Annotated in this window: 56 protein-coding genes and 1 tRNA gene (2 of these 57 running past the window's edge); 27 read left to right on the forward strand and 30 right to left on the reverse strand. The window is 59.3% G+C overall.

The genetic code is table 11. The features are described 5' to 3' along the window. The 3 genes in view from uvrA to CFBP5499_RS06760 are tightly spaced (at most 9 nt apart) and all read left to right on the forward strand, a layout consistent with a single transcriptional unit that may run on beyond the window. A protein-coding gene (gene uvrA / locus CFBP5499_RS06750) for an excinuclease ABC subunit UvrA (protein ID WP_080825091.1) crosses the window boundary here: on the forward strand, positions 1-2,708 show its 3' portion. 214 nt of this gene lie to the left of the window's left edge; only the last 2,708 of its 2,922 coding nucleotides appear in the window; its start codon lies beyond the left edge, outside the window; its stop codon occupies positions 2,706-2,708. A 9-nt stretch (positions 2,709-2,717) separates the two neighbouring features. Then, positions 2,718-3,359, forward strand: a complete 642-nt coding sequence (locus CFBP5499_RS06755) for a hypothetical protein (protein ID WP_080825090.1) — start codon at positions 2,718-2,720, stop codon at positions 3,357-3,359. Continuing rightward, positions 3,356-4,156, forward strand: coding sequence for a DUF72 domain-containing protein (locus tag CFBP5499_RS06760; RefSeq protein WP_080825089.1), 801 nt, complete (start codon positions 3,356-3,358; stop codon positions 4,154-4,156). The genes CFBP5499_RS06755 and CFBP5499_RS06760 overlap by 4 nt, the downstream gene beginning before the upstream one ends. A gap of 6 nt (positions 4,157-4,162) precedes the next feature. On the opposite strand, the gene dusA is transcribed toward CFBP5499_RS06760, so the two are convergent. Beyond that, complete coding sequence (gene dusA, locus CFBP5499_RS06765) at positions 4,163-5,173, reverse strand: tRNA dihydrouridine(20/20a) synthase DusA (RefSeq protein WP_080825088.1); 1,011 nt, start codon at positions 5,171-5,173, stop codon at positions 4,163-4,165. A gap of 138 nt (positions 5,174-5,311) precedes the next feature. Here dusA and CFBP5499_RS06770 point away from each other — a divergent pair, with 138 nt between their 5' ends. Next, positions 5,312-6,001, forward strand: coding sequence for a fumarylacetoacetate hydrolase family protein (locus CFBP5499_RS06770; protein WP_080825087.1), 690 nt, complete (start codon positions 5,312-5,314; stop codon positions 5,999-6,001). Positions 6,002-6,037: 36 nt separating this feature from the next. Continuing rightward, positions 6,038-6,571: a gamma carbonic anhydrase family protein gene (locus CFBP5499_RS06775; protein WP_080827337.1), complete on the forward strand. Its 534-nt coding sequence runs from the start codon at positions 6,038-6,040 to the stop codon at positions 6,569-6,571. A gap of 38 nt (positions 6,572-6,609) precedes the next feature. Here CFBP5499_RS06775 and zur read toward each other — a convergent pair whose 3' ends face one another. The 3 genes from zur to znuC are packed head-to-tail and all read right to left on the reverse strand — an operon-like array spanning position 6,610 to position 8,775. After that, positions 6,610-7,023, reverse strand: a complete 414-nt coding sequence (gene zur, locus CFBP5499_RS06780) for a zinc uptake transcriptional repressor Zur (protein WP_080825086.1) — start codon at positions 7,021-7,023, stop codon at positions 6,610-6,612. Further along, positions 7,020-7,838 carry a zinc ABC transporter permease subunit ZnuB gene (gene znuB, locus CFBP5499_RS06785; protein ID WP_080825085.1) on the reverse strand — a complete coding sequence of 273 codons (819 nt, stop codon included), beginning with the start codon at positions 7,836-7,838 and terminating at the stop codon, positions 7,020-7,022. Before znuB ends, zur begins: the two co-directional genes overlap by 4 nt. After that, positions 7,831-8,775 carry a zinc ABC transporter ATP-binding protein ZnuC gene (gene znuC, locus CFBP5499_RS06790; RefSeq protein ID WP_080825084.1) on the reverse strand — a complete coding sequence of 315 codons (945 nt, stop codon included), beginning with the start codon at positions 8,773-8,775 and terminating at the stop codon, positions 7,831-7,833. The genes znuB and znuC overlap by 8 nt, the downstream gene beginning before the upstream one ends. Positions 8,776-8,879: 104 nt before the next feature. Here znuC and znuA point away from each other — a divergent pair, with 104 nt between their 5' ends. After that, entirely contained in the window at positions 8,880-9,869 is a 990-nt protein-coding gene (gene znuA, locus CFBP5499_RS06795) for a zinc ABC transporter substrate-binding protein ZnuA (protein ID WP_080825083.1), read from the forward strand. Positions 9,870-9,924: 55 nt separating this feature from the next. On the opposite strand, the gene CFBP5499_RS06800 is transcribed toward znuA, so the two are convergent. Beyond that, the gene (locus tag CFBP5499_RS06800; RefSeq protein ID WP_173986932.1) at positions 9,925-10,977 is read right to left on the reverse strand and encodes a LacI family transcriptional regulator; all 1,053 of its coding nucleotides are present in this window, start codon (positions 10,975-10,977) and stop codon (positions 9,925-9,927) included. A 487-nt stretch (positions 10,978-11,464) separates the two neighbouring features. Here CFBP5499_RS06800 and CFBP5499_RS06805 point away from each other — a divergent pair, with 487 nt between their 5' ends. The 3 genes from CFBP5499_RS06805 (at position 11,465) to CFBP5499_RS06815 (ending at position 15,613) form a co-directional block, all read left to right on the forward strand. After that, the gene (locus CFBP5499_RS06805) at positions 11,465-13,963 is read left to right on the forward strand and encodes a beta-mannosidase (protein ID WP_175416641.1); all 2,499 of its coding nucleotides are present in this window, start codon (positions 11,465-11,467) and stop codon (positions 13,961-13,963) included. A 102-nt stretch (positions 13,964-14,065) separates the two neighbouring features. Next, positions 14,066-15,097 (forward strand): L-glyceraldehyde 3-phosphate reductase, encoded by a 1,032-nt coding sequence (gene mgrA / locus CFBP5499_RS06810; protein WP_080825082.1) that lies wholly within the window; start codon positions 14,066-14,068, stop codon positions 15,095-15,097. A 192-nt stretch (positions 15,098-15,289) separates the two neighbouring features. Further along, positions 15,290-15,613 (forward strand): RcnB family protein, encoded by a 324-nt coding sequence (locus tag CFBP5499_RS06815; protein WP_080825081.1) that lies wholly within the window; start codon positions 15,290-15,292, stop codon positions 15,611-15,613. Positions 15,614-15,681: 68 nt separating this feature from the next. On the opposite strand, the gene gndA is transcribed toward CFBP5499_RS06815, so the two are convergent. From gndA to ccoG, 5 genes are all read right to left on the reverse strand, one after another. Next, complete coding sequence (gene gndA / locus CFBP5499_RS06820) at positions 15,682-17,112, reverse strand: NADP-dependent phosphogluconate dehydrogenase (protein ID WP_080827334.1); 1,431 nt, start codon at positions 17,110-17,112, stop codon at positions 15,682-15,684. Between the two features lie 152 nt (positions 17,113-17,264). Next, positions 17,265-17,426: a cbb3-type cytochrome oxidase assembly protein CcoS gene (gene ccoS, locus CFBP5499_RS06825; protein ID WP_080825080.1), complete on the reverse strand. Its 162-nt coding sequence runs from the start codon at positions 17,424-17,426 to the stop codon at positions 17,265-17,267. Continuing rightward, positions 17,423-19,714 carry a cation-translocating P-type ATPase gene (locus CFBP5499_RS06830; RefSeq protein ID WP_080825079.1) on the reverse strand — a complete coding sequence of 764 codons (2,292 nt, stop codon included), beginning with the start codon at positions 19,712-19,714 and terminating at the stop codon, positions 17,423-17,425. The genes ccoS and CFBP5499_RS06830 overlap by 4 nt, the downstream gene beginning before the upstream one ends. Next, a complete protein-coding gene (locus tag CFBP5499_RS06835; RefSeq protein WP_080825078.1) occupies positions 19,711-20,211 on the reverse strand; it encodes a FixH family protein in 501 nt (166 codons plus the stop codon). The genes CFBP5499_RS06830 and CFBP5499_RS06835 overlap by 4 nt, the downstream gene beginning before the upstream one ends. Next, complete coding sequence (ccoG, locus tag CFBP5499_RS06840; protein WP_080825077.1) at positions 20,208-21,791, reverse strand: cytochrome c oxidase accessory protein CcoG; 1,584 nt, start codon at positions 21,789-21,791, stop codon at positions 20,208-20,210. The genes CFBP5499_RS06835 and ccoG overlap by 4 nt, the downstream gene beginning before the upstream one ends. Before the next feature lie 118 nt (positions 21,792-21,909). Between ccoG and CFBP5499_RS06845 the strand changes: the two genes are divergently transcribed. Together CFBP5499_RS06845 and CFBP5499_RS06850 are read left to right on the forward strand one after the other, a co-directional pair. Continuing rightward, on the forward strand, positions 21,910-22,314 hold the full coding sequence (locus tag CFBP5499_RS06845; RefSeq protein WP_080825076.1) for an SRPBCC family protein: 405 nt from the start codon (positions 21,910-21,912) through the stop codon (positions 22,312-22,314). Positions 22,315-22,325: 11 nt separating this feature from the next. Further along, positions 22,326-22,682, forward strand: coding sequence for a VOC family protein (locus tag CFBP5499_RS06850; protein WP_080827333.1), 357 nt, complete (start codon positions 22,326-22,328; stop codon positions 22,680-22,682). 43 nt (positions 22,683-22,725) lie between these two features. Here the strand turns inward: CFBP5499_RS06850 and ccoP are convergent, their stop codons facing one another. From ccoP to cobU, 5 genes are all read right to left on the reverse strand, one after another. Continuing rightward, positions 22,726-23,589, reverse strand: a complete 864-nt coding sequence (gene ccoP, locus CFBP5499_RS06855; protein ID WP_080825075.1) for a cytochrome-c oxidase, cbb3-type subunit III — start codon at positions 23,587-23,589, stop codon at positions 22,726-22,728. 3 nt (positions 23,590-23,592) lie between these two features. Beyond that, positions 23,593-23,745 (reverse strand): CcoQ/FixQ family Cbb3-type cytochrome c oxidase assembly chaperone, encoded by a 153-nt coding sequence (locus CFBP5499_RS06860; protein WP_006316283.1) that lies wholly within the window; start codon positions 23,743-23,745, stop codon positions 23,593-23,595. Between the two features lie 12 nt (positions 23,746-23,757). Further along, the gene (ccoO, locus tag CFBP5499_RS06865; protein WP_080825074.1) at positions 23,758-24,489 is read right to left on the reverse strand and encodes a cytochrome-c oxidase, cbb3-type subunit II; all 732 of its coding nucleotides are present in this window, start codon (positions 24,487-24,489) and stop codon (positions 23,758-23,760) included. A gap of 10 nt (positions 24,490-24,499) precedes the next feature. Beyond that, positions 24,500-26,122 carry a cytochrome-c oxidase, cbb3-type subunit I gene (ccoN, locus tag CFBP5499_RS06870; RefSeq protein WP_080825073.1) on the reverse strand — a complete coding sequence of 541 codons (1,623 nt, stop codon included), beginning with the start codon at positions 26,120-26,122 and terminating at the stop codon, positions 24,500-24,502. A gap of 298 nt (positions 26,123-26,420) precedes the next feature. After that, on the reverse strand, positions 26,421-26,942 hold the full coding sequence (gene cobU, locus CFBP5499_RS06875) for a bifunctional adenosylcobinamide kinase/adenosylcobinamide-phosphate guanylyltransferase (RefSeq protein ID WP_080825072.1): 522 nt from the start codon (positions 26,940-26,942) through the stop codon (positions 26,421-26,423). Positions 26,943-27,444: 502 nt separating this feature from the next. Here cobU and CFBP5499_RS06885 point away from each other — a divergent pair. Beyond that, on the forward strand, positions 27,445-28,137 hold the full coding sequence (locus CFBP5499_RS06885; protein WP_080827332.1) for a DUF599 domain-containing protein: 693 nt from the start codon (positions 27,445-27,447) through the stop codon (positions 28,135-28,137). 92 nt (positions 28,138-28,229) lie between these two features. Beyond that, the gene (locus tag CFBP5499_RS06890) at positions 28,230-29,195 is read left to right on the forward strand and encodes a heparan-alpha-glucosaminide N-acetyltransferase (RefSeq protein ID WP_080825070.1); all 966 of its coding nucleotides are present in this window, start codon (positions 28,230-28,232) and stop codon (positions 29,193-29,195) included. A gap of 198 nt (positions 29,196-29,393) precedes the next feature. On the opposite strand, the gene CFBP5499_RS06895 is transcribed toward CFBP5499_RS06890, so the two are convergent. Both CFBP5499_RS06895 and mgtE read right to left on the reverse strand, forming a co-directional pair. Beyond that, entirely contained in the window at positions 29,394-29,780 is a 387-nt protein-coding gene (locus CFBP5499_RS06895; protein ID WP_003515319.1) for a MerR family transcriptional regulator, read from the reverse strand. A gap of 71 nt (positions 29,781-29,851) precedes the next feature. Next, complete coding sequence (gene mgtE, locus CFBP5499_RS06900; protein WP_080825069.1) at positions 29,852-31,279, reverse strand: magnesium transporter; 1,428 nt, start codon at positions 31,277-31,279, stop codon at positions 29,852-29,854. A 392-nt stretch (positions 31,280-31,671) separates the two neighbouring features. Between mgtE and CFBP5499_RS06905 the strand changes: the two genes are divergently transcribed. Genes CFBP5499_RS06905 through CFBP5499_RS06915 form a run of 3 tightly spaced genes read left to right on the forward strand, consistent with a single transcriptional unit; the run spans position 31,672 to position 34,799 of the window. Continuing rightward, positions 31,672-33,972: an FdhF/YdeP family oxidoreductase gene (locus tag CFBP5499_RS06905; RefSeq protein ID WP_130932437.1), complete on the forward strand. Its 2,301-nt coding sequence runs from the start codon at positions 31,672-31,674 to the stop codon at positions 33,970-33,972. A 16-nt stretch (positions 33,973-33,988) separates the two neighbouring features. Next, positions 33,989-34,288 (forward strand): hypothetical protein, encoded by a 300-nt coding sequence (locus CFBP5499_RS06910; RefSeq protein WP_175416642.1) that lies wholly within the window; start codon positions 33,989-33,991, stop codon positions 34,286-34,288. A 16-nt stretch (positions 34,289-34,304) separates the two neighbouring features. After that, entirely contained in the window at positions 34,305-34,799 is a 495-nt protein-coding gene (locus CFBP5499_RS06915) for a peptide deformylase (RefSeq protein ID WP_080825066.1), read from the forward strand. Between the two features lie 3 nt (positions 34,800-34,802). Here CFBP5499_RS06915 and CFBP5499_RS06920 read toward each other — a convergent pair whose 3' ends face one another. Beyond that, a complete protein-coding gene (locus CFBP5499_RS06920; protein WP_080825065.1) occupies positions 34,803-35,231 on the reverse strand; it encodes an OsmC family protein in 429 nt (142 codons plus the stop codon). 121 nt (positions 35,232-35,352) lie between these two features. Here CFBP5499_RS06920 and CFBP5499_RS06925 point away from each other — a divergent pair, with 121 nt between their 5' ends. Further along, a complete protein-coding gene (locus tag CFBP5499_RS06925) occupies positions 35,353-35,520 on the forward strand; it encodes a Thivi_2564 family membrane protein (RefSeq protein ID WP_003502827.1) in 168 nt (55 codons plus the stop codon). A 71-nt stretch (positions 35,521-35,591) separates the two neighbouring features. On the opposite strand, the gene CFBP5499_RS06930 is transcribed toward CFBP5499_RS06925, so the two are convergent. Beyond that, entirely contained in the window at positions 35,592-36,017 is a 426-nt protein-coding gene (locus CFBP5499_RS06930) for a PAS domain-containing protein (protein WP_080825064.1), read from the reverse strand. A gap of 545 nt (positions 36,018-36,562) precedes the next feature. Next, positions 36,563-36,647: transfer RNA gene (locus CFBP5499_RS06940), tRNA-Leu, on the reverse strand. Between the two features lie 189 nt (positions 36,648-36,836). On the opposite strand from CFBP5499_RS06940, the gene lipB reads away from it, so the two are divergent. The 3 genes from lipB (at position 36,837) to CFBP5499_RS06955 (ending at position 39,708) form a co-directional block, all read left to right on the forward strand. Continuing rightward, a complete protein-coding gene (lipB, locus tag CFBP5499_RS06945; protein WP_130932436.1) occupies positions 36,837-37,568 on the forward strand; it encodes a lipoyl(octanoyl) transferase LipB in 732 nt (243 codons plus the stop codon). A gap of 66 nt (positions 37,569-37,634) precedes the next feature. After that, entirely contained in the window at positions 37,635-38,702 is a 1,068-nt protein-coding gene (locus CFBP5499_RS06950) for an NAD(P)-dependent alcohol dehydrogenase (protein WP_080825063.1), read from the forward strand. Between the two features lie 70 nt (positions 38,703-38,772). After that, on the forward strand, positions 38,773-39,708 hold the full coding sequence (locus CFBP5499_RS06955) for a DMT family transporter (protein WP_175416643.1): 936 nt from the start codon (positions 38,773-38,775) through the stop codon (positions 39,706-39,708). A 13-nt stretch (positions 39,709-39,721) separates the two neighbouring features. On the opposite strand, the gene CFBP5499_RS06960 is transcribed toward CFBP5499_RS06955, so the two are convergent. The 5 genes from CFBP5499_RS06960 to yajC all read right to left on the reverse strand — a co-directional run bounded on the left by CFBP5499_RS06960 (position 39,722) and on the right by yajC (position 44,560). After that, entirely contained in the window at positions 39,722-40,180 is a 459-nt protein-coding gene (locus tag CFBP5499_RS06960; protein WP_080825062.1) for a hypothetical protein, read from the reverse strand. A 124-nt stretch (positions 40,181-40,304) separates the two neighbouring features. Further along, a complete protein-coding gene (locus CFBP5499_RS06965) occupies positions 40,305-41,150 on the reverse strand; it encodes a phytoene/squalene synthase family protein (protein ID WP_080825061.1) in 846 nt (281 codons plus the stop codon). A 23-nt stretch (positions 41,151-41,173) separates the two neighbouring features. Next, complete coding sequence (locus tag CFBP5499_RS06970) at positions 41,174-41,566, reverse strand: Mth938-like domain-containing protein (protein ID WP_080825060.1); 393 nt, start codon at positions 41,564-41,566, stop codon at positions 41,174-41,176. After that, on the reverse strand, positions 41,566-44,130 hold the full coding sequence (gene secDF, locus CFBP5499_RS06975) for a protein translocase subunit SecDF (RefSeq protein ID WP_080825059.1): 2,565 nt from the start codon (positions 44,128-44,130) through the stop codon (positions 41,566-41,568). The genes CFBP5499_RS06970 and secDF overlap by 1 nt, the downstream gene beginning before the upstream one ends. Positions 44,131-44,212: 82 nt before the next feature. Beyond that, entirely contained in the window at positions 44,213-44,560 is a 348-nt protein-coding gene (gene yajC, locus CFBP5499_RS06980) for a preprotein translocase subunit YajC (RefSeq protein WP_003524964.1), read from the reverse strand. Between the two features lie 207 nt (positions 44,561-44,767). On the opposite strand from yajC, the gene CFBP5499_RS06985 reads away from it, so the two are divergent. After that, on the forward strand, positions 44,768-45,640 hold the full coding sequence (locus CFBP5499_RS06985; RefSeq protein WP_080825058.1) for an ATP-binding protein: 873 nt from the start codon (positions 44,768-44,770) through the stop codon (positions 45,638-45,640). Between the two features lie 161 nt (positions 45,641-45,801). Beyond that, on the forward strand, positions 45,802-46,992 hold the full coding sequence (fdhA, locus tag CFBP5499_RS06990) for a formaldehyde dehydrogenase, glutathione-independent (RefSeq protein ID WP_080827328.1): 1,191 nt from the start codon (positions 45,802-45,804) through the stop codon (positions 46,990-46,992). Positions 46,993-47,084: 92 nt separating this feature from the next. Here fdhA and CFBP5499_RS06995 read toward each other — a convergent pair whose 3' ends face one another. Next, positions 47,085-47,747 carry a TetR/AcrR family transcriptional regulator gene (locus CFBP5499_RS06995; RefSeq protein ID WP_080825057.1) on the reverse strand — a complete coding sequence of 221 codons (663 nt, stop codon included), beginning with the start codon at positions 47,745-47,747 and terminating at the stop codon, positions 47,085-47,087. A gap of 115 nt (positions 47,748-47,862) precedes the next feature. On the opposite strand from CFBP5499_RS06995, the gene CFBP5499_RS07000 reads away from it, so the two are divergent. Further along, a complete protein-coding gene (locus CFBP5499_RS07000; protein ID WP_080825056.1) occupies positions 47,863-49,257 on the forward strand; it encodes a cytochrome P450 in 1,395 nt (464 codons plus the stop codon). Positions 49,258-49,316: 59 nt separating this feature from the next. Here the strand turns inward: CFBP5499_RS07000 and CFBP5499_RS07005 are convergent, their stop codons facing one another. The 3 genes from CFBP5499_RS07005 to CFBP5499_RS07015 form a co-directional block, all read right to left on the reverse strand. Continuing rightward, the gene (locus CFBP5499_RS07005; protein WP_080825055.1) at positions 49,317-49,520 is read right to left on the reverse strand and encodes a DUF3126 family protein; all 204 of its coding nucleotides are present in this window, start codon (positions 49,518-49,520) and stop codon (positions 49,317-49,319) included. 120 nt (positions 49,521-49,640) lie between these two features. Then, positions 49,641-50,465 carry a serine O-acetyltransferase gene (gene cysE / locus CFBP5499_RS07010; protein ID WP_080825054.1) on the reverse strand — a complete coding sequence of 275 codons (825 nt, stop codon included), beginning with the start codon at positions 50,463-50,465 and terminating at the stop codon, positions 49,641-49,643. 142 nt (positions 50,466-50,607) lie between these two features. Continuing rightward, positions 50,608-51,384 (reverse strand): alpha/beta fold hydrolase, encoded by a 777-nt coding sequence (locus CFBP5499_RS07015; protein ID WP_080827327.1) that lies wholly within the window; start codon positions 51,382-51,384, stop codon positions 50,608-50,610. A 170-nt stretch (positions 51,385-51,554) separates the two neighbouring features. On the opposite strand from CFBP5499_RS07015, the gene CFBP5499_RS07020 reads away from it, so the two are divergent. Continuing rightward, positions 51,555-51,800, forward strand: coding sequence for a zinc-finger domain-containing protein (locus CFBP5499_RS07020; protein WP_003495891.1), 246 nt, complete (start codon positions 51,555-51,557; stop codon positions 51,798-51,800). A 29-nt stretch (positions 51,801-51,829) separates the two neighbouring features. Beyond that, positions 51,830-53,005 (forward strand): FAD-dependent monooxygenase, encoded by a 1,176-nt coding sequence (locus CFBP5499_RS07025; RefSeq protein ID WP_080825053.1) that lies wholly within the window; start codon positions 51,830-51,832, stop codon positions 53,003-53,005. Positions 53,006-53,014: 9 nt separating this feature from the next. Here CFBP5499_RS07025 and CFBP5499_RS07030 read toward each other — a convergent pair whose 3' ends face one another. Beyond that, positions 53,015-54,202, reverse strand: coding sequence for a cystathionine beta-lyase (locus tag CFBP5499_RS07030; RefSeq protein ID WP_080825052.1), 1,188 nt, complete (start codon positions 54,200-54,202; stop codon positions 53,015-53,017). Between the two features lie 375 nt (positions 54,203-54,577). On the opposite strand from CFBP5499_RS07030, the gene CFBP5499_RS07035 reads away from it, so the two are divergent. Further along, positions 54,578-55,600, forward strand: coding sequence for an amino acid ABC transporter substrate-binding protein (locus CFBP5499_RS07035; RefSeq protein ID WP_173986963.1), 1,023 nt, complete (start codon positions 54,578-54,580; stop codon positions 55,598-55,600). 108 nt (positions 55,601-55,708) lie between these two features. Then, positions 55,709-55,710: a 2-nt sliver of an amino acid ABC transporter permease gene (locus tag CFBP5499_RS07040; RefSeq protein ID WP_080825051.1), read on the forward strand. It continues 1,195 nt past the right edge of the window; only 2 of the gene's 1,197 nt are visible here; its start codon straddles the right edge of the window (only 2 of its three bases are visible, at positions 55,709-55,710); the stop codon falls past the right edge of the window.

The following is a 55,710-nucleotide window of genomic DNA, read 5'->3' on the forward strand; positions in this document are numbered from 1 at the left end:
AGAAGCCGGATGTCGACCAGATCGACGGCCTATCACCGGCTATTTCCATCGAGCAGAAGACCACCTCGCGCAATCCGCGCTCCACGGTTGGCACGGTCACCGAGATTTATGACTATATGCGCCTCCTGTTCGCGCGTGTCGGTGTGCCCTATTCGCCTGCCACCGGCCTGCCGATCGAAAGCCAGACGGTCAGCCAGATGGTGGACCGCATCCTCGCTTTCGAAGAAGGTACGCGTCTTTACATCCTCGCGCCGATCGTGCGGGGCCGCAAAGGCGAGTACAAGAAGGAACTGGCGGAGCTGATGAAAAAGGGCTTCCAGCGCGTCAAGGTGGATGGCCAGTTCTATGAAATCGCCGACGTGCCTGCCCTCGACAAGAAATACAAACACGATATCGACGTAGTGGTCGACCGTGCCGTTGTGCGCCCGGATATGGCAGCGCGTCTTGCCGACAGTCTGGAGACCTGCCTCAAGCTCGCCGACGGGCTGGCAATCGCCGAATTCGCCGACAAGCCGCTGCCACCGGAAGAAACCGCCGCCGGGGGTTCCGCCAATAAATCGCTCAACGAGACCCATGAGCGTGTGCTGTTTTCGGAAAAATTCGCCTGCCCCGTTTCCGGCTTTACCATCCCGGAAATCGAGCCGCGGCTTTTCTCCTTCAACAATCCCTTCGGCGCCTGCCCGAGCTGCGATGGCCTCGGTTCGCAGCAGAAGGTGGATGAAAACCTGATCGTTCCAGAGCCTGCCCGCACGCTGCGCGACGGCGCGATCGCCCCTTGGGCAAAGTCTTCCTCACCTTATTACAACCAGACGCTGGAAGCGCTCGGCAAGGCCTTCGGTTTCAAGCTGTCGAGCAAATGGTCGGATCTTTCGAAGGAGGCGCAGCACGCCATTCTTCAGGGCACCGATGACAAGATCGAATTCAACTATCAGGACGGCGCCCGCTCCTACAAGACGGTGAAGAATTTCGAAGGCATCGTTCCCAATCTTGAGCGTCGCTGGAAAGAGACCGACAGCGCCTGGGCGCGCGAGGAAATCGAGCGTTACATGTCGGCAGCCCCCTGCCCGGCCTGCGCCGGTTATCGCCTGAAGCCGGAAGCGCTCGCCGTCAAGATCAACAAGCTGCACATCGGCGAAGTCACCCAGATGTCAATCCGCAAGGCACGCGACTGGTTTGAGGTGCTGCCGGAAAATCTCAACGCCAAGCAGAACGAGATTGCGGTCCGCATCCTCAAGGAAATCCGCGAACGCCTGCGATTCCTCAACGACGTCGGGCTGGATTATCTCAGCCTGTCGCGCAATTCCGGCACACTTTCCGGCGGCGAAAGCCAGCGCATCCGGCTTGCCTCGCAGATCGGCTCGGGTCTGACTGGCGTGCTCTACGTTCTGGACGAGCCGTCGATCGGCCTGCACCAGCGTGACAATGCCCGCCTGCTCGAGACGCTGAAACATCTGCGCGATATCGGCAATACCGTCATCGTTGTCGAACATGACGAGGACGCCATTCTGACGGCGGATTATGTGGTCGATATCGGCCCGGCCGCCGGCATTCACGGCGGTCAGGTCATCGCCGAAGGCACGCCGCAGGAGGTGATGGCCAGCCCGCAATCTCTGACCGGCAAATATCTCTCGGGCGAACTCGGCGTTGCCGTGCCCGCCGAGCGCCGCAAGCCCAAGAAGGGTCGCGAAATCAAGGTTTTTGGTGCACGCGGCAACAATCTCCAGAATGTCACCGCAGCTGTACCGCTTGGCGTCTTCACCGCCGTAACCGGCGTGTCAGGCGGCGGCAAGTCCACCTTCCTGATCGAGACGCTTTATAAGTCGGCGGCGCGCCGGGTGATGGGCGCGCGCGAAATTCCGGCCGAGCACGACCGCATCGACGGTTTCGAATTCATCGACAAGGTGATCGATATCGATCAGTCGCCGATCGGCCGCACGCCGCGCTCCAACCCCGCCACCTATACCGGCGCCTTTACGCCAATCCGTGACTGGTTCGCCGGCCTGCCGGAAGCCAAGGCGCGCGGTTATGCGCCGGGCCGTTTCTCCTTTAACGTCAAGGGCGGCCGCTGCGAGGCCTGCCAGGGCGACGGCGTCATCAAGATTGAGATGCACTTCCTGCCCGACGTCTACGTCACCTGCGATGTCTGCCACGGCAAGCGCTATAATCGCGAGACGCTGGATGTCACCTTCAAGGGCAAATCCATCGCCGACGTACTGGATATGACGGTTGAAGAAGGCGTGGAATTCTTCGCCGCTGTGCCAGCAGTGCGTGACAAGCTGCAATCGCTGTTCGATGTCGGCCTCGGTTACATCAAGGTCGGCCAGCAGGCCAACACGCTATCCGGCGGCGAGGCGCAACGCGTCAAGCTTGCCAAGGAACTGTCAAAACGCTCGACGGGCCGCACGCTTTACATTCTCGACGAGCCGACGACCGGCCTTCACTTCCACGACGTCAACAAGCTGCTGGAAATGCTGCAGGCACTGGTGGACCAGGGCAATTCCGTCGTGGTGATCGAACACAATCTCGAAGTCATCAAGACGGCCGACTGGATCATTGACATCGGCCCCGAAGGCGGCACGGGCGGCGGCGAAGTGGTGGCGACCGGCACACCGGAAGACATCGTCAAGGTCGAGCGCTCCTACACCGGTCATTTCCTCAAGGAACTTCTGGAACGCCGGCCGGCCGGGAAACGCGAGGCTGCGGAGTAGGAGGGCAAATTGGTTGGATCAATACACGAGACGGCAATAACGCTACTTCAACAATCATATCGAGCCGCCAACCGCCCTGGATTCCGAAAAGCGATCCAGCAACTTCAATGGGATGAAGAAGGATGGGGTGACGCGTCAGAACCAACCTCTTGGGAGGACTTCCTAAAAATAGGAGAGGTTTGGAAAGAGGGTATTATTCCTGACCTTTGGTTCATCGATACAGACGTTATGTCGGTAGTCTGCATTGAAGTTGAACATGCTAGCCGAATTAACGACAGGAAATTTGAATCATATAAAAATCTGTGGTGGCATTTAGATGAATTCCATTGGGAACTGCATCTATTAGTGTCTGATCGATGGTGCAATCTGACGCCAGTCCCCATCCATCGGTATACCGCGATGGGAACAGCAGATTTGGAAAACCACCATTTGGGCGCTCTCATAAAAGTGGAGCGTGAGAAGAATGAAATAATGTTTGAATTGAGCAAGATATATTGCATCTCAGATATTTCCGCGCGTGAAATGCAACGAGCAAAATGGGTAGAGAAATACCCGCGTTTTACATTCGAAAAATTTCAAGAAGAAACGCGTATCAATTCGCACGAGTTGCAGTCATCAGATCGAGCCGGTAAAGAAGGAGATCAGAGATGAATATGTCGGGAACGATCCGCACCGGTATCGGCGGCTGGACTTTTGAACCCTGGGAAGGCACGTTTTATCCGGAAAAACTGCCGAAGAAGCGCCAGCTGGAACATGCCAGCCGGCAATTGACGGCAATCGAGGTGAACGGCACCTATTACAGCAGCCAGAAGCCGGAAACCTTCGCCAAATGGGCCTCCGAAGTGCCCGAGGATTTCATCTTTTCGCTAAAGGCGAGCCGCTTCGTCACCAATCGCAGGGTTCTGGCCGAGGCGGGTGAATCCATGACGAAGTTCCTGACGCAGGGGCTGACGGAACTCGGCTCCCATCTTGGCCCTATCCTCTGGCAGTTCGCTCCCACGAAGAAATTCGATGCGGATGATTTCGGCGCCTTTCTGGCGTTGCTGCCGGAAAAACAGGACGGCATTTCCCTGCGTCATGTGGTCGAGGTGCGCAACGAGACATTCCAGGTGCCGGAATTCATCGATCTCCTCGCCAAACACAAGGTCGCCATCGTCTGCGCCGATCATCACGATTATCCGATGCTGCCGGATGTGACCGCCGATTTCGTCTATTGCCGCCTGCAGAAGGGCGAGGACGATATCAAGACCTGTTATCCGCAGACCGGGATCAGCGACTGGGCCAAACGGGTCAAGACCTATGCGGCGGGCGGCGTGCCTAACGACCTACCGCTGATCGCGCCCGATCGGAAGGTCGAAAAGACACCGCGCGACGTCTTCGCCTTCTTCATTACCGGCGGCAAGGTCAATGCACCCGTGGGTGCACAGGAACTGCAAAAAGCGGTCTGAGCCCTCTCAGCCCGCCAGTTCTTTCGCGGGGTTGAAATCGATGGCGGCAAAAGCTGCCTCGATCACCTCCGGCCCCGCACCCGGCCGGGTGGCGTCGCTGGAGAGGATTTGCCGGAAACGGCGCGCGCCCGGCATGCCCTGAAACAGGCCGACCATGTGGCGGGTGACGTGATTGAGACGTCCACCTGCGGCAATATAATCGGCGGCGTAAGCAATCATCGCGTTCCGCAGCGCCATCCAGTCATATTGGCGGGCTTCCTCGCCATGGATGCGATGATCGACATCGGCAAGGATTGAGGTGTTGTGATAGGCGGCCCGGCCAAGCATCACGCCGTCCATGTGTTTCAGGTGTTCACCCGCCTGATCGAGATCGGCGATGCCGCCATTGATGCCGATGAAGACGTCAGGATTTTCCCGCTTCATGCGATAGACGAGATCATAATCAAGCGGCGGCACCTCCCGGTTCTCCTTCGGCGAAAGCCCCTGCAACCAGGCTTTGCGCGCATGGACCCAGACCGCATCCGCACCGGCCGCCACGACCCGCGCCAGAAAATCCGGCAACACCGTTTCGGGCTCCTGATCATCGACGCCAATGCGGCATTTCACCGTCACTGGCACGCTCGCAACCGCCTTCATCGCCGAAATACAGTCCGCCACCACCTCAGGCTCGCGCATCAGGCAGGCGCCGAAGGTGCCGGATTGCACCCGGTCCGAAGGGCAGCCGACATTGAGGTTGATTTCGTCATAACCGTAATCACCGGCAATCCGCACCGCCTCGGCAAGCTTGGCAGGATCCGATCCACCAAGCTGCAGCGCAACGGGATGTTCCTGGGGGTGGTAACCGAGCAACTTCTCGCGCTGGCCATGGATGATGGCATCAGCAACGATCATTTCGGTGAACAGCAGAGCGCGCTTCGACAGTTGCCGATGCAGAAATCTGCACCTCGTATCGGTCCAATCGATCATCGGGGCCACGGCGAAGATTTTTTCGCCGCTGGCAAGCGCTTGTCTGTACATGGATAAACCTCTTTGCGCCGGCTTCTACAGCAAAGGACTGCAAAAAGCCAGTTTCGCCCGCAACAGCATTTTGAACTGGAAATCGCCCCGGAATCGCGGGACAAGACTTGCAGCTTCAAGAGACGACAGGAAATCCCCATGGCCGCCACAGTCATCCCCGCTCCGAAACCCGTTCTGCTGCCCGTCGAGGGCACGGAAGACACATTCCCCGTTCGGCGGGTCTATTGCGTCGGCCGCAATTATGCCGATCACGCCATCGAGATGGGCCACGATCCCTCGCGCGAGCCGCCCTTTTATTTCCAGAAGAACCCGGACAATCTGCTGCCCGCTGGCAATGATTTCCCCTACCCGCCACTGTCCTCCAACGTGCATTACGAGGTCGAGTGTGTCGTGGTGCTAAAGAGCGGCGGCGCGGATATTCCGGCGTCAGAGGCGCTGAGCCATGTCTGGGGTTACGCCGTCGGCATCGACATGACCCGCCGCGACCTGCAGGACGGGCTGAAGAAAATGGGCCGCTCCTGGGAGGGTGCCAAGGCGTTTGAATATTCAGCGCCGGTTTCGGCCATCGTTCCCGCCGATAAAATCGGCCATCCCTCAACCGGCGCGATCTGGCTCGATGTCAACGGCGAACGCAAGCAGACCGGCGATCTCGCCCAGATGATCTGGAAGGTGCCGGAAGTGATTGCCGAGCTTTCCAAGCTGTTCACCCTTGCCGCCGGCGACGTGATTATGACCGGCACGCCGGCCGGCGTCGGCCCGATTGTACGTGGTGATCGCATCGAGTGTGGCGTCGATGGCGTCGGAAAGCTATCGGTCACGGTCGCCTGATCGCTGTCGATGGATATCCAGAGGGAGGACACCACCATGCCGATTTACCGCCTCGCGGACAGGGTGCCGCAGACCCCCGCCGCGGATCGCTACTGGGTTGCGCCCGATGCCAATGTCATCGGCTCGGTCACACTCGGTGAGGATGTCGGCATCTGGTTCGGTGCGACGCTGCGCGGCGATAACGAGCCGATCAGCATCGGCCGTGGCACCAATATTCAGGAAGGCGTGATGGTGCACAGCGATCCCGGTTTTGCCGCTGTTATCGGCGAAATGTGCACCATTGGCCACCACGCCATCGTGCATGGCTGCAGTATCGGCGACAATTCGCTCATCGGCATGGGCGCGACGATTTTGAACGGCGCGAAGATCGGCCGCAACTGCCTCGTCGGCGCCAACGCGCTGGTGACGGAGGGCAAGGAGTTTCCGGATAATTCGCTGATCGTCGGATCGCCGGCGCGGGCTATCCGCACGCTGGATGAAGAAACCGTGGCGGGCATTCGCCGTTCTGCGGAAAAATACGTCGAGAACTGGAAGCGTTTTTCGAAGGAGTTGGCGATCATCGAAAAATGATCGATGGCGGGCAACGATGCCCGCCCTTACAATTGGCGCTATGCCGCGCAGGCAGCGCAGAGGCCGCGGATTTCAATGGTGGTCTTTTCCGCCTTGAACTTGCTGTCCTTCACCCAACGCTCCAGACGGTGATCGATCTCGTGATCGTGAAACTCCGTCACCTGCCCGCATGATTCACAAATGGCGAATGCCACGGTTCCATGGTGCTGCGAGCAGCATTCGGCCTGCGTATGCGTGCAGGCGACAAAGGCGTTGAGGCTTTCCAGCCGGTGAACGAGACCGAATTCCACCAGTTTTTCCAGCGCCCGGTAAACCTGCAGCGGCGCGCGGAACCCGTCGTCGCGCAGCTTGTCGAGGATCATATAGGCGCTGAGCGGCTGATGCGCATTTGAGAGGGCGTTCATGACCAGCGACTGGTTCTTGGTGAGGTTCTGCTGGGTCTGCGCATTCATGGCTTGCCTCCTTCATCCGCGGAGCGGGAAAAACCCGGCGCCGGCAACAGGCTTATAACGAACAGGATCACCGCAGCAACCACGATGGACGGGCCGGACGGCGTATCATAGGTGAGAGAGCCGAACAGGCCGCCGACAACGGCGACCGCTCCGATCAGAGAGGCCACGACTGCCATCACCTCCGGTGTGCTGGAAAAACGCCGCGCGGTGGCGGCGGGTATGATGAGCAGCGAGGTGATGAGCATGATGCCGACCACCTTCATTGCAATGGCGATCACCAGCGCCATCAGCAGCGTGAAGATGAGCTTCGCCCGTTCCGGGTTCAACCCCTCGGCTTCCGCCAGCTCTGTATTGACGGTGGAAGCGAGTAACGACCGCCACAGGAAGACCATCGAGACGATAACCACCAGCCCGCCGCCCCAGATCAGCGCGATATCGCTGCGCGTCACGGCAAGAATATCACCGAACAGGAACGAGACGAGATCGATGCGCACCCAGCTCATGAAGGCGACGATGACAAGGCCGATCGCCAGCGCCGAATGGGACAGGATACCAAGCAGCGCATCGGAAGAAAGCGCCTGCCGCCGCTGCAGGAAAATCAACAGGATGGAAACGGCGGACGCCACCAGAAAAACGCTGACGATGAGGTTGAGCTGCAACAGCAACGAGAGCGCCACGCCGAGCAGCGCCGAATGGGCCATGGTGTCGCCGAAATAGGCCATGCGCCGCCAGACGACAAAACAGCCGAGAGGGCCGGCGGTAAGCGCGACACCGATGCCGGCGACCATGGCGCGAATGAAGAAATCGTCAAACATGGCGTTCTCCCTGCCGCTGGTCGTGGGGTGCGTGGTCTCCATGGTCATGGTCATGGTCATGGTCTTGGCCGCAGCCGCATTCGCCATGCTCATCCTGGTCGTGCCCATGGTCATGATGATGATCATGCCCGTGATGATGCCCATCCTCGGGATGGCAATGGTTCGTCACCGTTCCATCCGCATGCTGCACACGGCCATCCGGCAGATGGGTGTGATCGTGATGGTGGCTATAGACCGCCAGCGCCTTGGCCGCCGTGCCGCCGAACAGCCGCATATATTCCGGGCTCTGGCTCACCGCCTGCGGCGTGCCGCGGCAGCAGACATGGCCGTTCAGGCAGATCACGGTATCGGTTTCCGCCATCACCACATGCAGGTCATGCGAGATTAACAAAATTCCGCAATTATTTGAATTTCTGATGTTTTTGATAAGATCATAAAGCGCGATCTCGCCGGAAAAGTCGACACCCTGCACAGGCTCGTCGAGAACCAGCAGATCGGGCTTGCGGGCAATCGCGCGAGCCAGAAGCGCCCGCTGGAACTCGCCGCCGGAAAGATGCTGCACCTCGGCATTGGCCAGATGCGCGATGCCTGTCGCATTGAGTGCCGCATCAATTTCACGGGCGGCAAGCGGCCCGGTCAGCGTCATCAGCCGCCGCACGGAAAGCGGCATGGTCCAGTCCACCGAAAGCTTCTGCGGCACATAACCAACGCGCAGACCGGCCTTGCGCGCGACCTTGCCTTCGCTCGGTTTCAGCACGCCGATCGCCATTTTCGCGCTAGTGGATTTGCCGGAGCCGTTCGGGCCGATCAGCGTGACGATCTCGCCTTTGCTGACGGAAAACTCCACGCCGCGCACCAGCCAGCGGCCGTTGCGTTGCACGCCGGCATTGGCAAGGGAAACCAGTATTTTGTTGCCCTCAGGGGCTGAGTGAAGCATGGGATTGTCCGTTCGGCGATGTTGCCTACCGCTATTGCATACGTTATAGAGTTACGCAATAAATGTAATAACATAACTATACTTGTTCAAGTGGAGTGCATTTCATGAAATCGATCCTGATCCCGCTCATGGCGTCGGTGGCAATAGCGGCCGCCGCTTCGGGGGCCACCGCCGCGCCCGATGTCGTGGTCTCGATCAAGCCTGTCCACTCCCTCGTTGCAGCCATCATGAAAGGCGTGGGCGAACCACAGCTGATAGTCGACGGCGCGGCCTCGCCGCACACCTATAATCTACGGCCCTCCAATGCGCGCAAGCTCGAAAAGGCTGATGTGGTGTTCTGGGTCGGGCCCGGACTGGAAGTCTTCCTGCAAAAGCCGCTGGAGGCACTGGCCAGCAAGGCGACCGTGGTGGAACTGGACGATGCCAAGGGTCTCGAGAAACTGCCCTTCCGCGAAGGCGGCCCGTTCGAAGCACATGACCATGGCGAAGAAGACCACGAGGCGCATGACGGCCACACCGAAGGCGAAGGTGCGCATGATCACGCACACGACCATGCCGATGCCGAGGAGCACGAGCACGGCGCCTATGACACCCATCTCTGGCTGGACCCCGCCAACGCCAAGGCCATGGCCCAGGCGATCGAAACGGCGCTGATTGCGGCCGATGCCGGCAATGCCGCGACCTACCAGGCCAACACCAAGAAGCTGATCGATGATCTAGATGCGCTCGACGCCGAAGTCTCTGAGACGGTGAAGCCGGTAAAGGACAAGCCCTTCATCGTCTTCCACGATGCCTATCAATATTTCGAGCACCGTTATGGCGTGAAAACCGCAGGATCGATCACCGTCAGCCCCGAAACCCTGCCGGGTGCGGATCGCGTCAAACAGATGCAGGAGAAGGTTCGTCAGCTGGGCGCGACCTGCGTTTTCGCCGAACCGCAATTCGAGCCGAAACTGGTCTCGGTCATCACCGAAGGCACGGCAGCGAAATCGGCAACGCTCGATCCGGAAGCGGCGACACTGGAGCCCGGCCCCGATCTTTATTTCAAGCTGATGCGCGGCATTGCCGGTTCGCTCAAGAACTGCCTGTCCTGACACGAACTCCGTCGCCGTCATTCCGGCCTTGAGCCAATCTTACCGGAGAGCTGGCCTACGGCTTCGGCGCCATCGAAGACCAGACTGGCCCGCTGATGCTCTGCAGCGTTTCCGCAGCTTCACCGTTGATGCGGGCCAGCAACGCCTTGGCAAGCTCCCTGCCCGCCAGCTTGATGTCCTCATTGACGGTGTGGATCTGCGGCTTGATCCAGTTCAAGAATTCGGCAGACTGTTTCGAAACGATATCGACATCCTCGCCGATCTTCACACCGGCTGCTTCGAAACCTGCCACCAATGCGATGGTGCTGCTGCCGCTAATCGAGACGATCCCGTCGGGCCGATCCTCTGATTGCATCAGCGTCCGACCGAAATCCCGTATTTTCTCGAGCGGTGTTTCGATGGTGATGGCGTCCAGGGGAAATTCGGTAAGCCCGAAATCCCTGATCCCGCGGTTGAAACCCTTGCGGGCGTGGTCATGGAACGAAAAGCGCGATGGCGGCACGATGACCGCGATCCTCTTTCGCCCGCATTGCGCCAGCCGCTCGACTGCCTCATAGGCGTAGGCCTCATTGTCGAAATCGTGGAAGGCATGTTCGATGCCCATATCCGAGCGCCCATGGGTGACAAAGGGCATGTTGCGCTCCGTCATGAAACGCACGCGCGGATCATTGGGCTCGATCTTGGAAATAATAACCCCATCCGCCGAGCCGGTCTCGAGGATGTAACGGATCGGCACCATGGAATCCTTGGCATGGATGTGGGGTGTGACGACAAGGTGATATTGCGTGGTGGAGAGAACCTCGGTGATGCCGAACACCATCTGGCTGGTGAAACCCATCAGCTCTTCATCAACACTCAGCACCAGTGCGATGACATTGGTCTTGCCGGTGCGAAGGCGCACGCCGGCGCGGTTCGGCTGGTAGCCGATCTGCCGGGCGATCAGCCGCACGCGCTCCTTGGTCTCGGCGCCGATATCAGGCGCATCCTTCAATGCGCGCGAGACGGTGGTGATGCCAAGGCCCGTCATATAAGCGATAGTCTTCAGGGTCGGGCGCTCGCCCGTCGTCGCAGGAATGTCGCCCCCGCCGGATTTGCCAGTATCGTTCATGTCATTTCGCCACACTTTACCGAACGATAATCATAGATAGCTTTTGCGCCGTTGCAAAGGCAAAGGTCTCCGTCTCATGGCCGGTCTTTTCCACGTATCCGCCAATCCGGCTATAACGATATAGATCGAGAAAATATTTCCCGTCCTCCGCTCCTTCCTCAGAGCCGCGAAATTGCAGATATAGACGGACATCACTCCTGATTATTGAGATTATATATCCGGTATAAATATCTAATATAAATACATAAAATACAAAAAAATTATTCCATAAGACTTCTCCATTCTACTCAGTAAACGTCCGGCATTTTTCAGGCACCTCCAGGCCATTCTAAGGAATGACGGGAGGATTGTTTTACGGTAACGTTGCCGGAGGGAGGAAGTCGCAAAGCCGGATAAACATGTCGCGGCCGCTTTGCGCCCATCCATCCTCCCCAGATTCTGACACAAGCCTGCATCATTATGCCGGCCGTCTCGTTGAATTCTTATTATGCAGGGTCCGATCATGATTTCTTCCTCCACGCCCGAAACCGTCATCGATCTGGCCGGGCTCTGGCGCCTGGCCTCGGCGGAAGGAGACCATGCCACCGAGCTTTCCATTCCCGGCGATATTCACTCCGCGCTCAAAAATGCCGGCATCATTCCCGACCCCTATCACGGCGCCAATGAGAAGGCCGTGCAATGGGTCGCACAGCAGGACTGGATCATCGAGCGGACCTTCATCCTTGATGATGCCGAGACGAGCTGGTATCTCGATATCGATTATCTCGACACGGTCGCCATCGTCTTCGTCAACGACATCCCGATCTTGAGCGCCGACAATTGCTTCCGCCGTTATCGGCCCGATATTTCCCGTGCCGTGCGGCCGGGTGAAAACACCATCCGCATCCACTTCCACTCCAACATCACGGCCGGCGCAGAGCGGCAGGCGCGGCAGCCTTTCTACATTCCCTATCACCCAGGCAACTCGCCGATCGCCAATGGTAACATGCTACGCAAGCCGCAATGCCATTTCGGCTGGGACTGGAACATCGCCATTGCGCCGCTTGGCCTTTACGGCAAAATCCTGCTGAAACGGCTGGATACCGCCCGCATCGAACACGTCGTCACCTCGCAGCACCATGCCGAAGGCGGCGTCGAGCTGCATGTGGCCGTCACGCTCTTTGCCGAGGGACCGGCAAGCCTGCCGGTCTATCTTTCGCTGGGCGATGAAAGGCTGCGGCTGGATTGCGGCGTCGGCGCAGGCGAAACGGTGGTTCGCCATGTCTTCTTCGTGGAAAATCCCGACCTCTGGTGGCCGGCCGGTAGTGGCGAGCAGACGCTCTACACGCTCACGGTGGAACTGCCTGACGAAACCGTCACCCGCCAGATAGGCTTCAGAACCATCGAACTGCTGACGGACAAGGATGAGGCCGGCAGCCGTTTCGCTTTCCGCATCAATGGCCGGGAAATCTTCTGCCGCGGCGCCAACTGGATTCCGGCCGACGCGCTCTATTCGCTGACCAGCCGGCAAAAGACCGAAGACCTTCTCTGCTCCGCGGTCGAGGCCAATATGAACATGATCCGCGTCTGGGGCGGCGGATTTTATGAGGAAGACTGGTTCTACGATCTCTGCGACCGTCTCGGCCTTCTGGTCTGGCAGGATTTCATGTTCGCCTGCAATCTCTATCCCTGCAGCGAGGACTTCCTCGACAATGTCGAACACGAGGTCGATTACCAGGTGAAACGCCTGTCCTCTCACCCTTCCATCGCGCTCTGGTGCGGTGATAACGAGCTGGTGGGCGCGCTGACCTGGTTCGATGAATCCCGCAATAATCGCGACCGCTATCTCGTGGCTTATGACCGCTTGAATCGCATCATCAAAAGAGCCCTGAAAAAAGCCTCTCCCGAAGCGCTCTGGTGGCCATCGAGCCCCGCCTCGGGTTATCTCGATTATGGCGATGCCTGGCATGCGGATGGTTCCGGTGACATGCACTACTGGTCCGTCTGGCACGAGAACAAATCCTTCGACAATTATCGTTCGGTGAAACCGCGTTTCTGCTCAGAATTCGGTTTCCAGTCCTACACGTCGATGCCGGTCATCCGCACCTATGCGGAAGACAAGGACATGAACATCGCCTCCCCGGTCATCGAGCTGCACCAGAAGAATGTCGGCGGCAATGAGCGGATTGCCGGCACCATGTTCCGCTATTTCCGCTTCCCCAGGGATTTCGAAAACTTCGTTTACCTCAGCCAGGTCCAGCAGGCGCTGGCCATCCGCACCGCCGTGGATTACTGGCGTTCGCTGAAACCCCATTGCATGGGCACGCTTTACTGGCAGCTGAACGATACCTGGCCGGTGGCCTCATGGTCGAGCCTCGATTATGGTGGCGGCTGGAAGGCGCTGCATTATGCCGCCCGCCGGTTCTTCCAGCCGGTCACGGTCTCGGCCATCCCTTCGGAAGATGGACGCCGGGTGAATTTCTCCATGGTCAACGACACGGCGGAGGATGTCGAGATCGACATGAATATCGTCGCGCTCACCATGGACGGCAACCGCGTGCCGCTAAAATCCGCCAATGGCACATGCACGAGCGACAAGGCCGCGACACTGACCGATATCGACATGGACGCCCTGCCTGATGGCGCCATCCTTGCCTGGAACTTCATTGCCTCCAATGGCATGACCGGCGAAGGCCATCATGTGCGCGACACCTACAAGGCGCTGGAGCTTCAGCCGGCCGGGCTGGAATTTTCCGTCGGTCCGCTGAAAAACGGCCAGTTTGAAATCGATGTCACCGCCGCAGGTCTCGCGCTCTTCGTCATGCTGGAGGCAGACCAGCCCGGACGTTATTCGGATAATCTCTTCGATCTTGCCGCCGGCGAAACGCGTCGCATCATCTTCACCCCGAAGACAACCGGCCCTCAGCCGCATTTCCGCATCTTCGATCTTCATACCTGCCAATCCTCGCCCAATCCCAGCATTGAAACGAGGCGGATAAAGGCATAACCATCACTCAACAGAAGGACGGGCGCCACGCGCCTGCCATCGTCTATTCAAAGGGTTGCCGGGTTCTCCGGCAGCCAGTTATCAGCAAGTGGAGGAAGACCCATGGTTTGGCAACCGGCCGAAAACCGATACGCATCCATGAAATACAATCATTGCGGCAAGACCGGCCTGAAACTGCCGGCGATTTCGCTGGGGCTCTGGCACAATTTCGGCAATGATACGCCGCACCAGACCAAACAGGCCATTTGCCGCCGGGCCTTCGATCTCGGCATCACCCATTTCGATCTCGCCAACAATTACGGCCCGCCGCCCGGCAGCGCCGAAACCGCCTTCGGCGAAATCCTGAAGACGGATTTCCGAGGCTACCGCGATGAGATGATCATCTCCTCCAAGGCCGGTTACAACATGTGGCCCGGCCCCTATGGCGAATGGGGCAGCCGCAAATATCTGATATCGTCCTGCGACCAGAGCCTGAAGCGCATGGGGCTGGACTACGTCGATATATTCTACTCCCACCGTTTCGACCCCAACACACCGCTTGAGGAAACCTGCGGCGCGCTGGACCAGATCGTGCGCTCCGGCAAGGCGCTGTATGTCGGCATCTCCTCCTACAATTCGAAGCGCACGCGTGAGGCCGCCGCGATCCTGAAAGATCTCGGCACGCCCTGCATCATCCACCAGCCGAGCTATTCGATGATCAACCGCTGGATCGAGGAAGACGGTCTTGTCGATACGCTGGAAGAACTCGGCATCGGCTCCATCGTCTTCTCGCCGCTGGCGCAGGGCATGCTGACCACGAAATATCTCGGCGGCGTGCCGGAAGGCAGCCGTGCATCGCAGAGCAAGTCGCTGAACCCTGCCTTTCTCAACGAGCGCAATGTTGAGAACATCCGCGCGCTTAACCGGATTGCCGAGCGGCGCGGCCAGACGCTGGCGCAGATGGCGATTGCCTGGGTCCTGCGCGGCGGCCGCATCACCTCGGCACTCATCGGTGCAAGCCGTGTCGAACAGGTCGAGGATTGCGTGAAGGCACTCGACAATGCGGATTTCTCTGCCGAGGAACTGGCCGAAATCGACGGTTACGCCAAGGACGCGGATATCAATCTCTGGGCAAAATCAGCCGAACGTGTTTGATATTTGAAACAGGCTGCCCGGTATCCGCCGGGCGGTCTGATCACCTCAAAAATCGAACTAAAATCTCCAACTGAAAGATTAACATCCCAACCTAACCGTTAATAACCATTACATAAATGTAATTTTAAATTCAGTTTCCGTTCATTAGTTTATTCGTAAGTTCTCCTCATCGAAACACGAGAGGAAACTTCCATGAAAAAGTTCGTCACCATTCTTCTGGCAGCCACCGTTCTTGCAGCTCCGATGGCCCAGGCTCAAAGCCGCCACGACGATCGCCATCGCGGCGTCACCGTCGAGCGTCACGTCACCAAGAAGGTCATCGTCAAAAAGCATCGCTGGGACCGTGGCCAGCGCCTGTCTGCGGGCGAACGCCGTCATACGGTCGATCGCCGCGACTATCGCCGTTACCGCCTTGCCGAGCCGCGTCGCGACCAGCGCTGGGTGCGCGTCGATAACCAGTTCCTGCTCATCAACGCCGTCAGCGGCCTGATCGTCGGCCTTGCCGCCGCTCGCTGAGTAAACCCATAGCCGAATGGAAAAGGCCCGCTTTACGCGGGCCTTTTGTCGTTTATCGTTTCAGCCGATCAGAAAATGTCGGCGCCGCTGCCCCATGGGCCGTGCGGCTTGTCCACACCGTCGGTACGTTCGAAACCATGCGCACCGAAAAAGTCGCGCTGTGCCTGGATGAGGTTGGCGCTGCCGCGGCCACGGCGATAGGCGTCGAAATAGCCGAGCGCCGAAGCCAGCGCCGAAACCGGCAGGCCAGACAGGACGGCGAAGGAAACCACGCGGCGCAACGGCGCATCTGTATCCTTGACGATGCCGGAGAAAGCAGGCGTCACGATGAGGTTGGCCACATGCGGGTCCTTGGTGAAGGCCGAGGTGATCTCATCGAGGAATTCCGAACGGATGATGCAGCCGGCGCGCCAGATGCGGGCGATCGTCGGCATCGGCAGGTTCCAGTTGAATTCCTTGGAAGCGGCCGACATGACGGCGAAGCCCTGCGCATAGGCACCGACCTTGGCGGCGAGAAGCGCGCTTTCGAGATCAGCGATAAACGCCTTTTTGTCGGCGGGTGCTGCTGCAAGCGTCGGCAGGCCGAAGATTTTCTCGGCAGCCTCGCGCTCATCCTTCTGCGACGACAGGATACGGGCAGCCACGGCCGCCTCGATGGCGGTTGCGGCGACGCCCATGTTCTGCGCCTCGATGACCGACCACTTGCCGGTGCCCTTCTGGCCGGCCTTGTCGAGGATCAGATCGACCATCGGCTTGCCGGTGATCGGATCGGCGGCGCGCAGGACCTTTTCGGTGATCTCGATCAGGTAGGAATTCAGGCGACCCTTGTTCCATTCGGCGAACACATCGGCGATTTCGACGGCGCTCATGCCAAGGCCATCACGCAGGATGCCATAGATTTCGGCGATCATCTGCATGTCGGCATATTCGATACCGTTATGGATGGTCTTGACAAAATGGCCTGCACCGTCATTGCCGAGCCATGCCACGCACGGATCGTCATTATACTTGGCGGAAATGGAGGTCAGCACTTTCTCGACGCGCTTCCAGCTATCCTCTGTGCCGCCAACCATGATCGATGGTCCGTGGCGCGCGCCTTCTTCGCCGCCGGATACGCCCATGCCGATAAAGGTCAGCCCGCTGTCCTTCAGATTATCGAAACGGCGGATCGTATCGCGGAAGTTGGCGTTGCCGGCATCGATCATGATGTCGCCATTGGCCAGATGCGGTTTCAGGATTTCCATCTGCTGATCGACCGGATCGCCGGCCTTGATCATGATGATGATCGGGCGCGGAGGACGAATGGCGGCGACGAATTCCTCGATGGTTTCGCAAGGGATCAACTGACCCTGCAATTCACCCGCCTCGGCGTAGAATTTTTTCGTCGCTTCAGGGGTTCGGTTGAATACGGCAATCTTGTTGCCCTTTTCCGCGATGTTCAACGCCAGGTTCGAGCCCATGACGCCGAGACCGATCAAACCGATTTCTGCCTGTTCCAAGGGATGTGCCTCCATCTTGCTTTTTGGTGGTCGTGTTGTGGCACTGTAATCACCAAACGGCAAGGCTGGGGGCGACTGAAACGATTAAATTTTGATGACGCAAATCAGCTTTGCATATTTGCGACAGGTCGAGGCAACACTCGCGCCTGCCCTCAAGATGATGGCCGGGGCCGGTCATCGCCATCGTCTATAACCCGCCAGGCCGCGCCCTCCATGTCCTCATATTGACCTGAGCGTACCGACCAGAGGAATGCGAAAAGCCCGAGCGCGCCCAGGAACAGCGCAACGGGAATGAGATAGATCAGCATGTTCATGCCAGTTGCGCCCCCTCACCCGCAAATCCTGCCTTCGCTTCATTTTGAGGACGGACAGTGTCAGCCGCACCGGCAAGACGCAATGCATTGGCGACGACGATCAGCGAGGATGTCGACATGGCGATGGCCGCGATCATCGGCGTCGCATAACCGGCAATCGCGATGGGTACGGCAATGATGTTATAGCCGATGGCGAGGGCGAAATTCTGCCGGATGAGGCTGCCGGCTCGCTGCGATGTCTCGATCGCGAAAGGCACGGCATCGAGATCCTCCTGCATGAACACGAAATCGGCGGCCTGCCGGCCAATATCGGCGGCGGTTGCGGGCGCCATCGAAACATGGGCGGCAGCAAGCGCCGGCGCGTCATTGATGCCATCCCCCACCATCAGCACCCTGCATCCTTCACCGGCGAGTTGAGCGCAGCGCGCCGCCTTGTCCTTCGGCGACAGGTCCGCACGCCAGTTGCCGATCTCCAGCCGCTGCGCCATGGCGCTGACGGCAGCCCCCCGGTCACCCGAGACGATTTCCTGCATCAAGCCCCGTGCCGAGAGGCTGCGCAGTGCCTGTACGGCGCCGGCGCGGGGGCTATCCTCGAAACGGAAGCTCGCCAGATACCGGCCATCGAGAGACAGCACCACTTCCGACCGCGCATCGCCATTGTTTACGTCCGCTTCCTCCGGGCAGGCAAAACGGCGATTGCCGAGCCGGTAGGTCCCCGCCTCGGTCTCAGTCTCGACGCCCGAGCCCGGAATTTCCCGCACTGTCTCATAGGCCGGCAGGGCACCGCTATAAGCGGCATGCAGAGCCTTCGACAGTGGATGGCGCGAATGGGCGGCAAGGCCCGCAGCAATCGCCATGATGGCTGGCTTCACATCGCCTGTCTCGACCAGTCGCGGCTTTCCGACGGTCAGAGTACCGGTCTTGTCGAAGAGCACCGTGTCGATTTCGGCCAGGCGTTCCATGGCCGAACCTTCCTTGACCATGATGCCGTGCCGGAAGAGCCTTCCTGCGGCCACCACCTGCACGACAGGAACAGCAAGACCGAGCGCGCAGGGGCAGGTGATGATGAGAACCGCAATGGCGATCAGCATCGCCTGCTTCCAGTCGCCACCGAAGAAACCCCAGCCGAGAAACGTCACCAGCGCCAGAAGATGCACCACGGGCGAATAATAGCTTGCGGCGCGGTCGGCGATGCGCCGGTAACGCGCCCGCCCGCCCTCGGCCGCCTCCATGAGACCGATGACCTCCGACAAGAAGGAATCCTCTGCCGATGCTGTCACCCGCGCTGTCAGCGAACCGGTGAGATTGAGCGTACCGGCCTGCAGGCTATCGCCTGCCGTAACGCGGCGTGGCGCGCTTTCGCCGTTGACGATGGACATGTCGAGATCGCTGCTGCCGGAGACCACCACGGCGTCCACTGCCACCCGGTCACCCGCCGCAATCGCAATCGACATTCCGGGGTCGATATCCGCGAGCGACCGGTAGTCCCGCATCCCGTCCTCACCGATCACCGTTGCGCCGCGCGGCGAAAGCCGGGCGAGCCCGGCAATGGCCGAGCGCGCCTTGTCGCGCATGATATGGTCAAGCGTGCGGCCGATCAGCAGGAAGAACAGTAGCGACACGGTCGCGTCGAACCAGGCATGTTCGCCGTGATGGATCGTCTCCCACAGCGAAACGGCATAGGAGAGCGTGATGGCGAGCGCAATCGGCACATCCATATTGGTGCGGCCGTGTTTCAGCGCGTTCCAGGCCGATTGATAAAAGAAACGGCCGCCATAGATCAGTGCTGGTGCTGCGATCATCGCCGATATCCAGTGGAACATGTCGCGCGTCGCTGCATCCGCCCCCGACCAGACGGAGACCGACAGCAGCATGATATTCGCGGAAGCAAAACCGCACAGCGCCACCGCCCTGATCAGCTGCGAGCGCAAGGCGTCCAAAGCATCCTGCCCGCTGGCGAAAAGATGTGTGCGGTATCCCATCGACAGAATTGCACGGGCAATCTCGGCGGGATCAGTCCTGACACCATTGACCTCTTCCCTCCAGACAACCGCCACACGTTTGGACGACAGGTTCACCCGCGCGCGTTCCACCTGTGGCAAACGGTTAAGCGCAATCTCAATGGTTGTGATGCAGGCGCCGCAATAAACATCCGGCACGCTGAGATCGGTCTGGCGCAGCCCCTGCCCCAGATCGCGGCTCGCCAGCATCAACTCCTCCGACGATGGCGGATTGACCGACCCGCCAAGCTGCAACGAACCTTCCGTTCCCGGTGCGCAGCAGCTCATTTGCGCCCCCTGATGACGGCGATCCGTTTGCCCTCATGCACGATGATCCGGCCATCCTTGACGGCGGTGATTTCGACGATCCATTGGCCGGGCAGCATGTCATGCGCGCCGGCGAAGATGCCGGTGGCGGCCGGGGTCAGCTCCATATCGAAATTCTGGCGTTCACCCACCGGCCGGCGGAAACGCGCGGTCACCGTATCCGTATCGACCGGGCCGGTTTCAGGATGGAAGACCTCATAGTGCACGGTCTTCTCATCAACCACGAGCTTGCCCTTGATGCCGGTCGCGGCCCTTGCCTTGGCGGCTTCCGCCTTGGCGTTGAACTGCTGGCTGGCCACATAGGTGTTGGGCACCACAAGCCCGCTCCAGCTGTGGACCGCGTTCCAAGCCATGATCATGTTGACGGTGATGACGGTGCCGAAGAACAGCACCATCACGCCGAGCATGTGCCAGCCGGTGAAAACGAATCCGGAGGTGCGTTGATTGTTCACTGTCATTTTTTCGCTCCCGGAGCATTAAAGACCGCATCGTAGCGGGCCGTCTCATGACCGCCCGTATCGCTGACGATGAATTCGAAGTTTTCCGCCGCCCGCGCGATATCCTTGCCTGGCAGGGTGACGAAGACCTTCAGCGTCGTCGCCTCGTCCGGCTCCACCGTCACCTCGAAGGCGCGCGCCGCCGTATCCGCCATGCCGTTTATCTTCATCACCGCATTCGGAAGGCCTTCTATCGTCAGGCTCATTATGCGCGGTTGCGGCACCATGTTGAGAATGCGCACGGTATAGCCGTTACGGATCGACCCGTTCGATTCCAGCACATATTGCGGATTACGGTCATGCAGGACATTGAGCGCCAGCCGCTCGCGCGTCACCAGCGCAAACAGCATGCCGATGCCGACAGCAGCCCAGATGGCGGTATAAAGCAGCGTGCGCGGCCGGAAGATGATGCGCCAGTTGAAGTGGCGGACACGCTTGCTGAAACTGCCGTCCTCCTCACGCACATTGGTGGGGCGGATGGCGTATTCGCCATTGCCGGTCGCCAGCGCCATGTTGGACTGATATTCGGACAGCGTCGCATAGGCGATCAGCCCGCGCGGCTTGCCGATCTTGTCCATCACCCCGTCACAGGCATCGATGCAGAGCGCGCAGGTGATGCATTCCAGCTGCTGCCCGTCCCTGATATCGATGCCCATGGGACAGACCGCGACGCAGGCGTTGCAATCGACGCAATCGCCGATGCTCTCGCCTGCGGCCGCAGCCTTCTTGGCGTGCCGCGAGCGCGGTTCGCCGCGCCAGTCATTATAGGTGACAACAAGCGAATTCTCATCCAGCATCGCCGCCTGAATGCGCGGCCATGGACACATATAGGTGCACACCTGTTCCCGCATCAGTCCGCCGAAGACATAGGTGGTGGCGGTCAGCGTGGCGACAGTGGAATAGGCGATCATCGGCGCCTGCCCGGTCATGAATTGCATCGCCAGCGTCGGCGCATCGGCGAAATAGAAAATCCAGGCACCGCCGGTCAGAACACCGATCACCAGCCAGATCGCATGTTTCAGCACCCGCTTGCGCAATTTGCCAAATGTGAGGGGCGCTGCATCCAGCTTCATGCGGGCGTTCCTGTCGCCCTCGATCGCCCGTTCGACCACCAGAAACAGGTCGACCCAGACGGTCTGCGGACAGGTGTAACCGCACCATGCACGCCCGACGGCTGATGTGACGAGAAACAGCCCCAGCCCCGCCATGACCAGCAGGCCGGCAACGAAAAAGAACTCCTGCGGCCAGATTTCGATGAAGAAGAAATAAAAGCGCCGGTTGGCGATATCGATCAACACCGCCTGATCGGGCGCATAGAGGCCACGATCCCAGCGCAGGAATGGCGTCAGATAATAAATGCCAAGCGTGACCAGCATCACCAGCCATTTGAACCGCCGGAACCTGCCCTCAGCGCGCTTGGGGAAAATCTTCTTTCGCGCTTCGTAGAGCGGTTTGCGCGTTTTTGCGGAATTGACGGCTTCCGCCTCCAGCCTTTCGACGGGCTGTTGCGGGCGATCCTGTCCGGCGCGATAGATGTTCATGATGAGCTGTCCGTTTTATCTCCTTGCTTTCTCCCATCTCAGCGGTGAAACATCCTTGACTTACATCAAGTGACGACAAAGTGGCGCAGGGGGGACCACGCCGCAGAGGGAGGACGAGATGCCTGTCATGCAGTCGAGAATCATTCATCTGTCTGTCGAAAAGCCGTGGGCAGAGGTCTACGACTTCGCCGCCAATCCAGAAAACATGTCCCGATGGGCCGCCGGCCTTGGCGGCGGCCTTAAAGCGGATGGCGAAGACTGGATCGCCGAAGGCGGACCGCTCGGTGAAGTGCGCGTGAATTTCGCGCCCCACAATGAATTCGGCGTCATCGATCATGTCGTGACATTGCCTGACGGCGTGAAGGTCTATAACGCGCTTCGGGTAACCCCGAATGGCAGCGGCACGGAAGTCAGCTTCACGCTGCTTCGCCTTCAGGGCATGACGGACGAGGATTTCGAGCAGGACGCCAAGGCGATCACCGCCGATCTCGAAACACTGAAATCGCTGCTCGAAGCAGATTGATGGAGTAGATGATGACAGAAAATGCCAATGACCGGCGCATCGACTATGTCGAATTCAACGTCGCCGACATCGAACGCAGCAAGGAATTTTACGGTGGCGCATTCGGCTGGACCTTCAAGGATTACGGTCCGCAATATTGCGAATTTTCCGATGGGCGGCTGACGGGCGGCTTTACCACCACCGCGCCGGTTTCGGCCAAGGGCGGACCGCTCGTCATTCTCTACGCCGCCGATATCGAGGATGTGCAACGGCGCATCGAAGCCGCCGGCGGCCAGATCAGCGTAGCGATCTTCGCCTTTCCCGGCGGCAGGCGTTTCCATTTCACCGATCCGGATGGATACGAGCTGGCGGCGTGGTCGAATAAATAAAAAGGACCGCATCACGCGGCCCTTTCCTTTTCTGCCGGAGAGCTTACTCGCCCCCACCAAGCGAATGCACGAAGATCGCCAGCTGCTTGACGGTCGTGTCACCGAGACGCTCACCCCAGGCGGGCATGACGCCGTGCTTGGGCGAACGGATCTGCGAGACGATGCCTTCCTCCCCATGCGACTTCAGCCAGATCGCGTCGGCCAGATTGGGTGCACCGAATTCACGATTACCCTTGGCGTCTTCGCCGTGGCACGAGGCGCAATTGTCGGCAAAAAGCTGCTTGCCGGGCTCCACCAGCACAGGATTGGAAGGGGTGCCGGTGAGGCTGACGACATAAGCGGCAACCTCACGGATTTCGTCCGATTTCAGAATGTCGCCGAAAGCAGGCATTTCCGAAGCGCGCGTATCCGCATCTTCAGCAAAACGAATGCCGTGTTTCACCGTCGTGTAGATGTCGTCAACGCTGCCGCCCCACATCCAGTCGTCGTCATTGAGGTTGGGATAACCTTGCCCGCCTTCCGCGCCAGAACCATGACACTGGATGCAATTGACCTTGAAAGCGGCGGCACCGCCGGATAGGGCAAACTGCATCAGGGTCGGGTCCGCCTGAATTTCGGCAAGCGAGGAATTGGCGATTCTGTCGACATAGACGCTCTGCGCCTGTTTCGCATCGGCAATTTCGGCGGCGATTTCGCCGCGGCTGCTCCAGCCGAGCAGCCCTTTTGTTGCGCCTGATATCAGCGGGTAAGCCGGATAGGCGATGGTATAACCGATGGCCCAGAGGATCGTGAAATAGAAGGTCCAGACCCACCAGCGCGGCATGGGGTTGTTCAGCTCGCGAATACCGTCCCATTCATGGCCGGTGGTTTCGACGCCGCTGATTTTATCGATGTGTTTTTCGGACATATCCTAGTCCTCCCTGAGCGGAATGCTGGCGGCATCGTCCGCGGCTTTTTTGGAGCCGGGGCGAAGGGTGAAAACGACGACGCCGGCGAAGAACAGGGTCATGGCAAGCAGGCCCCAGCTGTCGGCGAAGTGGCGCATGGCCGTGTAGGTTTCCATCGTGTCGCCTCCTCACCGGTATCCGGCGGCATCGTCATAGGTCGAGAAATCGACCAGCGTGCCGAGCATCTGCAGATAGGCAACCAGCGCATCCATTTCGGTCAGCTTGGCCGGATCGCCGTCGAAATCGCCGACCTTCGCCTTCGGATAACGAGCAAGTAGCTCGCTCGTATCAGCGTTGGGATCGGCTTGCGCGTGCAGATCGGCCGCCGATTTCTCGATCATCTCGTCGCTATAGGGCACGCCGACGGCGCGGTTGGCCTTCAGCTCCATGGAGACATCCGTGATCTTCAGCGGCGTGGTCTTGAGGAACGCATAGGACGGCATGATCGATTCCGGCACCACCGAGCGCGGATTGGCCAGGTGCTGCACATGCCATTCGTTCGAATAGCGGTCACCGACACGCGCGAGGTCAGGCCCCGTGCGCTTGGAACCCCATTGGAACGGATGGTCGTACATGGATTCCGCCGCCAGGCTGTAATGCCCGTAACGCTCCACCTCGTCGCGGAACGGCCGGATCATCTGGCTATGGCAGACATAACATCCCTCGCGGATGTAGATGTTGCGCCCGGCCAGTTCCAGCGGTGTGTAAGGTCGCATGCCCTCCACCTTCTCGATGGTGTTTTCGAGATAAAAGAGCGGTGCGATTTCCACGATACCGCCGATGGAGACGACCAGCAGGGAGCCGACCAAAAGCAGCGTGGCGTTGCGTTCGATGACGCCGTGTTTGTCAAGTATGGACATCGGCCTCTCCTTATTCAGCAGGCTGCAGCGAAGGAGCCGCGCCCTTGCTGGCGCCCTCCTCGCGTTGATGACCGAGGATGGTCATCGTGACGTTGTAGGCCATGATCAGTGCGCCGCTGAGGAACATCAGGCCGCCCAGTGCACGCATCACGTAATAGGGGAACAGTGCCGCGACCGATTCCGCGAAGGAATAGACGAGGAAGCCCTGGCTATCATATTCGCGCCACATCAAAGCCTGCTGGATGCCGGCCACCCACATGACGGCGGCGTAAACGACGATGCCGAGCGTGGCGAGCCAGAAGTGCCAGTTGACCAGTTGCAGGCTGTAGAGACGGTCCCTGCCCCAGAGTTTCGGCGTCAGGTAATAGATCGCGCCGAAGGTGATCATGCCGTTCCAGCCAAGCGCGCCGGAATGAACATGGCCGATGGTCCAGTCGGTATAGTGGCTGAGCGAGTTGACGGCCTTGATCGACATCATCGGACCTTCGAAGGTCGCCATGCCGTAGAAGGCCACCGCCATCACCATCATGCGCACGACGGGATCGGTACGGATCTTGTCCCATGCGCCCGAAAGCGTCATCAGGCCGTTGATCATGCCGCCCCACGAGGGCATCCACAGCATGACCGAGAACACCATGCCGAGCGTCTGCGCCCAGTCCGGCAGCGCGGTATAGTGCAGGTGGTGCGGACCGGCCCAGATATACATGAAGATCAGCGCCCAGAAGTGGATGATCGACAGGCGGTAGGAATAGACCGGCCGGTTCACCTGCTTGGGAATGAAATAATACATCATGCCGAGGAAGCCGGCCGTCAGGAAGAAGCCGACGGCATTGTGGCCGTACCACCATTGCGTCAGCGCATCCTGCACACCCGAAAAGGCCGAATAGCTCTTGACGCCGAGGAACGACACCGGCACCGCCAGATTATTGACGATGTGCAACATGGCGATGGTGACGATGAAGCCGAGATAGAACCAGTTCGCCACATAGATGTGTGGCTCCTTGCGCATGAAGATCGTGCCGAGGAAGGTCACGAGATAGGCGACCCAGACGATGGTCAGCCAGATATCGACATACCATTCCGGCTCCGCATATTCGCGGCCCTGGGTGATGCCGAGCAGGTAACCGGTGGCAGCCATGATGATGAAGAGGTTATAACCCCAGAACACGAACCAGCCGAGATTGCCGCCGAACAGGCGCGCCCGACAGGTTCTCTGCACCACGTAAAAGGACGTGGCGATCAGCGCATTTCCGCCGAAAGCGAAGATCACCGCCGAGGTGTGCAGCGGCCGCATGCGGCCGAAATTGAAATAAGGTGCGATGTTGAGATCGGGAAAGGCAAGCTGAAGCGCCACCACGACCCCGACCAGAAAACCGACGACACCCCAGAACACGGTGGCGATGACGCCGTATTTCACCACCTCGTCGAAATATTCCGACTTGCGGCGGGCGAGCGCGGCCGGATCGACAGGCGCGAAGGAGACACGGCGCAACAGAAGCACCGTGCTGACCAGCAGTGTAAAGAACAGCACCCACATATGGGCGGCGAAAAGACTGTCATGGGCAAAGGCTGCCCCGAGCAACGCGAGAAAGGCCCCGAGGGCCACGATCGCGGTTTCTAACGTGTAATTCATTGTTGGTTTCCCCCAACGTGCAAGCCGACCGACGAAAGGCAGGTTGTGCGCCTGGGAGAGCGGAAACGCGCCTCTGCGTCGGTTGGAGCATTGCCACCGCGCGGGAAAGCCCACCTTGATCCAGATCAAGAAAGCCAAGCTGTCGCAGCCCCGGTAAAACAGGGTGCGGCCTCATGAAAAGGAATTGTGGAAGAACAAAAACGTCCTGCTCTTGGCGCGATAATTTCAGGCCCTGGTGGACAATAAACCGAACGGCTGCCGCGGACGTTCAGGCTCGATCAGCCGGCAGTCTCCCGTTTCAGCCCTTCATCTTCAGCGGCAGCCCGGCGGCGACGAAATAAACCTCGTCGGCAATGGCCGCGATGCGCTGGTGCAGGCGGCCCGCATGATCGCGGAACTCGCGCGCCATGCGGTTTTCCGGCACGATGCCGAGACCGACCTCGTTAGAGACGAGGATCAGCTTTGCACGCGCCGATGCAATTGCCGCCTCCAGTCCCGCGAAGGCCGTCTCCATATCGGTATTGTCCATCATCAGATTGGTGAGCCATAATGTCAGGCAGTCGATGAGGATGACATTTTCCGGGCCGTCGAGCCGCTGCAGCACGGCAGCAATATCGACCGGCGCTTCATGAGTGGTCCATTCCCCCCCGCGCCGTTGCTGATGATGGCTGATACGGTCACGCATCTCGTCGTCCCATGCCCGACCGGTTGCGAGATAGTGCAGGCGTCCCCCCGCCTTTCCCGCAAGCTCTTCGGCAAAACGCGACTTGCCGGAGCGCGCCCCGCCAAGAATGAAAACGGAGCGGTTTTTATCTGTCATGGAAAACCTGAAAGGAAAGAATGAAGCGGACCGGCATCGTTGCGGTGTCGCAAGCCAGAGACAGACGGTCATGAAGGGAACGATTCGTAGAAAAAGGCGTCCCCCGGTTGCTCATGCCGGACTGCCGCTGATACCGGACCGGAGAAACAAGACCTGCCCGCAGGATGCGGGACATCAAAAGCCCTGATTACCCCGGATGCCGGAAACACCGGTCCTGATGAAAGGCTAGGTGCGAAAGACCATCCTGTCAATCGGCGGACGGCCGTGCCGGGAAATGACGCGGAACCGGTACGCAAAACCTGACCCGGAACCGGCAGACCTGTCGTCCGCGAAGTGATTGATAAAGCGACTTGGTTACCGGAACGTTAGCGAAAATCCGAATGGTGCGGCGGCGACGCCGCAAGAGAATATCCGGTGACGGCAATCGCCGCCATTGCCTTGCCATAGCCTTCAAATCAATATGCTTTCGAAGATTCGCAAACAGCAAGGTGGCCCGCCCGTGATGACCGTCATGGACTATATCTCGATCGTCATTTTCATCGTGTTGTGGGCTGCCTATACGCATGTCACGACAGGTAGAACGCTTTTTTCGAGAACCAGCCTCAATCAGGCCATGGCCGGGCGCCGGCGCGAGTGGATCATGAATTCGCTGAAGCGCGACCTGAAGATGATCGATACGCAGATCATGGCCGGCCTGCAGAACGGCACCGCCTTTTTCGCCTCCACCTCCATCTTCGCCATCGGCGGATGTTTCGCCCTTCTGGGCGCGACCGAACAGGTCGAATCGGTGTTTCGCGACATGCCCTTCGTGCACTATGCCGGGCGCACCGCCTTCGAGCTGAAGGTCATAGGGCTCACCTGCCTGTTCGGTTATTCCTTCTTCAAATTCGGCTGGTCCTACCGTCTGTTCAACTATTGCACCATCCTGTTCGGTGCCATTCCCATGGTCCACGATGTCAATACGGACCGCGAGGCGGCGGAGCGTGCCGCTGAAAACGTCATAAAGATGAACATCATCGCTGCTAAGAACTTCAATGACGGCCTGCGGACGATCTTCCTTTCCATCGGTTATCTCGGCTGGTTCATCAGCCCCTATGTCTTCATCGCCAGCACCGTCATCATCATCGTGGCGCTGTTGCGCCGACAGTTCTTTTCAGAGGCCCGCCGCGCCATCATGGAAGAAAACCGGCCTTGAAATAGCCGCACTTAAAGGGCCAAGCCCACACGTCATTTTAAGCGAATCCAAGTGAATGCCGGCCCCTCGAAAAGCTGAAAAAAGCGGAAATCATGGACACAGACGCAGCCGCAAATGAAACCCGCCGCAAAGGCCGCATCGGCGGGCTGGATACCTTTAGAGGGCTCGCCCTCCTCGCCATGGCGTCCTACCATTTCACATGGAATCTGGAATATTTCGGCTATCTCGAACCCGGCACGGCAACCACGGGCCTCTGGAAGCTCTATGCGCGCGGCATCGCCAGCTCGTTCCTGTTTCTTGCCGGATTCAGCCTGTTTCTCGCCCATGGCAAGGGTCTGAATTGGCCATCCTTCGGCAAGCGTTTTGCGATGGTGGCCGGGTCGGCCCTGCTCATTACCGTCGCCACCTATTTCGCTTTTCCGGACAGTTTCATCTTCTTCGGCATATTACACAATATCGCCGCCGCAAGTCTGGTGGGACTGCTGTTCCTGCGGGCGCCCGCGCCCGTGACGCTACTTTTCGCGATCATTGCATTTGTCCTGCCGCAATATCTGCAATCCGATCTCTTCAACGCAAAATGGCTGGCCTGGATCGGCTTTTCCACCATGCCGCCGCGCTCGAATGACTACGTGCCGCTGCTGCCCTGGCTTGCGCCTTTCCTTGGCGGTCTTGCGGTTTCCCAATTCGTCACACCACGCGGCTGGCTGGACCGTTTTCGCAATCCAAGCTCCCCGCGCAATCTGGTCGCCAGCGCCGGCCGCCACAGCCTTGCCTTCTACCTCATCCACCAGCCGGTGCTGATCGGCCTCGTTTATGTCCTGTCGGTCGTGGCCCCGCCTCCCCCCGTCGATCAGGTGGAGCTTTACAAATCGAGCTGCGAAAAAAGCTGCGTCGAACAGCCGAACGGGCTGGAACTGTGCCAGCGTTTCTGCGGCTGCACGCTGGAGAAACTGCAGGCGGAAAGCCTGTTTGACATCATGATGGAAGGCAAGCTCAGCGCCGATCAGCAGACGAAGGTCGGTGAATTGGCGCAACAATGTACGATTGAAGCGCAATAGGTACAAATGGGCCAAACCGAGCCCACGTTTTCGAGCGTTACCATCCGCACTCGGCGTCATCCTCGGGCTTGTCCAGAGGATTATCCGCGTTTCCCAAAATTGAACCGTAGCAGATCCTGGGAACAAGCCCGAGGATGACGGAGGAGACATATTAGTTCTTAAACGATGACCCAGCGCGAATACCACCCGGAATTTCGCTTAAGTCCCCACGCCGATTTCGGCAAGCCGGGTGAGACAGGCTTCTTCGACATTGTCGAGCTCCGCCAGCGTCTCTTCGATGTCCTTGCGTTTCTGCCTGAGATCGGCGCGCTTTTCATCGACCTTCTTCATCAGCAGTACCAGCTGGCCCGATTCGCCCGGCGGCTCCTTGTAGACGTGAATGATCTCGCGAATCTCGGCGATCGTGAAACCGATACGGCGGCCGCGCAGGATTTCCTGAATGAGACGCCGGTCGGCAGACCTGAACAGGCGTGTGCGCCCGCGACGCTCAGGGTGAATCAGCCCCTCGTCCTCGTAAAAACGCAAGGTGCGCGTGGAAACACCGAATTCGCGTGTCAGTTCGGTTATGCTATAATACTTGTCCAAAGGCCTATCCGATTCATGGTCGGAAGATATTATTTGACCTTCACGTAAAAGTCAATTTTTGCCCGTCTCACCTATCCGGAAATACCGTACCACCAGGTCGCGATCCCCAGAAAGGCGAAAAAGCCGACAATGTCGGTTACCGCCGTCACAAAGACTGCGGAGGAAACGGCGGGGTCAGCGCCAAACTTGTCGAGAACCAGCGGAATGAGAATGCCGGCAAGCGCCGCGGCCAGCATGTTGAGACACATGGCGGTGGCGATGATGCCGCCAATATGGATATCCTGAAACCATACCCCGGCAACGATGCCGATGGCGCAGCCGAACAGCATACCGTTCAGGATGCCCACCCCCGCCTCGCGCCGGATGATGCGGGCGGCATTGTGAATATCGAGGCTTTTGGTGGCGAGTGCCCGCACCGAGACGGTCATGGTCTGCGATCCGGCATTACCGCCCATGCCTGCCACCGCCGGCATCAGGATCGCCAGCGCAATGATTTGCTGGATGGTCGCATCGAACAGGCTGATGACGGAAGCGGAGAGAAAGGCCGTGAGCAGGTTGACGGCAAGCCAGGGCACGCGTGAACGAGAGGTGCTGACGATACTGTCCGACAGTTCTTCGTCACCCACGCCCCCCAGACGCAGCAAGTCCTCCTCCGCCTCTTCCTGGATGACGTCGACCACGTCATCGATGGTGAGAACGCCCACCAGTCGGCCGTTATTATCGACCACGGCGGCAGAGAGAAGGTCATATTGCTCGAAAAGCTGTGCTGCCTCCTCCTGGTCCATCTCGGCCGGAATGGAGTGGTTGGTCTCGTGCATGATCGTTTCGATCTTCACCTGACGCTTCGCGCGCAGCACCCTGTCGAGATCAAGCGCACCAACCAGCTTGAAGGTCGGGTCGATGACGAAGATCTGCGAGAAGGATTCGGGCAGCTCCTCTTCTTCGCGCAGATAGTCGATGGTCTGTCCCACGGTCCAGAACGGCGGCACGGCGACGAATTCCGTCTGCATGCGGCGGCCGGCGGAGCTCTCCGGATAATCCAGCGCCCGCATCAGCCGCACGCGTTCGGTAAATGGCAGCTGCGAGAGAATATCCTCGCGGTCCTCGTCGTCCAGGTCCTCGAGAATGTAGACCGCATCGTCCGAATCGAGCTCGCCGATACCGGCGGCGATCTGCTCGTTCGACATCTGGTCGACGATATCGAGACGGATACCCTCATCCACCTCGGTCAACGCCGTCATGTCGAAATCGGAACCCAGCAGCCTGACCAGCGCGTGGCGCTGTTCCGGCAGGATGGATTCCAGCACGTCGCCGAGCTCCGACTCATGCAGCCGCGCAACATTCTTGCGCAGGAAAAGCAGGTCGCGATCGGCGATCGCAGCGCCCACCATCGCCAGAAAATCGGAGCGAACGGACCCATCTTCCGCGTAAATATCGGAGAGCGCTTCTGCCGGCTTTACGTCATCGGGCGCGACAGGATCGTCGTCACGGTCTGTCATGTGGCGTCCCCTCGTATTAAAATGCCGCAGTGCACGTTCGCGGAGGCAGAATGGCGTTAAAAAGCATATTGTCAACAACCGGATAGGTGCAAATATCCATGCTCCGCTCGCACGGTATTAAATCCATTCGTCATTCCTCTTCGGCGCACCGGGCGCGATAAGGCGGCCTGCGGCTTATACCCTGATCAGCCCGTTGTCGCGGCTTAATTTACGACAACGCGCGCCCCCTTTACGTCGTTCCGCAACAAAGTTCAGGCCTTCCGTTTCGGCTTTTCCGCGTTGCACAATTAAGCATTGACAGCCGCCGTGGATCGGCGCTTGTGAAGATTATTTTGACGAATGACAAACCGTGGCCTGGTAGGCACGAATATGATTTCCGGGATAAGACAATTATGAGCAAGACGGATTTCTTGGGCAAGGCATCAGCCGCCGCCGGTGGCTGGGGTGCGTTGAAGAGTGTCGGCAAACGCCTTCTGGAATCCGGGGCGCCGATTTCCGGTGTCCGTACACTCCTAAAGACCAACCAGCCGGACGGCTTCGATTGCCCCGGCTGCGCCTGGGGTGACCCGGAACACGGCTCCTCCTTCGAATTCTGCGAAAACGGCGTGAAGGCCGTGTCATGGGAGGCGACCGAGGCCCGCGTTCCGCCCGATTTCTTTGCCCGCCACACGGTCTGCGAACTGCGCGGCTGGTCCGACTATGATCTGGAAAAACAGGGCCGCCTCACCCATCCGATGCGCTATGACCGGGCAAGCGACAAATACCTCCCCGTCTCCTGGGACGATGCCTTTGCCGAGATCGGCCGTATCCTCAACAGCCTCGACAGCCCCGACCGGGCCGAATTCTACACCTCCGGCCGCGCTTCCAACGAGGCGGCCTTCCTCTATCAACTGATGGTGCGGCTTTACGGCACCAATAACTTCCCCGATTGTTCCAACATGTGCCACGAGGCGAGCGGCGTTGGCCTCAATGCATCGATCGGCGTCGGCAAGGGCACGGTGCTGCTCGAGGATTTCGAACAGACAGACGCCATTTTTGTCATCGGGCAAAATCCCGGCACCAACCACCCCCGCATGCTGGGCGATCTGCGCCGCGCCGCCCTTCGCGGCGCCCGTATCGCCGTCTTTAATCCCATCCGGGAAAAGGGTCTGGAACGCTTCGCCGACCCGCAGGACAAGATCGAAATGATCACCGGCAGCAGCACGAAGATCGCCACCAACTATTACCAGCCGCGCCAGGGCGGCGACATGGCGGCGGTGCGCGGCATGAGCAAGGCGGTCTTCGCCGCCGACGATGCCGCAAGGGCGGCGGGCGAACCCGCCATTATCGACTACGACTTCATTGCCGAACATGCGGCCGAATTCGGGGCCTATCGCGCCGCGGTCGATGCAACGAGCTGGGAAAGCATCCTCGACCAGTCCGGCCTGACCCGCGCCGAGATTGAAGAAGCAGCCGGCATCTACATGAATGCCGGTTCCGTCATCGCCACCTGGGCCATGGGCGTCACCCAGCACCGGCACTCGGTCCTGATCGTTCGTGAGATCGCCAATTTCATGCTGCTGCGGGGCAATGTCGGCCGTCCCGGTGCCGGCCTTTGCCCGGTACGCGGCCATTCCAACGTGCAGGGCGACCGCACCGTCGGCATCGACGAAAAAGCACCGCCGGCGCTTCTTGACGCACTGGAGAAGGAACTCGGCGTCCCCATGCCGCGCAAACGCGGTCACAATACCGTTGAGGCTGTCGCAGCCATGCTGGATGGGAAGGCTCAGACCTTCATCGCACTCGGCGGCAATTTCCTGCGGGCGACGCCCGACAGTCCGCTGATCGTCAAGGCCTTCGAAAAGCAGAAGCTCACCGTCAACATCGCCACCAAGCTCAACCATTCGCATCTGGTGCCGGGCGAAACCTCCTTCGTGCTGCCCTGCCTCGGCCGCACGGAAATTGACCGCAATTCGACCGGCCGGTCGCAGATCGTCACCGTCGAAGATTCCATGAGCATGGTGCATGGTTCCGGCGGCATCAATCCGCCGGCCTCAGATGAACTTCGCTCGGAAGTCGCCATCATTGCCGGCATCGCCGAAGCGACGCTCGGCAATATCAATGTGAACTGGAAGGCGCTCGCTGATGATTACGATCTCATCCGCGACATGATCGAGCGGGTCATTCCGGGTTTCGACAATTTCAACGAGCGTGTCCGCGTCCCCCGCGGTTTTCATCTGCGCAACGCGGCTGCCGAACGGGAGTGGAAGACGCCGGCAAAAAAGGCCACCTTCTATAGTGGTCCACTGCCCGAGACGACCGAGCACCAACAGGCGCTGACTCGCGACAATCTCTTCGTGCTGCAGACCTTCCGCAGCCACGATCAATACAACACCACGATCTACGGCATGGATGACCGCTATCGCGGTGTCTATGGCGAGCGCCGGGTCATTTTCATGAATCCTGCGGATATGGAGGCGCTTGGCGCCCATTCCCGCCAGCGTGTCGATGTCATCGGCGAATATGGCGACGGGGTGGGACGCATCGCCAGGAACTTCCGTCTGGTGCCCTATAATATCCCGCGCGGCAGCGTCGGCGGTTATTATCCGGAACTGAACGTGCTGGTGCCTCTGTCGAGCTACGGCGAAGGCAGCTTCACGCCGACATCGAAATCGGTGCTGGTTTCCGTCCGCCTGCTCGCCGATGCCAAATGAGCGGGATGCCCGCTTGATGGATGAGGAACGATCTGCCGCCGCTTTTCTGGCGGCTGTGGAAAAAATCCAGCAATCGTCTCCAGCGCTGACGTCGACGGGAGCAGCAATTCTGCTCGCAATCCATCAGGACATCGCAACCGACAGCCGTAGCATCGCCAATCGGCTGGGGCTTGCACATGCCCTCGTTCTGCGCGAAATCACTAGCCTGTCGCCTCGCTTCCTGCGGGTGACGAAACGCGACACCCGCACCCAGCGCAGCTTTCTGGAGGTGACCGTGGAAGGACGGGCGCTTGCCGCCTCATCCTCTCGGATTTGAAACGAAGGAGAATTCCTTGGCAACAAGACCGATCCTGCCCTACCCCCATGCCAGTCTTTCGCAGATCTGCGCACCGGTTACGGCTTTTGACGATCATCTGCGGGAACTGGTCACTGATCTGATCGACACGATGCGCGCCGCCCCCGGCGTCGGCATCACGGCAGCGCATATCGGCGTGCTGCAGCGCGTCTTCGTGCTTGAACTGACGCCGGGAACCGTCCTGACCTACATCAATCCCGAAATCATCAGCCGATCCACGCAGGCCATGCGGCATGTGGAAGGTAGCGTCTCGATGCCGGGTTTCACCGACGAGGTCGAGCGGCCTTCTATGGTCGAGATAAGGTTTCAGGATATAACCGGCGCGGAACACGCCGAGACTGCAGAAGGATTCCATGCCATCTGCATCCAGCACGAGATCGACCAGCTTGACGGTATTTTCTGGCTGAAGCGCCTCTCCAGGCTCAAGCGCGACCGGCTGGTGAAGAAGTGGGAAAAATCCCAAAAACCGTGATGGTCAGCCGGTTATCGACAGCGCAAATTCCGCATTGCCCTTCAGCGTGTTACTAACGGTGCAGATATCCTCCGCCATATGAGCGATTGCGGCGCGGGTCGCTTCATCGAAACTGCCTGTAATCTCGATCCGGATATCGAATCGGAGAATACGATAGGGCTCGTCTGTGGATTTTTCGCCGGACACATCGACGGCAGCGCCTTCGAAGCGGTCAAGCACGCCCAACCGGCTTGCCGCAATCCGGGCGCTCAGCGCAAGGCAGGCGGCAAGCGACGAATAAAGAAGATCGATCGGGTTGAAGCCCGGCTCCGAGACACCGGTCACGATCTCCAGAGCACCGCCGGTTACCGTCGAAATCATCGGCCGGCCAAGCCGTCCGACTTTTGCCTTGGCGCCCACCGGCCTCAATTTCACTTTCGAACCATCCACCATCAAGGGAACCCAAATTTAATCGCGCGCAATCAACCGCATGGAACAAAAAACCGTCTGGCGCTTTTTATTCACACGACGGTGAACGACCGTTGGACCTTTATTTTACAGGGAGCTGGGACATATGGTTACATCTACGCTCGTCAGCATTCTTATCACCTTCCTGGTGATCGTGCTCGTCTTGTGGCTCATCGCGCGACTGCCGGTTGGCGGCGGCGCAAAACAGATCGCCCAGGTGATCGTCATCATTATCGGCATTATTTCGCTACTGAAATACCTCGCCGTCTTCTGATGTCCCGGCGGAGCAAAACAAAAAAGGCGGCGAAAGCCGCCTTTTTTGCGCAGTTTTCACTCGCCTGATCGCTACTGGCGAGGCTCGAACTGAAAGGCTTTCTTGACGGTAACGTCCCGAACGCTGCCAATGCCGAGAAACGGCGTATTGTCAGCATCGAAAATCGCCCTGCCCTTCGCCACGATCCACCGGCTCGAACCATCAGGCAGATCAATCTTGTAACGCTGATCGAAAAACACCCCCGTCGTGATGCTCTCAAAAATAGCCTGCGCCACCTGATCGCGCATTTCGAAATCGATTCTTTCGAGAATCTCCTCGATCGTCACCCCGCGTGACGCAACCTCCTGCGAAAACCCATGACATTCCGCAGTGACCGCATCCATGATCAGCCGGTTATCGGAAATGCTCCACATGTAATAGCCAAGCGCATTGTCTGAATCCGTTTTGTCCCCCAGCACGAAAACCTCCAGACATTTTTTCCTGACAAAAGCTAACATCAGACCTCTAATATTCCACCCCTTGTTTTTGTAGGGGGAACCGTCCGACTACTGCAGCGTGCATCGATATCCACCGAAATTTACTGGTCAACGGATTGAGGTGAAGGTTTTGAAGGAAGCAATAAATTCTGAGGAACCGTCGCAAAACCACGCGCCTGCACCTACATGGTTTGCGATGACATGCCTAAGGAGTTCAATATGCTGCGAACCGCCCTTACTTTTGGACTGCTGACCGCAACCGTCGTTTTGGCCGGGTGCCAGACTTGGCACAGTCCCTATCGAGGAAACGAGTGGCGGATGGATCAGGTCATGGACGGCGACCCCTATCGGGTCGGTGACGGACAGCGGGGCCGACGCTAGCCCGGCCTATCCATTCAATCCAGGCGGCGGCAAGGAATGATTGCCGCCCTGAAAGTATAGCGCGCCAGCTGCAATATAAAGCGAGGCGGCATGCGCATATTCGCACCAACCGACATTTCTGTCTCGCCGAATGCAGAGCTAACCGATTGGCTAAAAAAGAAAAAACCCGCCGAAGCGGGTTTCTTTGGTGCGGTCGAGAAGACTCGAACTTCCACGGGTTGCCCCACAGCGACCTCAACGCTGCGCGTCTACCAATTCCGCCACGACCGCATCGTGGTAGGCGTCGACTTGCGCCGACGGGGGTGCATGTAGCAAAAGGATTTTGGGTGCACAAGAGCGTCATGACAGTTTTTTGAAATTAAAAATCGCACTGCACCATCCTATATGCAGGAAGCCCGGAAATGCTGGGGTTGCGGCCTTGTCGTCATTTTGCGAGAAGGCTGTGGAAAGGACTTTTTCATGCTCACACGCACGGATATCGAGACAAATATGTTCCCCGCCGCCGGTTCGCCGCCCGTTCGCTGGCGAATCTCGGATGGTCTCATCCCTTATGGGCAGGCTGTCGCGGAGATGGAGCGTGAAGTTGCCGCCATTGCGGCGGGCGAGGCTGACGAACTCGTCTGGCTGCTGGAGCATCCGCCGCTTTATACCGCGGGCACCAGTGCTGACGTGGCCGATCTCATCGAGCCGGACCGTTTTCCCGTCTTCGCCACCGGTCGCGGCGGCGAATACACCTATCATGGGCCGGGGCAGCGGGTCGTCTACGTCATGCTCGACCTGAAACGCCGGCGGCAGGATGTCCGTGCCTACGTGGCGGCGCTGGAGAACGTCATCATCCGCACGCTCGACAAGATGAATGTCCGTGGCGAACGGCGCGAGGATCGCGTCGGCGTCTGGGTCAGGCGGCCGGAAAAACCGTTGCTTCCCGATGGCGGCATGGCCGAGGACAAGATCGCGGCCCTCGGCATCCGTCTGCGCAAATGGGTGAGCTTTCACGGGCTGTCGATCAATGTGGATCCCGACCTCACGCATTTCTCCGGCATCGTTCCCTGCGGCATCAGCGCCTATGGCGTCACCAGCCTTGTCGATCTCGGATTGCCGGTTATGATCAGCGATGTCGACGTTCTGTTGCGCGAGGCCTTCGAGGAGGTTTTTGGCCCGGCAGTGCCCGAAACCGGCGCAGGCGGCTGATCTCAGCGCAACCTTTGTCGCAGGCCGGTGTTTGATGCATCGATCACCATAAGAGGAGGAACGACCATGTTCACTACGTCCGCCTATGCCTGCGACGACGGTTCTTCGCCGATGAAGCTCGCAACCATCAAGCGCCGCGATCCGGGTCCGCGCGATGTCGAAATCGAAATCGAATTCTGTGGCGTCTGCCACTCGGATATCCACACGGCCCGCAGCGAATGGCCGGGCTCCCTCTACCCTTGCGTCCCCGGCCACGAAATCATCGGCCGCGTCGGTCGGGTGGGGTCGCAAGTCACCCGGTTCAAGACAGGGGACCGCGTCGGTGTCGGCTGTATCGTCGACAGCTGCCGGGAATGCGCAAGCTGCGCGGAAGGGCTGGAGCAATATTGCGAAAACGGTATGACCGGCACCTATAACGCGCCTGACAAGGCGATGGGCGGCGACGCACATACGCTTGGTGGTTATTCCGCCCATGTGGTGGTCGATGACCGCTATGTCCTCAATATTCCCGAAGGGCTCGATCCGGCGGCCGCGGCACCCCTGCTCTGCGCGGGCATCACCACCTATTCGCCGCTGCGGCATTGGAACGCCGGCCCTGGCAAACGTGTCGGCGTCGTTGGTCTCGGCGGTCTGGGCCATATGGCCGTCAAGCTCGCCAATGCCATGGGCGCGACTGTCGTGATGATCACGACCTCGCCAGGCAAGGCGGAAGACGCGAAAAAGCTCGGCGCACATGAGGTCATCATCTCTCGCGATGCCGACCAGATGAACAAGGCCGCCGCGAGCCTTGATCTCATCATTGATGCGGTTGCCGCCGACCACGACATCAACGCCTATCTTGCGCTGCTGAAACGCGATGGCGCATTGGTGCAGGTGGGCGCGCCGGAAAAACCGCTGTCGGTGATGGCTTTCAGCCTCATTCCCGGCCGCAAGACCTTTGCGGGCTCAATGATCGGCGGCATTCCCGAGACCCAGGAAATGCTGGATTTCTGCGCCGAAAAAGGCATCGCCGCCGAAATCGAGATGATCGATATCGATCAGATCAACGACGCTTATGAACGCATGATAAAAAGCGATGTGCGTTATCGTTTCGTCATTGATATGAAGAGCCTGCCGCGCCAGAAGGCCGCCTGACTTTTGAAGAGAGGGGCGGCATTCGGCGCCCCTCTCCTCGTTGACCTTCCGGTCGAAAGCACAGCCTGACATGAACAGCCAGACCGGTTTCAGCGACGTCGCCAAGGGCATGACCATCATGGCGGGCTGCATGTTCGTGTTGCCGGTCATGGATGCCATCGCCAAATACATGGCTGTCAGCGGCGGCATGTCGCCGGCGCAGGTGACCTTTTACCGATTTTTCTTCCAGGTGCTCTGCACCCTGCCGCTGCTGCTCGTGGTTTCGCCCACAGCGCTGTTCAGCGCGAAACGGCCGTGGATGAACTGCCTGCGCGGCGTGCTCCATGCCGCGGCCAGCCTGATGTTCTTCGCCGCCGTCAAATACATGCCGCTCGCCGATGTCTTTGCGATCTATTTCGTCGAGCCTTTCATGCTGACGATGATGTCGGCTCTCTTCCTCGGCGACAAAGTCGGCTGGAAGCGCTGGCTGGCAATCGTCGTCGGTTTTGGTGGCGCGCTGATCGTCATTCAGCCAAGCTTCGAAATCTTCGGCTGGACATCGCTTTTGCCGGTCGCCTGCGCTTTCCTCTACACGCTTTATCTGTTTCTGAACCGCGCCATCGGCAACGCCGACAGCCCGCTCGTCATGCAGACCATGTCCGGCATCGCCGGCACGATATTCATGGGCACGGTGCTTCTGACTGGCGATGCGCTGGGCGACAGGGATTTTACCATGTCGCTTCCGCAATCCGGCTTCGCGCTTGCCCTGCTCATCCTGCTGGGGTCGATATCCGGCTACATGCACCTGCTGATCGTCAGGGCCTTCCGACTTGCGCCGCTGTCACTGCTGGCGCCGTTCCAGTATTTCGAGATCATCTCGGCAACGGTTCTCGGTTATGCGCTGTTTTCGGATTTTCCCACCCCATCGAAATGGCTTGGCATCCTCATCATCGTCGCATCCGGCCTGTTCATCATCTGGCGGGAAAGCAAGCAGGCTCGGGCGAACCCGCCGCTCGACGCGCAATAACGGCCAAACGCTTTCAGGCGCCCGAGGGCTGTGGCCCTTCGTCGTGATGATCCTGCGCTTCTACCAGGCTGCCAAGCAGCCACAGCGAAACTTCTGCTGCCTCTCCCGCAGACTTGAAGCGGTATGAGCCGCTATATTTCGGCATATCGAAAAAGGTGACGACGAAACCATCGCCGGTTTCCAGGCTCTCGACCCGGATGCGCTCGGGATCGATCATCACACAGACATAGTGGGACCCCATGTTGCGCATGAAACCGGCCTTGTTGTCGTGCAGCCGCACGAAAGCCGCCCCGCCATCCGCCGTCATATGCAGGCTTCTGATCGCCTCACTGGGAAAGGCACGGGCGAAATCCATGATCGCCTGCCCCACATCATGGCTGCTGTCGTCCTCGGTTGCCCGCGACATACGCCAGGCATAAACGGCGAAGACCGAAAGCAGCACGAAAACGATAATCCAGATCGCCAAATTCATCCGGGACGCTCCCTCAGTACCGAAACTTCTCGATTCGCGACTCGAAACAACACGAACCCAATCTGGGTTCATAGAGCTCGAGGCTTGCGTGAAAGTGTGGCTCGCAGTGACAGGCGCCCTGCGATCAGAAACGCTTGAGGAAAGAGGCCTTCGCAAGCAGCCATTGCCGACGAAGCTGCGACACTTGCAGATCGCCGTCGAATACCCCTGCCCCCGCCTTTCTGGCGGCAGCAATGACCGGGCCGGACAAAGCGACGGGCAGATAGGCGGCAAAGAGATTTTTCGAGATCGTCGCACGTCTTGCCTTCTCGATATGATCGAGCGCATGGGCGGCGAATATTTCCACGGCAATGCCGATACGCTGCCTGTCCTGACCTGCAAGAAAGGTTTCACGATCAAGACCAGCCGCAGCCAGCATGTCGGCGGGAATATAGACCTGTCCGCGACGCCGGTGAAGCGGCATGAGCAGCAGCATGCCGGCCATTGCCTGGGCTACACCCGCATGTCCCGCCGCTTCCGCGCTTTGAGCGGCGTCATCAGCGGAAAGCACGAGGCTTGCCAGCTGGATCAGGGCCGAGGCAGTTTCGCCGGCGTAACCCTCAAGTGCATTGCGATCCTCAAACAGATCGTCATAGAGATCGAAGATACGTGCCTCGATCATATTGCCGAGCACCGGGCGCGGCAGGCGATATTGCTCGATCGTTGTCAAAAGCGCTGCGGCCACGGGGTGGGACTGGCTGTCACCGTGCGGATTGCCGTCAATGAGGTCACGCCACCATTGCATGCGCACCTCACCGGGCAGCGCATCGCGCACGGAATCGCGGATGCGGGCGATTTCAGCGTTGAATGCATAGAGCGCCGCCAGAGCATTGCGCTTGTCGGCAGGCGACAGAAGGCAGGCGAGATAGCGGTCACGATCGGTGTCGCGCAGCGTCGCGAGGCAGGCATCGAGATTTTCTGTGGGTTCCATGGTTCCCCGCGCGCGAAACGCCCTCAGCCTTCGACGGCAATCAGCGCCGCGGCGACGGCACGCGATTCCGAAAGCATGATATTGTAGGTACGGACGGCAGCACCCGTGCTCATCGGATCAACCGAAATGCCCGCCTCCTTAAAGGCGGCACGCAGTTCTTTCGGCAAGACCCGCATGCCGTCACCCGTACCGATCAGCAGCACTTCGATATCCTGCGCTTCCGACAGAACCTTTTCGAAATGCTGAAGCGTCAGTTCTTTCGCGTCAACCGGCTCCCACCCGTAAATGCCCGAAGGCAAAAGCAGAAGAGAGCCGCGATGCGACATGTCGGCAAAGCGGAAGCCGCCATTGCCATAGGCATCGATGGGCGCCCGGCCGGGAAAATGGGCCGGGCGTATTTCGATCCCGCCGGCCATCAGACGGCAGGCTTGCCGCCAATGGCATTGCCGGGTTTTTCATCCTTCTCGTCTTCCGCATCCTTGCTATCGGGACGCAGCTTGAAGGCGATCAGCACCGGAGCGGCAATATAAAGCGACGAGAACACACCGATACCGACACCGAACAGCATGGCGAAGGTGAAGGAGCGGATGACTTCGCCGCCGAAGAGATACAGCGACAGAAGGGCCAGAAGGACCGTCAGACCGGTGAGGATCGTACGCGACAGCGTCTGGTTCAGCGACGCGTCGATAATCATCGGCAGCGGCATCTTTTTATAACGCCTGAGGTTTTCGCGGATACGGTCATAGATGACGACGGTGTCGTTCAGCGAATAACCGATGATCGTCAGGATCGCCGCGATACTGGTGAGGTTGAACTCTATCCCCAGGAACACGAACAGGCCGATGGTGAAGACCACGTCATGCACCATCGAGATGACCGCACCGAGCGCAAACTGCCACTCGAAGCGCACCCAGATGTAGACCATGATCGCGCTCATCGCGAGCAGGATGCCGATCGTGGAGGTGAAGGTAAGGTCACCCGACACGGCCGGACCGACAACTTCAACGCGGCGGAAATCGTAGTTGGCTTCGAGTTCACCGCGCACCAGGGTGATGGCGGATTGCTCGGCATTTTCGCCACCGTCCTGCGCCTGGATGCGGATGAGAACATCCTGCGGCGTGCCGAAGTTCTGCGCCTGGATTTCACCGAGGTTGAGCTGGTTCAGGCGATCACGGATATCGGCCAGATCGGCCTCGCCCTGCTTGGCGCGCACTTCGATGACCGAACCGCCCTGGAAGTCGATACCAAGGTTCAGGCCCTTGCCGATGAAGCCGCCGATGCAGGTCAGCATGATCGCACCTGTTATCATGAACACTACGCGGCGATACCGCATGAAGGGAATGTCGCGGCCGTCGAACATAGCGGTGCGAACACCCTTCGGCAGGTGCTTCGGACGGCTGCGGCGAACCCAGTAGCCGAACATCCACGCCGTCAGCGTATAGGCGGTGAAGACGGTGGTGATGATACCGACCGCAAGCGTAACGGCGAAGCCCTTGACCGGGCCGGTGCCCATGTAGAACAGCACGCTCGCCACGATCAGCGTCGTCAGGTTGGCGTCGATAATCGTCGCAAAGGCGCGTGTGAAGCCGTTATCCAGCGACTGGATCAGCGGCTTTCCGCTCTTCACCTCTTCGCGTATGCGCTCGTAGATCAGAACGTTGGAGTCCACCGCCATGCCGATGGTCAGAACGATACCGGCAATACCCGGTAGCGTAAGCGTCGATCCGATCACACTGAGTACAGCGAGCAGCATGACGATGTTGACGATGAGCGCGATGTTCGCCAGCAGGCCGAAAAAGCCGTAGAAAACGAACATGAAGATAAGGACGCCGACCGCGCCGATGGCGCTTGCCACCAGACCGGCGGTGATGGAGTCGTTACCAAGGCTCGGGCCGACAGTGCGTTCCTCAACCACGGTCAGCGTGGCAGGCAGTGCGCCTGCGCGCAGGAGAACGGCGAGGTCGTTGGCGCCCTGAACGGAGAAACTTCCGGAGATCTGTCCCGAACCGCCGATGATCGGCTCACGGATCACAGGCGCGGAAATCACCTGATTGTCGAGCACGATGGCGAAAGGCTTGCCGACATTCTGCTGCGTCGCCTGCGCGAAGCGCTGCGCGCCGCGGCTGTCGAAGCGGAAGGTGACGACGGGTTCGTTGGTCTGCTGGTTGAAGCTCGCCTGCGCATCGACGAGATTGTCGCCGGATACGAGTGCGCGACGCTCCACCAGATAGGGAACCGGCGGATCGTCCTGCGAATAAAGAACTTCCGAGGTCGCGGGCGGACGGCCGTTCATCGCCTCCTGCACCGGCATTGTCGTGTCGACCATGCGGAAGGAGAGCTTTGCCGTCTGGTTGAGAAGCGATTTCAGGCGCTGCGGATCCTGAAGACCCGGAACCTGCACGATGATGCGGTCGGAACCCTGACGCTGGATGAGCGGCTCGGTGGTGCCGACTTCGTCAACGCGGCGGCGTACGACTTCAATAGACTGCGAGACGGCCGAGGACAGGCGGTAATCGATGCCCTCATCCGAAAGGTTGAGACGCAGCAGATTGTCGCCGCCGTCGCTCATCGTCACTTCTGTAATGGAACCGCCGACCAGCGTACCGGCGGACACCGGCAGCGTCAGATCGCGAAGCGCGGTCTTGGCGGCTTCCATCTGGGCGGGATCGCTGATGCGGACCTGAACCTGCTGACCGTTGCCGGTCAGGCCCGAGTAGCGGATATTGGCGTCGCGAAGCTGCGTGCGCACATCGCCCACGATCGTTTCAAGCCGTTCCTTGACAATGTCGGAACGCTCGATCTTGAGCATGATGTGCGAGCCGCCCTGAAGGTCGAGACCGAGCGTTACCTTGTTGTCCTTGTACCAGGCAGGCATGCCCTCCAGCTGTTTGTCCGTAAACAGGTTGGGAGAGGCGATGAAGACGCTTGCCAGCACAAGCAGCCAGATGAAGACTGTTTTCCAACGGGAAAAATGAAGCATTTCGATCTCGGTCAAGGTTGGGGGTCGCGCGGATAGCGCAACCCGTCAAAATTCGGAAGCAGGCATCGGTTGTCCGACAGGATCAGGAAGCGGCTTCTGTCTTGACCACTTCGCCCTTCACGCGCACTTCGGCGATATAAGCGCGAGCAGCACGGATTTTCACGCCTTCGGCGATTTCAACTTCGAGTTCATTGTCGTCGATGACCTTGGTCACCTTGCCAACGATGCCGCCGCCGAGAACGACCTGATCGCCACGGCGAATATTGGTCAGCGTTTCCTGGCGCTTCTTCATCTGTGCGCGCTGCGGGCGGATGAGGAAAAAGTACCAGACGACCATAAGCGGCGCAAACAGGAAAAGCATTTCCAGGCCGGAACCGAAGGCCGATGCGCCGCCCGCTGCGTCCTGGGCAAAAGCTTGACTAATGAACATATAAAACTCCTCAACGATTACAGCACGACCTCGTATGCCGCCCCAGCTTTCAAGCCGCCGGAATATAGTGGGGAACGCCGGGATTGCAACAGATGCAGGGCCCTCGCCGTACCGATTCCGGACCTCTTAACCTTTATGGGCCGGAAACACCATGCTAGGCCGGGCGCAAAACAGAGTTTTGAACACCAGACAAGCGGAAGAAACACCATGATTCGAGAAGAAACGGCATCCCTGCTTCTTTCAGAACTGCGCCGGCTCACCAATGCCGTGGAACGGCTGGCCGGACCGGCGCCCGCCGCAAACGACTGGAATGCGGCCGATTGTTTCGTCTGGGCACCGCTCAATTCCTTTATCCAACCCGTTCCCCGCCCCAACCGTATCGCGCTGAAGCTCATTCGCGGCGTCGATCACGTCCGCGACATTCTCCACGAAAACACACTGCGTTTCGCGGAAGGTTTTGCCGCCAACAACGTGCTCCTGTGGGGTGCGCGCGGCATGGGCAAATCCTCGCTGGTGAAGGCCGTTCACGAAGATGTGCGCGCCGCAAGCGGTGTCTCCCTGAAGCTTGTGGAAGTGCACCGCGAGGACATCCACACCCTGCCCGCTTTGCTGGATATATTGAAAGCCTCCGGCCACCGCGTCATCGTCTTCTGCGACGACCTCTCATTCGACCATGACGACACGGCCTACAAGTCGCTGAAGGCGGCACTCGACGGTGGCATCGAGGGCCGGCCGGACAATGTCCTCTTTTATGCGACCTCCAACCGCCGTCACCTTCTGCCGCGCCACATGATGGAGAACGAACAGTCGACCGCCATCAATCCATCGGAAGCGGTCGAGGAAAAGGTGTCGCTGTCGGACCGTTTCGGCCTGTGGCTCGGCTTCCACAAATGCGGCCAGGAAGACTATCTGACGATGATCGACAGCTATGCCGAGCATTTCGATCTGGGTCTCGACCGTGAGACCTTGCATCACGAGGCGCTGGAATGGGCGACGACCCGTGGCGGACGCTCGGGCCGCGTGGCCTGGCAATATATTCAGGATGCCGCCGGCCGCCTCAGAAAACCGCTCGACAGATAACGCCACCGTGACATCAGGCCAAACGCGGTGTCGTTACGGCCACACCGCGTGTCGTATTCCCGAACGCGACATCTCCCGCCAAATGGTTTGCTACGCCATGGAGTCATTCTGCCCGCGGAGGAGCTGGCAGGCACGGTGTTCAAACCACGGAGGAGATGGATATGAGCAGGAACAGAGGCGTCGTCTACATGCGGCCGGGTCAGGTCGAAGTCCGCGACATCGACGACCCCAAGCTTGAGGCACCGGATGGCCGCCGCATCGAGCACGGCGTGATTCTCAAGGTGATTTCCACGAATATTTGCGGCTCCGACCAGCACATGGTGCGCGGCCGCACCACCGCGATGCCGGGCCTCGTTCTTGGCCATGAAATCACCGGTGAAGTCATCGAAAAAGGCATCGACGTCGAGATGCTGCAGGTCGGCGACATCGTCTCCGTGCCGTTCAACGTCGCCTGCGGCCGTTGCCGCTGCTGCAAGTCACAGGATACCGGCGTCTGCCTGACGGTGAACCCGTCGCGCGCCGGCGGCGCTTACGGTTATGTCGATATGGGCGGCTGGATCGGCGGACAGGCCCGCTACGTCACTATCCCCTATGCCGATTTCAACCTTCTGAAATTCCCCGATCGCGACAAGGCGATGTCGAAAATCCGCGACCTCACCATGCTATCAGACATTCTGCCGACCGGCTTCCATGGCGCGGTCAAGGCAGGCGTCGGCGTCGGCTCCACGGTTTATGTCGCAGGCGCCGGCCCGGTCGGTCTTGCCGCTGCCGCCTCCGCCCGCATTCTGGGTGCGGCCGTCGTCATGATCGGCGATTTCAACAAGGATCGTCTCGCCCACGCGGCAAGAGTAGGCTTTGAACCTGTCGATCTTTCAAAGGGAGACCGGCTGGGCGACATGATCGCCGAGATCGTCGGCACCAACGAGGTGGACAGCGCCATTGACGCCGTTGGCTTCGAAGCACGCGGCCATTCCGGCGGCGAACAGCCGGCCATCGTTCTCAACCAGATGATGGAAATCACCCGCGCCGCCGGCTCCATCGGCATTCCCGGCCTTTACGTCACCGAAGACCCCGGCGCGGTCGATAATGCTGCAAAGCAGGGCGCCCTGTCGCTACGCTTCGGCCTTGGCTGGGCGAAGGCTCAGTCCTTCCACACCGGCCAGACACCGGTGCTGAAATATAACCGCCAGCTCATGCAGGCCATCCTGCACGACCGCCTGCCGATTGCCGATATCGTCAACGCCAAGATCATCGCGCTTGATGATGCCGTGCAGGGATATGAAAGCTTCGATCAGGGCGCGGCCACCAAGTTCGTGCTTGATCCGCATGGCGATCTCTTGAAGGCCGCCTGACATAGCCGACAATTCTTCCAGGGAATGAAAGCGCTCGCGGCAATCTTGTCGCGGGCGTTTTTGCTTAGTCTCCATGTCTCCGGCTGGCGATATTACGTTTCGCTTTTGGCAAGCGCATTGAGTGCGGCGATCGCTTCCGCGGAGAGATACGGCCTGAACAGGCTGGAGACCTGCTGCAGCCCCCACTCCAGCTGCTGCGGTCCAAATTCGCTGACGCCTTCCTGCAGATTGAGATAGGCCGCCCAATAGGTGGAGACGATCCACAGATTGGTCAAAACCGCGTCGCGCTCGCTTTCGGGAATGGTCATCAGCCCCGCTTTCTGCATGCGCCCGATGATGTCTCCGACGGCAAGCCGCATCGCGGCACTTATCGTCCTGACCGGCTCCACCAGCCCCGGCGCAAGCGCGACCAGACCGACGAGATCGCGAAACAGAAAGCGGTAATTCCACACCAGCGAGAACCATTGCCGCAGGAAACCGGCATAGGTCGCCGCCGCCCCCTCATCCGCCCCATCGATGGTTGCGACCATTGCCATCGCATCGGTCTCGAAACGCGCAAACAGGGCAAGGACCAGCAATTCCTTAGTACGGAAATGGTAATAGAGATTGCCCTCGTTGATCTTCACCGCTTCGGCAATCTCCGCCGTCGTCACGCGGTCTGGCCCCCGCCCGTTGAAGAGAGCGAGAGCGACGTCCAAAATCCTGTCGCGCGTGGAAGATCGAGCGCGCGCCGGTCGTTTCGCATCATTGCTCATTATCGAAATTGCATCCCGCTATTGAAATTTAAGGTGTGCACCTTAAATTACCCAAAATAAGGTACACACCTTAACAGCAAGTTGTCATTGTTCAACGGGCATAAAGGACCTGCAGATGACCGACACCGGCCTTCGCACCCCGTCCACCGATATGATCGGGACGCAACCCGTATCGAAACTCGCCACGGCGCGTCTCGCCCTTTCCCTTATCCGCAATCCGTTGAAGGCATTGCCGCCGGAGATTTTCAGCGAACCGGCGGTCTTTACCCGCCTCGGCGGTATCCTGCGGGTTCACCTGGCCGATCCCGCGCTGATCCACGAAGCTCTGGTGAAGAATGCCGCTCTGCTCGGCAAGGGTGAGGATGTACGCCGAGCACTTGGGCCTGCCCTTGGCCAGGGCCTTCTGACAGCCGATGGCGATCACTGGAAATGGCAAAGGCAATCCGTCGCCGCCGCCTTCCGCCATGAAAAGCTGCTGGAGTTGCTGCCCGTCATGATCGAGACGGCACGGCGCACGGAAACGCGCTGGCGCTCGCCTTCCATCGGCGACATCGATATCGGCCATGAAATGATGCGGACCACCTTCGACATCATCGTCGAAACCATGATGTCCGGCGGACATGGCATCGATATCGGCCGCGTGGAGCAGAGCATTACCGATTATCTGAAGCCGACCGGTTGGACCTTCGCGCTCGCCATGCTGGGTGCGCCGGAATGGTTGCCGCATCCGGGCCGGCGCAAGGCGCGCACCGCGGTCGATTATCTGCGTACCAGCCTTGCGACCGTGATTGCCGGACGAAGGCGGAACCCCTCCGACAGGGCCGATCTCGTCTCGATGCTGCTGGAAGCCAGGGACCCGGAAACGGGCCGCATGATGAACGACAGGGAAATCATCGACAATCTGCTGACTTTCATTACCGCCGGCCATGAAACGACCGCGCTCGGCCTTGCCTGGACATTTCACCTCCTGTCGCAAAACCGCGAGGTGGAACGAAAAATCGTCGAGGAAATCGAAACCGTCACCGCCGGCAAGCCGGTCATGGCGGAACATATCGCCAGCCTCGGCTACATCAGACAGGTGTTTTCTGAAGCGATGCGGCTTTACCCGCCTGCCCCTGTCATCACGCGCACCGCGTTGCAGGACTTCAGGCTCGGCGAACACGATATTCCGGCCGGAACCGTTCTTTATGTGCCGATCTATGCCGTGCACCGGCACACTGCGTTGTGGGAAGAGCCTGAACGCTTCGACCCGTCACGCTTCGAACCCGAAAAGGTGAAGGCGCGTCATCGTTACGCCTACATGCCCTTTGGCGCCGGGCCGCGCGTCTGCATCGGCAATGCTTTCGCGATGATGGAGGCCGTGGCGATCCTTGCTGTTCTGCTCCAGACGATGCACCTGGAAAACCGGACCACGGCATCGGCAGAGCCGCTGATGCGGGTGACATTGCGACCGCAGGAGCCGCTGATGATGCAGATCACCCAGCGTCAAAACAAATCGCCCGCGGTGTAAACACCACGGGCGACTGTTTTATTGAATGCGAAAACCCATCCATCACCGAATGGTGACGATCAGAGATCGACGTCCAGGATCGCCATGGAGAAGTTGTACGAGCGGTCGCCGTCTTCGTCATCGATATAGACGACGCCGAGAAACTCTTCGCCCATATACACTTCGGCGGAATCATCCTTGCGCGGACGCGCCTTGACGATCATCTTCTCGTTGAAGGTGCGCTTGAAATAGGCGTCGAGTTTTTTGATTTCGTCGGCTTTCACCACTATTCTCCTGTGCGGTTCGCGTTGGGCCGCTTTTGGCATGGGACAAAGGCGAAAGTAAAGTGAAAGCGGCACATCGCCCATGTCTTTCCCATGGACGAGTGCAATATTCACGGCCTCTCAGATATCGGCTCCGATAAGCTGATCCATCAGACGCGAGGGTTCGGAACACCCTGCTTCTCCCACCACCCGCGCCGGCACACCGGCAACCGTGGTCTTGGGCGGAACGGGTTTCAGCACCACGGAACCGGCGGCAATACGCGAGCAGCTGCCGATCTCGATATTGCCGAGAATTTTCGCGCCAGCCCCGATCATCACGCCATTGGCGATCTTCGGGTGGCGGTCCGCGCCTTCCTTGCCGGTGCCGCCGAGCGTCACACCGTGGAGAATGGAGACGTTGTCGCCGATGACAGCCGTCTCGCCGACCACCAGCCCAGTGGCATGATCAAGGAAGATGCCCTTGCCAATGCGCGCGGCCGGATTGATATCCGTCTGGAAGATGCTCGATGAGCGGCTCTGCAGATAAAGCGCCAGATCCTTGCGGCCCTTTTGCAGCAGCCAATGGGCGAGCCTGTGGGTCTGGATCGCCTGGAACCCCTTGAAATAAAGCAGCGGCTCCATGAAGCGCGTGCAGGCGGGATCGCGGTCGTAGACGGCCTGGATATCGACGCGCAGCACGCTTCCCCATTCCGGCCAGTCCTCCAGCATGTCCTGGAACGTCTGGCGCAGAAGCACGGCCTGGATGTCGGGATGATCGAGGAGTTCGCAGATACGGTAGATCACACAGTCTTCGAGAGACCGGTGATTGAGGATCGTCGAATAGAGAAAGGCTGACAGCAGCGGGTCCTGCGCCGCAGCGCTTCGGGCCTCGTTCAGCAGGCTGCCCCAGATCGGATCGACGATCGCCAGCTGTTCAGGCTGACGGGCCTCTATACGTGCGACCATGAATGGTCTCCTCGTTTGCAGTGGTCATTCTTTATACAAAAAAAGACGCGCATTAGAAATGGGATTCGAACGACGACTTTAAAGACGGCAATGCTTCAGTTTTTCTTCATGCAGCATGAAAAACCGTTTCTTGCCATCAGGCTCAGACAGAGCGGTAAAACTCCAGCACCGCTGCCTTGAACACCCGGTCGCCAACGGCCAGCATATGGTCGCGGCCGGGAATGTCGATTGCCCGCGCATGCGGCATGATCGCAGCAAGCTCCGCACCCGATCCGGCGATGTCGTCCTTCGTTCCAACCGCGATCAGCGTCGGCGCATCGATCTTTTCGACCTGTTCGCGGGTCACGAGAACCCGCGATGTCTCGATACAGGCGGCGAGCGCCAGCCGGTCGCTCTTCGTCTGGTCGGCAAAGGCGCGGAACATGCGGCCGCGCTCATGGGTGACGACGTCGAGCGAAGGGGCAAGCAGCGCCTCGGCGATCGGATCCCAGTCGCCCACGCCTTCCACCATACCGATGCCGAGCCCGCCGAAGACCAGCGAACGCACGCGCTCGGGATGGGCCATGGCCAGAAAGGCGGAAATCCGCGCGCCCATGGAATAGCCCATCACATGCGCTTCCGCGATGCCGAGATGATTGAGCAGCGCCACCGCGTCTTCCGCCATGACCGAGGGATAATAGGCTTCGGAATCATGCGGCTTGTCGCTTGCGCCATGGCCGCGATTGTCGATGGCGACCACCCGGTAACCCGCCTCGCCCAGCGTCTTCACCCAGCCGGGATGCACCCAGTTGACATTGGCGCTGGAGGCAAAGCCATGGATCAGCAAAACCGGATCACCCGCCGGATCACCCTCGTCGAAATAGGCAAGGCGAAGGCCGTCATGGGAAAAATCAGAAAATTGCGGCGTGTTGAGATTCATCAAGGACATCCTTTTTGCCGGACCATATGGCAGGAAAGCGCAAGATTGAACATGTTTTGCTGACGATTTTTATGGAGATGCAATGCGTTTGAGGCTACATATCCGCAACGACGAGCCGATGCGAGAAGACGGATTGCGGCTCGATAACGATATTGCATTTGGAGACGAACATGGCCGGGCATTCCATTCCCCACTTCCAGAACGATGGCGGACACAGCGTGATCGAGATCGGCGTCAAGGAATTCATGTGCACCGGCGCTTCCGTGCCCTTCGATCATCCGCATATCTTCATCGATATGGGCGACGACAATGAGAAGGTCTGTTCCTACTGCTCCACCCTTTACCGTTACAATCCGTCGCTGAAGGCCGAGCAGACCAATCCTCCGGGCTGCGTCTTCCATGTGAAGGCCGCCTGACCTTCCACTCTTCCTGATCGGGGCGCATCATGCCCATAAAATCCGTAGCCATTGTCGGTGCCGGCATTGCCGGTCTCACCGCTGCCCTTGCTTTTGCCCGGCACGGTATCGACTGTGACATCATCGAACAGGCCGGCGAACTGGCGGAAGTCGGCGCCGGCCTGCAGCTTTCCCCCAATGCCGCCCGCATTCTGGCGACGCTAGGCGTCCTGCCTGACATCGAGGCGCGCTGGACCGAACCGGTCACCGTCGATCTCGCCTCGGGAAAATCACTGGCCACGCTGCTCTCCCTGCCGATGGGCGCGGTCGCCCGCAGCCGCTGGGGCGCACCCTATGGCGTGCTGCATCGCTCGACGCTGCAAAACGCGCTTCTCCAGGCGGTGACACGCAATCCGCTCTGCCGGCTGCATCTCGGCAAACGCATCGAAAACGCGACGGTGGATGTCATTGCCGCAACCACCTTTCGCGATCACGATCTGATCGTGGGCGCGGATGGCGTCTGGTCGGCGGCCCGTTTCGCGGTGCCGGCAGCACCCACCGCCACCTTCTCCGGCAATGTCGCCTGGCGCTTCACCGTTGCCGCAGATCAGGTGCCATCCGCCTTCAACAAAACCGCCGTCACGGCCTATCTCGGCTCCCGTGGCCATATCGTTGCTTATCCGCTGAAGGAAGTCGGCGGCTTCAACATCGTCGCCATCGCGCTCGGGGCCGATCCCGGCGCGACATGGCGCGCGGAATCGAGCGGGCGGCAGAAAACCCTGTTGCTGGAACAATTTCGCGGTTTCAGCCCTGACATCGTCAGATTGCTCGATTCGTCTGAAAATCCGACCTTCTGGCCGCTCTATCAGGCTGGCCCCGGCCGCTGGCACAATGGCCGCGATACGGTGCTGATCGGCGATGCGGCGCACGCCATGATGCCTTTCGCCGCCCAGGGCGCGGCCATGGCAATAGAGGATGCGTTCGAACTTGCGGGAGCGATGGCAGGCAACAGCGCCGAAAAGCCCGTGCCGCAGGCCCTCGCCGCCTTCGAGGCGCTGCGCCTGCCGCGCATAGAAAAGGCCCGCAAGCGGGCCTCTCTCAATCGTTTTGCCTATCATGCAAGAGGCCCGGTGCGTATTGCCCGGGACCTGGTGTTTTCCACCCGTCCCCCGGAAGCCTTCCTGAAGGACTTCGACTGGCTCTACGGCTATCGGGCAAAAGGCTGAGGGCTGCACTCAGACCCCAGCCGCGGCTGCGAAACCGGCCTCGAGGTCCTTCTTGAGATCGGCGACATCCTCAAGCCCGATCTGCAGGCGGATAACCGGTCCTTGCGACGGGCCTTTCGCAATTGTCCTGTCGGCAAGCGATACCAATACGGCAAGCGATTCGTATCCGCCCCATGAATATCCAAGTCCGAAGAAGGTCAGAGCATTAAGGAAAGCTGCCGCCGCCTTCTTGTATTTGCCTTCCTCGGCCTTCAGCACGAAGGAAAATACGCCGCTCGCGCCTTTGAAGTCGCGCTTCCACAACTCATGTGTCGGAAAGCTCGGCAAAGCCGGATGCAGAACGCTCACCACATCGCTGCGGCTTTCCAGCCAGCTGGCGATATCGAGCGCGCTTTTCTGGTGGTGCGCCAACCGGATGCCCATGGTGCGCATGCCGCGCAGGATCTGGTAGGCATCGTCAGAGGTGACGCAGATGCCGAGATTGGTGTTGGCCTGATAAAGCGCCTTCCAGTGCTTCTCATTGGCCGAAACGAAGCCCATCAGAACATCGGAGTGGCCCGAAGGATATTTGGTGGCGGCATGAATGGAGACATCGACGCCAAAATCGAGCGGCTTGAAATAAAGCGGCGTCGCCCAGGTATTGTCCATCGTCACCACGCAATCATGTCGGTGAGCGATGTCCGTGATCAGCCGGACATCCTGAATCTCGAGTGTGTTGGAACCCGGCGCTTCCAGATGCACCAGCGTCGTATTCCGCCGGATGAGAGCCTCGATGCCGGCTCCGATTGCGGGATCGTAATACTCCACCTCTACGCCCAGCTTCTTCAGCATGGTGTTGCAGAAGCGACGCGTGGGGCCATAAACCGAATCGACGACCAGCGCATGATCGCCCGCACTCAGATACGCAAGGAAAGGCACCGTGATCGCCGCAAGGCCCGACGGAACGAGAATGGTTCCGAAAGAACCTTCCAGTTCGTTGACCAGATTGCACAAGGCGTCCGTCGTCGGGGTGCCGTGGGTGCCATAGGTGTATTTCTGGTTTTCCGTCGAAAGCGTCTCCGCATCTGGGAAAAGTACGGTCGAGCCACGCACGATGGGCGGGTTGACGAAACCGAAACAGTCCGCGGGATCATTGCCGCCATGGGTCAGGCGTGTATTCACACCTGCGGCGGAAAGCAGGTCATTTGTCTTGGTCATTTCAGATCAGCTTTCGAAGGAACATTGACGGGTGCGACAATGCTAAGAGCACACCGCAAGGTCAAGTCCCGCAACGAGCCCCGCGGCAGGCCAATTGATCCACCTTGATGCAGCATACAAGAAGTATACAAAATTCGGGCAAGTGCATTTTCTCGCAAAAATATGCTTATATTTTCACCCTTTGCACACTTCACGACCAAAATTTGGAAAATTCCGTTTTATAGGCACAATTATTGCCCGCACATCTTGACCCTTTCGAAGATTCGAATCTTATAAAGAAGGCAGATCGAAAAGATCTGGCTGAAGGGGGAGCTGGGGTAAAACAAAAGATGCCGGTCCCCTTCCATTGACGATAACAAACAAAGGTTGGGAAAAATGAAAAAGGCAATTCTGTCAGCCGTCATCGGCGCAGCAGTTTTGGGAGGAGCCTCGGTCGCTTCGGCTGCGACGCTTCAGGATGTGAAGGGCAAAGGTTTCGTCACCTGCGGCGTCAGCGCTGGCATTCCGGGATTTTCCAATCCCGATGACAAGGGCGAATGGTCCGGCATCGACGTCGACTATTGCCGTGGTATTGCCAGTGCGGTTTTCGGCGATCCTTCCAAGGCCAAGTTCGTCGCTCTTTCGAGCAAGGACCGTTTTCCGGCTCTCCAGTCCGGCGAAGTCGATGTTCTGACGCGTAACACCACCTGGACGATCAGCCGCGACACCTCGCTCGGCTTCAACTTCCGCACCGTCAACTATTATGACGGCCAGGGCTTCATCGCCAAAAAGGGCCTCAACGTAAAGTCCGCCCTTGAGCTTTCCGGCGCCGCTGTCTGCGTTCAGACCGGCACGACCACCGAGCTCAATCTCGCCGACTACTTCAAGACCAACAATCTGCAGTACAACCCGGTCGTTTTCGAAAAGGAAGCCGACGCAACGTCTGCCTACGATTCCGGCCGTTGCGACGTCTACACCACCGACCAGTCCGGTCTTTACGCCATCCGCCTGAAGCTGAAGAACCCGGACGACAACATCGTTCTGCCTGAAGTGATCTCCAAGGAGCCGCTTGGCCCAGCCGTTCGCCAGGGTGACGACCAGTGGTTCGACATCGTGACCTGGGTTCACTATGCGATGGTCAACGCCGAAGAACTTGGCATCACCTCCAAGAACGTCGATGAACAGAAGACCAGCGCCAACCCGGACGTAAAGCGTCTTCTCGGCACGGAAGAAGGCACGAAGATCGGCACCGATCTCGGCGTCGGCAATGACTGGGCCTACAACATCGTCAAGCTGGTGGGCAACTACGGTGAAGTCTTCGACCGCAACGTCGGTGCAGGCTCTCCGCTGAAGATCGAGCGTGGCCAGAACGCGCTGTGGACGAAGGGCGGCCTGCAATACGCACCGCCGGTCCGTTGATCGGCCCCTTCATCGGCTAGATCATGACAGGAGGCTGGGCAACACCCGGCCTCCATTTGAAATTACATAAATAAGCTCGCAAAGAGCACATAAAAGGGAAAGTCGCCTAT

This window comes from Agrobacterium tumefaciens (genome assembly GCF_005221325.1).
Taxonomy (GTDB): Bacteria; Pseudomonadota; Alphaproteobacteria; order Rhizobiales; family Rhizobiaceae; genus Agrobacterium.

What these genes read in the sequence shown, in the direction of transcription:
- CFBP5499_RS06760 (WP_080825089.1), top strand. Translation starts at nt 3,356, where the DNA reads ATGAATATGTCGGGAACGATCCGCACCGGTATCGGCGGCTGGACTTTT.
- dusA (WP_080825088.1), bottom strand. Translation starts at nt 5,173, where the DNA reads ATGTACAGACAAGCGCTTGCCAGCGGCGAAAAAATCTTCGCCGTGGCC.
- CFBP5499_RS06770 (WP_080825087.1), top strand. Translation starts at nt 5,312, where the DNA reads ATGGCCGCCACAGTCATCCCCGCTCCGAAACCCGTTCTGCTGCCCGTC.
- CFBP5499_RS06775 (WP_080827337.1), top strand. Translation starts at nt 6,038, where the DNA reads ATGCCGATTTACCGCCTCGCGGACAGGGTGCCGCAGACCCCCGCCGCG.
- zur (WP_080825086.1), bottom strand. Translation starts at nt 7,023, where the DNA reads ATGAATGCGCAGACCCAGCAGAACCTCACCAAGAACCAGTCGCTGGTC.
- znuB (WP_080825085.1), bottom strand. Translation starts at nt 7,838, where the DNA reads ATGTTTGACGATTTCTTCATTCGCGCCATGGTCGCCGGCATCGGTGTC.
- znuC (WP_080825084.1), bottom strand. Translation starts at nt 8,775, where the DNA reads ATGCTTCACTCAGCCCCTGAGGGCAACAAAATACTGGTTTCCCTTGCC.
- znuA (WP_080825083.1), top strand. Translation starts at nt 8,880, where the DNA reads ATGAAATCGATCCTGATCCCGCTCATGGCGTCGGTGGCAATAGCGGCC.
- CFBP5499_RS06800 (WP_173986932.1), bottom strand. Translation starts at nt 10,977, where the DNA reads ATGAACGATACTGGCAAATCCGGCGGGGGCGACATTCCTGCGACGACG.
- CFBP5499_RS06805 (WP_175416641.1), top strand. Translation starts at nt 11,465, where the DNA reads ATGCAGGGTCCGATCATGATTTCTTCCTCCACGCCCGAAACCGTCATC.
- mgrA (WP_080825082.1), top strand. Translation starts at nt 14,066, where the DNA reads ATGGTTTGGCAACCGGCCGAAAACCGATACGCATCCATGAAATACAAT.
- CFBP5499_RS06815 (WP_080825081.1), top strand. Translation starts at nt 15,290, where the DNA reads ATGAAAAAGTTCGTCACCATTCTTCTGGCAGCCACCGTTCTTGCAGCT.
- ccoS (WP_080825080.1), bottom strand. Translation starts at nt 17,426, where the DNA reads ATGAACATGCTGATCTATCTCATTCCCGTTGCGCTGTTCCTGGGCGCG.
- CFBP5499_RS06830 (WP_080825079.1), bottom strand. Translation starts at nt 19,714, where the DNA reads ATGAGCTGCTGCGCACCGGGAACGGAAGGTTCGTTGCAGCTTGGCGGG.
- CFBP5499_RS06835 (WP_080825078.1), bottom strand. Translation starts at nt 20,211, where the DNA reads ATGACAGTGAACAATCAACGCACCTCCGGATTCGTTTTCACCGGCTGG.
- ccoG (WP_080825077.1), bottom strand. Translation starts at nt 21,791, where the DNA reads ATGAACATCTATCGCGCCGGACAGGATCGCCCGCAACAGCCCGTCGAA.
- CFBP5499_RS06845 (WP_080825076.1), top strand. Translation starts at nt 21,910, where the DNA reads ATGCCTGTCATGCAGTCGAGAATCATTCATCTGTCTGTCGAAAAGCCG.
- CFBP5499_RS06850 (WP_080827333.1), top strand. Translation starts at nt 22,326, where the DNA reads ATGACAGAAAATGCCAATGACCGGCGCATCGACTATGTCGAATTCAAC.
- ccoP (WP_080825075.1), bottom strand. Translation starts at nt 23,589, where the DNA reads ATGTCCGAAAAACACATCGATAAAATCAGCGGCGTCGAAACCACCGGC.
- CFBP5499_RS06860 (WP_006316283.1), bottom strand. Translation starts at nt 23,745, where the DNA reads ATGGAAACCTACACGGCCATGCGCCACTTCGCCGACAGCTGGGGCCTG.
- ccoO (WP_080825074.1), bottom strand. Translation starts at nt 24,489, where the DNA reads ATGTCCATACTTGACAAACACGGCGTCATCGAACGCAACGCCACGCTG.
- ccoN (WP_080825073.1), bottom strand. Translation starts at nt 26,122, where the DNA reads ATGAATTACACGTTAGAAACCGCGATCGTGGCCCTCGGGGCCTTTCTC.
- cobU (WP_080825072.1), bottom strand. Translation starts at nt 26,942, where the DNA reads ATGACAGATAAAAACCGCTCCGTTTTCATTCTTGGCGGGGCGCGCTCC.
- CFBP5499_RS06885 (WP_080827332.1), top strand. Translation starts at nt 27,445, where the DNA reads ATGACCGTCATGGACTATATCTCGATCGTCATTTTCATCGTGTTGTGG.
- CFBP5499_RS06890 (WP_080825070.1), top strand. Translation starts at nt 28,230, where the DNA reads ATGGACACAGACGCAGCCGCAAATGAAACCCGCCGCAAAGGCCGCATC.
- mgtE (WP_080825069.1), bottom strand. Translation starts at nt 31,279, where the DNA reads ATGACAGACCGTGACGACGATCCTGTCGCGCCCGATGACGTAAAGCCG.
- CFBP5499_RS06905 (WP_130932437.1), top strand. Translation starts at nt 31,672, where the DNA reads ATGAGCAAGACGGATTTCTTGGGCAAGGCATCAGCCGCCGCCGGTGGC.
- CFBP5499_RS06910 (WP_175416642.1), top strand. Translation starts at nt 33,989, where the DNA reads ATGGATGAGGAACGATCTGCCGCCGCTTTTCTGGCGGCTGTGGAAAAA.
- CFBP5499_RS06920 (WP_080825065.1), bottom strand. Translation starts at nt 35,231, where the DNA reads ATGGTGGATGGTTCGAAAGTGAAATTGAGGCCGGTGGGCGCCAAGGCA.
- CFBP5499_RS06925 (WP_003502827.1), top strand. Translation starts at nt 35,353, where the DNA reads ATGGTTACATCTACGCTCGTCAGCATTCTTATCACCTTCCTGGTGATC.
- CFBP5499_RS06930 (WP_080825064.1), bottom strand. Translation starts at nt 36,017, where the DNA reads ATGTTAGCTTTTGTCAGGAAAAAATGTCTGGAGGTTTTCGTGCTGGGG.
- lipB (WP_130932436.1), top strand. Translation starts at nt 36,837, where the DNA reads ATGCTCACACGCACGGATATCGAGACAAATATGTTCCCCGCCGCCGGT.
- CFBP5499_RS06950 (WP_080825063.1), top strand. Translation starts at nt 37,635, where the DNA reads ATGTTCACTACGTCCGCCTATGCCTGCGACGACGGTTCTTCGCCGATG.
- CFBP5499_RS06955 (WP_175416643.1), top strand. Translation starts at nt 38,773, where the DNA reads ATGAACAGCCAGACCGGTTTCAGCGACGTCGCCAAGGGCATGACCATC.
- CFBP5499_RS06960 (WP_080825062.1), bottom strand. Translation starts at nt 40,180, where the DNA reads ATGAATTTGGCGATCTGGATTATCGTTTTCGTGCTGCTTTCGGTCTTC.
- CFBP5499_RS06965 (WP_080825061.1), bottom strand. Translation starts at nt 41,150, where the DNA reads ATGGAACCCACAGAAAATCTCGATGCCTGCCTCGCGACGCTGCGCGAC.
- CFBP5499_RS06970 (WP_080825060.1), bottom strand. Translation starts at nt 41,566, where the DNA reads ATGGCCGGCGGGATCGAAATACGCCCGGCCCATTTTCCCGGCCGGGCG.
- secDF (WP_080825059.1), bottom strand. Translation starts at nt 44,130, where the DNA reads ATGCTTCATTTTTCCCGTTGGAAAACAGTCTTCATCTGGCTGCTTGTG.
- yajC (WP_003524964.1), bottom strand. Translation starts at nt 44,560, where the DNA reads ATGTTCATTAGTCAAGCTTTTGCCCAGGACGCAGCGGGCGGCGCATCG.
- CFBP5499_RS06985 (WP_080825058.1), top strand. Translation starts at nt 44,768, where the DNA reads ATGATTCGAGAAGAAACGGCATCCCTGCTTCTTTCAGAACTGCGCCGG.
- fdhA (WP_080827328.1), top strand. Translation starts at nt 45,802, where the DNA reads ATGAGCAGGAACAGAGGCGTCGTCTACATGCGGCCGGGTCAGGTCGAA.
- CFBP5499_RS06995 (WP_080825057.1), bottom strand. Translation starts at nt 47,747, where the DNA reads ATGAGCAATGATGCGAAACGACCGGCGCGCGCTCGATCTTCCACGCGC.
- CFBP5499_RS07000 (WP_080825056.1), top strand. Translation starts at nt 47,863, where the DNA reads ATGACCGACACCGGCCTTCGCACCCCGTCCACCGATATGATCGGGACG.
- cysE (WP_080825054.1), bottom strand. Translation starts at nt 50,465, where the DNA reads ATGGTCGCACGTATAGAGGCCCGTCAGCCTGAACAGCTGGCGATCGTC.
- CFBP5499_RS07015 (WP_080827327.1), bottom strand. Translation starts at nt 51,384, where the DNA reads ATGAATCTCAACACGCCGCAATTTTCTGATTTTTCCCATGACGGCCTT.
- CFBP5499_RS07020 (WP_003495891.1), top strand. Translation starts at nt 51,555, where the DNA reads ATGGCCGGGCATTCCATTCCCCACTTCCAGAACGATGGCGGACACAGC.
- CFBP5499_RS07025 (WP_080825053.1), top strand. Translation starts at nt 51,830, where the DNA reads ATGCCCATAAAATCCGTAGCCATTGTCGGTGCCGGCATTGCCGGTCTC.
- CFBP5499_RS07030 (WP_080825052.1), bottom strand. Translation starts at nt 54,202, where the DNA reads ATGACCAAGACAAATGACCTGCTTTCCGCCGCAGGTGTGAATACACGC.
- CFBP5499_RS07035 (WP_173986963.1), top strand. Translation starts at nt 54,578, where the DNA reads ATGAAAAAGGCAATTCTGTCAGCCGTCATCGGCGCAGCAGTTTTGGGA.